57 protein-coding genes (2 of these 57 running past the window's edge) are annotated in these 55,171 nt (G+C 72.9%); 33 read left to right on the plus strand and 24 right to left on the minus strand.

Annotated features, from left to right (window positions below):
* The 3 genes in view from Plo01_RS28195 to Plo01_RS28205 are tightly spaced (at most 32 nt apart) and all read right to left on the minus strand, a layout consistent with a single transcriptional unit that may run on beyond the window.
* Positions 1-1,065 carry the 5' portion of an RNA polymerase sigma factor gene (locus Plo01_RS28195; protein ID WP_239317216.1) on the minus strand. The gene continues 156 nt to the left of window position 1, outside the view, so 1,065 of the gene's 1,221 nt are visible here — the first part of the coding sequence; it begins with the start codon at positions 1,063-1,065; its stop codon lies beyond the left edge, outside the window.
* Between the two features lie 7 nt (positions 1,066-1,072).
* Positions 1,073-1,411, minus strand: a complete 339-nt coding sequence (locus tag Plo01_RS28200) for a YciI family protein (protein WP_239317218.1) — start codon at positions 1,409-1,411, stop codon at positions 1,073-1,075.
* 32 nt (positions 1,412-1,443) lie between these two features.
* Positions 1,444-1,842 (minus strand): VOC family protein, encoded by a 399-nt coding sequence (locus tag Plo01_RS28205; RefSeq protein ID WP_203893737.1) that lies wholly within the window; start codon positions 1,840-1,842, stop codon positions 1,444-1,446.
* 456 nt (positions 1,843-2,298) lie between these two features.
* On the opposite strand from Plo01_RS28205, the gene Plo01_RS28210 reads away from it, so the two are divergent.
* Positions 2,299-2,919 carry a TetR/AcrR family transcriptional regulator gene (locus tag Plo01_RS28210; protein WP_239317220.1) on the plus strand — a complete coding sequence of 207 codons (621 nt, stop codon included), beginning with the start codon at positions 2,299-2,301 and terminating at the stop codon, positions 2,917-2,919.
* Entirely contained in the window at positions 2,916-3,290 is a 375-nt protein-coding gene (locus Plo01_RS28215; RefSeq protein ID WP_203893738.1) for a VOC family protein, read from the plus strand. Before Plo01_RS28210 ends, Plo01_RS28215 begins: the two co-directional genes overlap by 4 nt.
* A 491-nt stretch (positions 3,291-3,781) precedes the next feature.
* Here the strand turns inward: Plo01_RS28215 and Plo01_RS28220 are convergent, their stop codons facing one another.
* Together Plo01_RS28220 and Plo01_RS28225 are read right to left on the minus strand one after the other, a co-directional pair.
* Positions 3,782-4,507, minus strand: coding sequence for a hypothetical protein (locus tag Plo01_RS28220; protein WP_203893739.1), 726 nt, complete (start codon positions 4,505-4,507; stop codon positions 3,782-3,784).
* Positions 4,508-4,789: 282 nt separating this feature from the next.
* Positions 4,790-6,541 (minus strand): acyl-CoA dehydrogenase family protein, encoded by a 1,752-nt coding sequence (locus tag Plo01_RS28225; protein ID WP_203893740.1) that lies wholly within the window; start codon positions 6,539-6,541, stop codon positions 4,790-4,792.
* A 117-nt stretch (positions 6,542-6,658) separates the two neighbouring features.
* On the opposite strand from Plo01_RS28225, the gene Plo01_RS28230 reads away from it, so the two are divergent.
* The 8 genes from Plo01_RS28230 (at position 6,659) to Plo01_RS28265 (ending at position 20,832) form a co-directional block, all read left to right on the plus strand.
* Complete coding sequence (locus Plo01_RS28230; protein WP_203893741.1) at positions 6,659-7,489, plus strand: PaaX domain-containing protein, C- domain protein; 831 nt, start codon at positions 6,659-6,661, stop codon at positions 7,487-7,489.
* 171 nt (positions 7,490-7,660) lie between these two features.
* Positions 7,661-10,996 (plus strand): ATP-binding protein, encoded by a 3,336-nt coding sequence (locus tag Plo01_RS28235; protein ID WP_203893742.1) that lies wholly within the window; start codon positions 7,661-7,663, stop codon positions 10,994-10,996.
* Positions 10,997-11,179: 183 nt separating this feature from the next.
* Positions 11,180-11,422: a hypothetical protein gene (locus Plo01_RS28240; protein ID WP_203893743.1), complete on the plus strand. Its 243-nt coding sequence runs from the start codon at positions 11,180-11,182 to the stop codon at positions 11,420-11,422.
* A gap of 422 nt (positions 11,423-11,844) precedes the next feature.
* Positions 11,845-14,736 carry a class IV lanthionine synthetase LanL gene (gene lanL / locus Plo01_RS28245; RefSeq protein WP_203893744.1) on the plus strand — a complete coding sequence of 964 codons (2,892 nt, stop codon included), beginning with the start codon at positions 11,845-11,847 and terminating at the stop codon, positions 14,734-14,736.
* Positions 14,733-16,562 carry a prolyl oligopeptidase family serine peptidase gene (locus Plo01_RS28250; protein ID WP_203893745.1) on the plus strand — a complete coding sequence of 610 codons (1,830 nt, stop codon included), beginning with the start codon at positions 14,733-14,735 and terminating at the stop codon, positions 16,560-16,562. The genes lanL and Plo01_RS28250 overlap by 4 nt, the downstream gene beginning before the upstream one ends.
* 135 nt (positions 16,563-16,697) lie before the next feature.
* Positions 16,698-16,832 (plus strand): ALQxL family class IV lanthipeptide, encoded by a 135-nt coding sequence (locus Plo01_RS28255; protein ID WP_203893746.1) that lies wholly within the window; start codon positions 16,698-16,700, stop codon positions 16,830-16,832.
* A gap of 162 nt (positions 16,833-16,994) precedes the next feature.
* Positions 16,995-18,764: an ABC transporter ATP-binding protein gene (locus Plo01_RS28260; protein WP_203893747.1), complete on the plus strand. Its 1,770-nt coding sequence runs from the start codon at positions 16,995-16,997 to the stop codon at positions 18,762-18,764.
* Positions 18,765-18,816: 52 nt separating this feature from the next.
* Complete coding sequence (locus Plo01_RS28265; RefSeq protein WP_239317222.1) at positions 18,817-20,832, plus strand: ATP-binding cassette domain-containing protein; 2,016 nt, start codon at positions 18,817-18,819, stop codon at positions 20,830-20,832.
* On the opposite strand, the gene Plo01_RS28270 is transcribed toward Plo01_RS28265, so the two are convergent.
* Together Plo01_RS28270 and Plo01_RS28275 are read right to left on the minus strand one after the other, a co-directional pair.
* The gene (locus Plo01_RS28270) at positions 20,816-21,712 is read right to left on the minus strand and encodes a TIGR03564 family F420-dependent LLM class oxidoreductase (RefSeq protein WP_203893748.1); all 897 of its coding nucleotides are present in this window, start codon (positions 21,710-21,712) and stop codon (positions 20,816-20,818) included. The genes Plo01_RS28265 and Plo01_RS28270 overlap by 17 nt on opposite strands.
* 149 nt (positions 21,713-21,861) lie before the next feature.
* Positions 21,862-23,976 (minus strand): beta-glucosidase, encoded by a 2,115-nt coding sequence (locus Plo01_RS28275; protein WP_203893749.1) that lies wholly within the window; start codon positions 23,974-23,976, stop codon positions 21,862-21,864.
* Between the two features lie 253 nt (positions 23,977-24,229).
* On the opposite strand from Plo01_RS28275, the gene Plo01_RS28280 reads away from it, so the two are divergent.
* Positions 24,230-25,531, plus strand: coding sequence for an alpha-amylase family protein (locus Plo01_RS28280; RefSeq protein ID WP_203893750.1), 1,302 nt, complete (start codon positions 24,230-24,232; stop codon positions 25,529-25,531).
* A 22-nt stretch (positions 25,532-25,553) separates the two neighbouring features.
* On the opposite strand, the gene Plo01_RS28285 is transcribed toward Plo01_RS28280, so the two are convergent.
* Positions 25,554-26,057 carry an ester cyclase gene (locus tag Plo01_RS28285; RefSeq protein ID WP_203893751.1) on the minus strand — a complete coding sequence of 168 codons (504 nt, stop codon included), beginning with the start codon at positions 26,055-26,057 and terminating at the stop codon, positions 25,554-25,556.
* A 249-nt stretch (positions 26,058-26,306) separates the two neighbouring features.
* On the opposite strand from Plo01_RS28285, the gene Plo01_RS28290 reads away from it, so the two are divergent.
* On the plus strand, positions 26,307-26,528 hold the full coding sequence (locus Plo01_RS28290; protein WP_203893752.1) for a DUF5999 family protein: 222 nt from the start codon (positions 26,307-26,309) through the stop codon (positions 26,526-26,528).
* Between the two features lie 91 nt (positions 26,529-26,619).
* Here Plo01_RS28290 and Plo01_RS28295 read toward each other — a convergent pair whose 3' ends face one another.
* Positions 26,620-27,069: a MarR family winged helix-turn-helix transcriptional regulator gene (locus Plo01_RS28295; protein WP_203893753.1), complete on the minus strand. Its 450-nt coding sequence runs from the start codon at positions 27,067-27,069 to the stop codon at positions 26,620-26,622.
* A gap of 88 nt (positions 27,070-27,157) precedes the next feature.
* Between Plo01_RS28295 and Plo01_RS28300 the strand changes: the two genes are divergently transcribed.
* A complete protein-coding gene (locus Plo01_RS28300) occupies positions 27,158-27,811 on the plus strand; it encodes a maleylpyruvate isomerase family mycothiol-dependent enzyme (protein WP_203893754.1) in 654 nt (217 codons plus the stop codon).
* 99 nt (positions 27,812-27,910) lie between these two features.
* Here the strand turns inward: Plo01_RS28300 and Plo01_RS28305 are convergent, their stop codons facing one another.
* Positions 27,911-28,321, minus strand: a complete 411-nt coding sequence (locus Plo01_RS28305) for a cupin domain-containing protein (protein ID WP_203893755.1) — start codon at positions 28,319-28,321, stop codon at positions 27,911-27,913.
* Positions 28,322-28,404: 83 nt separating this feature from the next.
* Between Plo01_RS28305 and Plo01_RS28310 the strand changes: the two genes are divergently transcribed.
* The 3 genes from Plo01_RS28310 (at position 28,405) to Plo01_RS28320 (ending at position 30,965) form a co-directional block, all read left to right on the plus strand.
* A complete protein-coding gene (locus Plo01_RS28310; RefSeq protein WP_239317232.1) occupies positions 28,405-29,340 on the plus strand; it encodes a helix-turn-helix domain-containing protein in 936 nt (311 codons plus the stop codon).
* 221 nt (positions 29,341-29,561) lie between these two features.
* Complete coding sequence (locus tag Plo01_RS28315) at positions 29,562-30,044, plus strand: hypothetical protein (RefSeq protein ID WP_203893757.1); 483 nt, start codon at positions 29,562-29,564, stop codon at positions 30,042-30,044.
* Positions 30,045-30,299: 255 nt separating this feature from the next.
* Positions 30,300-30,965, plus strand: coding sequence for an alpha/beta fold hydrolase (locus Plo01_RS28320; RefSeq protein WP_203893758.1), 666 nt, complete (start codon positions 30,300-30,302; stop codon positions 30,963-30,965).
* Between the two features lie 77 nt (positions 30,966-31,042).
* On the opposite strand, the gene Plo01_RS28325 is transcribed toward Plo01_RS28320, so the two are convergent.
* A complete protein-coding gene (locus tag Plo01_RS28325) occupies positions 31,043-32,221 on the minus strand; it encodes a hypothetical protein (protein WP_203893759.1) in 1,179 nt (392 codons plus the stop codon).
* A gap of 294 nt (positions 32,222-32,515) precedes the next feature.
* Between Plo01_RS28325 and Plo01_RS28330 the strand changes: the two genes are divergently transcribed.
* Together Plo01_RS28330 and Plo01_RS41105 are read left to right on the plus strand one after the other, a co-directional pair.
* Entirely contained in the window at positions 32,516-33,232 is a 717-nt protein-coding gene (locus tag Plo01_RS28330) for a PilZ domain-containing protein (RefSeq protein ID WP_203893760.1), read from the plus strand.
* Between the two features lie 192 nt (positions 33,233-33,424).
* The gene (locus Plo01_RS41105; RefSeq protein ID WP_275415430.1) at positions 33,425-33,559 is read left to right on the plus strand and encodes a hypothetical protein; all 135 of its coding nucleotides are present in this window, start codon (positions 33,425-33,427) and stop codon (positions 33,557-33,559) included.
* Between the two features lie 162 nt (positions 33,560-33,721).
* On the opposite strand, the gene Plo01_RS28335 is transcribed toward Plo01_RS41105, so the two are convergent.
* The 3 genes from Plo01_RS28335 to trpB are packed head-to-tail and all read right to left on the minus strand — an operon-like array spanning position 33,722 to position 36,521.
* Positions 33,722-34,477: a GntR family transcriptional regulator gene (locus Plo01_RS28335; RefSeq protein ID WP_203893761.1), complete on the minus strand. Its 756-nt coding sequence runs from the start codon at positions 34,475-34,477 to the stop codon at positions 33,722-33,724.
* Positions 34,474-35,319: a tryptophan synthase subunit alpha gene (gene trpA / locus Plo01_RS28340; RefSeq protein WP_239317224.1), complete on the minus strand. Its 846-nt coding sequence runs from the start codon at positions 35,317-35,319 to the stop codon at positions 34,474-34,476. Before trpA ends, Plo01_RS28335 begins: the two co-directional genes overlap by 4 nt.
* Positions 35,316-36,521 (minus strand): tryptophan synthase subunit beta, encoded by a 1,206-nt coding sequence (trpB, locus tag Plo01_RS28345; protein WP_203893762.1) that lies wholly within the window; start codon positions 36,519-36,521, stop codon positions 35,316-35,318. Before trpB ends, trpA begins: the two co-directional genes overlap by 4 nt.
* 56 nt (positions 36,522-36,577) lie before the next feature.
* On the opposite strand from trpB, the gene Plo01_RS28350 reads away from it, so the two are divergent.
* Together Plo01_RS28350 and Plo01_RS28355 are read left to right on the plus strand one after the other, a co-directional pair.
* Positions 36,578-36,826: a hypothetical protein gene (locus Plo01_RS28350; RefSeq protein ID WP_203893763.1), complete on the plus strand. Its 249-nt coding sequence runs from the start codon at positions 36,578-36,580 to the stop codon at positions 36,824-36,826.
* A 67-nt stretch (positions 36,827-36,893) separates the two neighbouring features.
* Positions 36,894-37,148: a hypothetical protein gene (locus tag Plo01_RS28355; RefSeq protein ID WP_203889951.1), complete on the plus strand. Its 255-nt coding sequence runs from the start codon at positions 36,894-36,896 to the stop codon at positions 37,146-37,148.
* A 16-nt stretch (positions 37,149-37,164) separates the two neighbouring features.
* Here Plo01_RS28355 and Plo01_RS28360 read toward each other — a convergent pair whose 3' ends face one another.
* Complete coding sequence (locus Plo01_RS28360; protein WP_203893764.1) at positions 37,165-37,752, minus strand: hypothetical protein; 588 nt, start codon at positions 37,750-37,752, stop codon at positions 37,165-37,167.
* Between the two features lie 48 nt (positions 37,753-37,800).
* On the minus strand, positions 37,801-38,367 hold the full coding sequence (locus Plo01_RS28365) for a hypothetical protein (protein WP_203893765.1): 567 nt from the start codon (positions 38,365-38,367) through the stop codon (positions 37,801-37,803).
* A 28-nt stretch (positions 38,368-38,395) separates the two neighbouring features.
* Here Plo01_RS28365 and Plo01_RS28370 point away from each other — a divergent pair, with 28 nt between their 5' ends.
* Together Plo01_RS28370 and Plo01_RS28375 are read left to right on the plus strand one after the other, a co-directional pair.
* Entirely contained in the window at positions 38,396-39,817 is a 1,422-nt protein-coding gene (locus Plo01_RS28370; protein ID WP_203893766.1) for a hypothetical protein, read from the plus strand.
* Positions 39,818-40,019: 202 nt separating this feature from the next.
* Positions 40,020-40,175 (plus strand): hypothetical protein, encoded by a 156-nt coding sequence (locus Plo01_RS28375; protein WP_203893767.1) that lies wholly within the window; start codon positions 40,020-40,022, stop codon positions 40,173-40,175.
* A 478-nt stretch (positions 40,176-40,653) separates the two neighbouring features.
* Here the strand turns inward: Plo01_RS28375 and Plo01_RS28380 are convergent, their stop codons facing one another.
* The gene (locus tag Plo01_RS28380) at positions 40,654-41,559 is read right to left on the minus strand and encodes an SDR family NAD(P)-dependent oxidoreductase (protein WP_203893768.1); all 906 of its coding nucleotides are present in this window, start codon (positions 41,557-41,559) and stop codon (positions 40,654-40,656) included.
* 85 nt (positions 41,560-41,644) lie between these two features.
* On the opposite strand from Plo01_RS28380, the gene Plo01_RS28385 reads away from it, so the two are divergent.
* Positions 41,645-42,211, plus strand: a complete 567-nt coding sequence (locus Plo01_RS28385) for a TetR/AcrR family transcriptional regulator (RefSeq protein ID WP_203893769.1) — start codon at positions 41,645-41,647, stop codon at positions 42,209-42,211.
* 71 nt (positions 42,212-42,282) lie between these two features.
* Here Plo01_RS28385 and Plo01_RS28390 read toward each other — a convergent pair whose 3' ends face one another.
* Both Plo01_RS28390 and Plo01_RS28395 read right to left on the minus strand, forming a co-directional pair.
* The gene (locus tag Plo01_RS28390; RefSeq protein WP_203893770.1) at positions 42,283-42,990 is read right to left on the minus strand and encodes a GNAT family protein; all 708 of its coding nucleotides are present in this window, start codon (positions 42,988-42,990) and stop codon (positions 42,283-42,285) included.
* A gap of 76 nt (positions 42,991-43,066) precedes the next feature.
* Entirely contained in the window at positions 43,067-43,840 is a 774-nt protein-coding gene (locus Plo01_RS28395) for a TetR/AcrR family transcriptional regulator (protein WP_203893771.1), read from the minus strand.
* Positions 43,841-43,889: 49 nt separating this feature from the next.
* On the opposite strand from Plo01_RS28395, the gene Plo01_RS28400 reads away from it, so the two are divergent.
* Together Plo01_RS28400 and Plo01_RS28405 are read left to right on the plus strand one after the other, a co-directional pair.
* Positions 43,890-44,840 (plus strand): ATP-binding cassette domain-containing protein, encoded by a 951-nt coding sequence (locus Plo01_RS28400; RefSeq protein WP_203893772.1) that lies wholly within the window; start codon positions 43,890-43,892, stop codon positions 44,838-44,840.
* Positions 44,837-45,613 carry an ABC transporter permease gene (locus Plo01_RS28405; protein ID WP_203893773.1) on the plus strand — a complete coding sequence of 259 codons (777 nt, stop codon included), beginning with the start codon at positions 44,837-44,839 and terminating at the stop codon, positions 45,611-45,613. The genes Plo01_RS28400 and Plo01_RS28405 overlap by 4 nt, the downstream gene beginning before the upstream one ends.
* 194 nt (positions 45,614-45,807) lie before the next feature.
* On the opposite strand, the gene Plo01_RS28410 is transcribed toward Plo01_RS28405, so the two are convergent.
* Positions 45,808-46,008: a hypothetical protein gene (locus tag Plo01_RS28410; protein ID WP_203893774.1), complete on the minus strand. Its 201-nt coding sequence runs from the start codon at positions 46,006-46,008 to the stop codon at positions 45,808-45,810.
* A gap of 104 nt (positions 46,009-46,112) precedes the next feature.
* On the opposite strand from Plo01_RS28410, the gene Plo01_RS28415 reads away from it, so the two are divergent.
* Together Plo01_RS28415 and Plo01_RS28420 are read left to right on the plus strand one after the other, a co-directional pair.
* Positions 46,113-46,988, plus strand: a complete 876-nt coding sequence (locus Plo01_RS28415) for a metalloregulator ArsR/SmtB family transcription factor (protein ID WP_203893775.1) — start codon at positions 46,113-46,115, stop codon at positions 46,986-46,988.
* Positions 46,985-47,587: a dihydrofolate reductase family protein gene (locus Plo01_RS28420; protein ID WP_203893776.1), complete on the plus strand. Its 603-nt coding sequence runs from the start codon at positions 46,985-46,987 to the stop codon at positions 47,585-47,587. The genes Plo01_RS28415 and Plo01_RS28420 overlap by 4 nt, the downstream gene beginning before the upstream one ends.
* 296 nt (positions 47,588-47,883) lie before the next feature.
* On the opposite strand, the gene Plo01_RS28425 is transcribed toward Plo01_RS28420, so the two are convergent.
* Both Plo01_RS28425 and Plo01_RS28430 read right to left on the minus strand, forming a co-directional pair.
* Positions 47,884-48,375 (minus strand): arylamine N-acetyltransferase, encoded by a 492-nt coding sequence (locus Plo01_RS28425; protein WP_203893777.1) that lies wholly within the window; start codon positions 48,373-48,375, stop codon positions 47,884-47,886.
* Between the two features lie 556 nt (positions 48,376-48,931).
* Complete coding sequence (locus Plo01_RS28430; protein WP_203893778.1) at positions 48,932-49,414, minus strand: MarR family winged helix-turn-helix transcriptional regulator; 483 nt, start codon at positions 49,412-49,414, stop codon at positions 48,932-48,934.
* A 70-nt stretch (positions 49,415-49,484) separates the two neighbouring features.
* Between Plo01_RS28430 and Plo01_RS28435 the strand changes: the two genes are divergently transcribed.
* The 3 genes from Plo01_RS28435 to Plo01_RS28445 all read left to right on the plus strand — a co-directional run bounded on the left by Plo01_RS28435 (position 49,485) and on the right by Plo01_RS28445 (position 51,702).
* Entirely contained in the window at positions 49,485-50,387 is a 903-nt protein-coding gene (locus tag Plo01_RS28435; RefSeq protein ID WP_203893779.1) for an NmrA family NAD(P)-binding protein, read from the plus strand.
* A 57-nt stretch (positions 50,388-50,444) separates the two neighbouring features.
* The gene (locus Plo01_RS28440; RefSeq protein WP_203893780.1) at positions 50,445-51,095 is read left to right on the plus strand and encodes an NAD(P)-dependent oxidoreductase; all 651 of its coding nucleotides are present in this window, start codon (positions 50,445-50,447) and stop codon (positions 51,093-51,095) included.
* Between the two features lie 148 nt (positions 51,096-51,243).
* Complete coding sequence (locus tag Plo01_RS28445; protein WP_203893781.1) at positions 51,244-51,702, plus strand: hypothetical protein; 459 nt, start codon at positions 51,244-51,246, stop codon at positions 51,700-51,702.
* A 7-nt stretch (positions 51,703-51,709) separates the two neighbouring features.
* On the opposite strand, the gene Plo01_RS28450 is transcribed toward Plo01_RS28445, so the two are convergent.
* Positions 51,710-52,585: a helix-turn-helix transcriptional regulator gene (locus Plo01_RS28450; RefSeq protein ID WP_203893782.1), complete on the minus strand. Its 876-nt coding sequence runs from the start codon at positions 52,583-52,585 to the stop codon at positions 51,710-51,712.
* Between the two features lie 131 nt (positions 52,586-52,716).
* Between Plo01_RS28450 and Plo01_RS28455 the strand changes: the two genes are divergently transcribed.
* From Plo01_RS28455 to Plo01_RS41415, 3 genes are all read left to right on the plus strand, one after another.
* On the plus strand, positions 52,717-53,622 hold the full coding sequence (locus Plo01_RS28455) for an oxidoreductase (protein ID WP_203893783.1): 906 nt from the start codon (positions 52,717-52,719) through the stop codon (positions 53,620-53,622).
* Between the two features lie 296 nt (positions 53,623-53,918).
* Entirely contained in the window at positions 53,919-54,176 is a 258-nt protein-coding gene (locus Plo01_RS41410) for a transposase (protein ID WP_373871728.1), read from the plus strand.
* Positions 54,065-54,568 (plus strand): IS5 family transposase, encoded by a 504-nt coding sequence (locus Plo01_RS41415; protein WP_373871730.1) that lies wholly within the window; start codon positions 54,065-54,067, stop codon positions 54,566-54,568. The genes Plo01_RS41410 and Plo01_RS41415 overlap by 112 nt, the downstream gene beginning before the upstream one ends.
* A gap of 18 nt (positions 54,569-54,586) precedes the next feature.
* On the opposite strand, the gene Plo01_RS28465 is transcribed toward Plo01_RS41415, so the two are convergent.
* On the minus strand, positions 54,587-55,171 hold the 3' portion of the coding sequence (locus tag Plo01_RS28465) for a phosphotransferase family protein (protein ID WP_203893785.1). Its footprint extends 366 nt past the window's final position; 585 of the gene's 951 nt are visible here — the last part of the coding sequence; its start codon lies off the right edge, out of view; its stop codon occupies positions 54,587-54,589.

Raw genomic sequence — 55,171 nt, forward strand, 5'->3', positions numbered from 1 at the left:
CCCTCGGTCCAGCTCGGCCAGCTCAGCCAGGGCGGCCTCGGGCCCGTGGGCGTAGCGCAGCGCGATCGCCCGGTGCAGCCGGCCCACCGGGGACGGCGCCAGCGCCAGCAGCAGGTCATACAGCACCACGATCTGCCGCCAGTCGGTGTCCTCGAAGCGCTCGGCCTCGGCGTGACAGGCCACGATCGCGGCCTGCAGCTGGTACGGCCCCGGCCGCCGGTGCGTGCGGGCGGTGCGCACCAGCAGCGCGATGGCCTCCTCGATCACCTTGTGGTCCCACTGGGAGCGGTCTTGGTCGGCCAGCAGCACCAGGCGGCCGGCCGCGTCGAAGCGGGCCGCACCGCGGGCCCGGTGCAGCCGGATCAACGCCAGCAGCCCGGCGGCCTCCGGCTCCTTGGGCATCAGAGAGGCCAGCAGCGCGGCCAGCCATCCGGCATCGTCGACCAGGTCGCGGGCTTGGGCGCGCTCGGCGGTGCTGGACAGATACCCCTCGTTGAACAGCAGGTAGATGACCGCCAGCACCTGCTCCAGCCGCGACGGCAGTTCCTCGCCCGCCGGCATCCGGTACGGGATCCCGGCCTCGGCGATCTTCTTCTTGGCGCGGGTGATGCGCTGGGCCACGGTGGTCTCGGGCACCAGGAACGCCGCGGCGATCTGCGCGGCGCTCAGCCCGCACACCACCCGCAGGGTCAGTGCGATCTGCGCGGGCCGCGACAGTGCCGGGTGACAGCAGGTGAAGATCAGCCGCAGCCGGTCGTCCGGCTCGGCGGGCACCGGCCAGGCCAGCTGGGCCAGCTTGGCCCGGTAGGTCGATTCGCGGCGCAGCACGTCCAGACCGCGCCGCCGGGCCACGGTGAACAACCAGGCGTCCGGCCGCTCCGGCACCCCCTCGACCGGCCAGCGCTTGAGCGCGATCTCGACGGCGTCCTGCACCAGGTCCTCGGCCGCCGCGAAGTCCCCCAGCAGCGACACCAGGGATGCGGCCAACCGGCCCGCGTGCTCGCGCACCACGCGGGCCAGCGCCTCATGCGTCGCCGACTCGTCCACGCCTCTGCTCTCGTTCACCCGCCGATCACGAAGCGGGACGGATCTCCACGATCGGGCACGCCGGCCAGGATCGCGCCAGCGCCAGCGCCTCGTCCAGATCGGCCACCTCGACCTCGGCGAACCCGCTGACCACCTCTTTGCCCTCGACGAACGGCCCGTCGGTGACGAGCGGCTCACCGCCGTCCAGCCGGACCGTGGTGGCGGTGTGCACCGGGTGCAGGTGCGTGTGGTGGGTGATCTTGTCGGCGTGCTCGGCGAACCAGCGGCCCACCGCGGCATAGGCCGCCTCCCGTTCGACCTCGCCCATCGCCGCCAGCTCCCGGGCGAACTGCTCGGTCTCGACGAACATCAGCACGTACTTCATGTGCGTTCTCCTCGCGGGTCGGAGGGCCGGCGTCAGGTGGCGGGCAGGGCGGCGTACAGGTCGATGCCGGTGCCGTCGGGGTCGGTCACGGTGGCATAGCGCATGCCCCAGAAGGCGTCGAACGGCTCGGCGATGCCGCGGTGGCCGGCCCCGGTCAGCTCGGCGTATTTGGCGTCGACGGCGGCGGGGGTGTCGAACTCGAAGCACAGCAGGGCGCGCGGGCCGCCAGTCGGGGCGCTCCAGCCGGGCAGGAACGGAGTGCGGAAGGCCTCGGTGTCCAGCATCAGGTGCAGCCCGCCGGGCAGGTCGCACGAGGCGTGCTCGGCAGTGTGGGGATCGAGCTTGAACTCCAGCCCGAGCCGGGCGTAGAAGGCGATGGCGGCCTGCATGTCGGAGACCACGATGTCGATGGTGTTCATCGTCGGATTCATGACCTGCTCCGTTCGGGGATCGTTGGGCTGTCCCGGCTCGGTGAGGGCCGCCGCTCCAGCGCGGTGATCGAATGGAGACCTCCTCCTCCGTCATCCTGCCGGGCGGCCCGCTCACCGGCCTTACCTGCAAGACGATTCGCGGCCAGGCCGATACGACACTCCGGTGAAGATTGTTGCGCTTGGATCGCGCCGGGGGCACTCTCCTGCGGAAAGGCACCCGCCTGATGATGGAGGCGGCAGGTGACAGCAGTCGCCGGTCGGTTCGGGACAGCGCTCAGGTGCAGCCGCTGGGGTGCTCACACTCGACCAGCTCGTCCCAAGCTCCGGCGAGCCGCAAGGCAACCGCCTGTTCTGGTCGTCGATGCTCCTCGCACCGGTGTGCCGACCCGACCTCTCAGTGGAGTGAGTGCTCACTCGTTATTGACGGAGTGAGCACTCACTCCATACAGTGGAGACATGACATCACCCCCCTCTCGCCGGCGCGCGCCGGCCATGAGCACCGAGCAGCGCCGGGCGATGATCGTGGCCGCGGCGCTGCCGCTGGTCGCCGAACACGGCGCCGCCGTCACCACCGGCCAGATCGCCCGAGCCGCCGGCATCGGCGAAGGCACCATCTTCCGCGTCTTCACCGACAAGGACGAACTCCTGGACGCCTGCACCGCCGAGGCGATGAACCCCGACCATGTCCTGCGCGAGCTGGCCTCGATCCCTCTGGACGATCCGCTGGCCGCCCGGCTGATCCAGGCGGCCGAAGCCCTGCACGCCCACCTGGAGCGCATGGGCACCGTCATCGGCGCCCTGCACGCCTCCGGCCACCGCCGCGAGCGCACCTCCGCCGACCGGCCGGCTCCGGGCAGCCGCCAGGCCTCGATGAAGGCGACCCGCGACGCCGTCACCGAACTGATCGAACCCGACCGGGCGGTGCTGCGCCTGGAACCGGAGAAGATCGCCGCGGTCTTCCTGGGAATGCTCTCCATCCGCTCCGGCCTGGCCTCCCACGAGGCGGAGGCGTCCCCCGACGAACTCGTCGACATCCTCCTGCACGGCACCCTGGCCGCCTCCGGGAGCCCGGCATGACCATCACGCTGAACCACACCATCGTCCCCGCGCTGGACAACCGCCAGGCGGCCCGTTTCTTCGCCTCCCTCATGGGCCTGGAAGAACTGCCGCCCGCCGGCCGGAGTGGCCACTTCGCCCCGGTGCGGGTCAACGAGCAGCTGACCCTGGACTTCATGACCACGGACGATCCCGTCGGTGTGCACCTGGCCTTCGATGTGGACCCGGCCGCCTTCGATCAGATCCTGGCCCGGCTGCAGCAGGCCGGCGTGCCGTACGGCAGCCGCCCCACCGAGCCCGGAAACGGCCGCATCGACCACCCGCTGTGCCCGCGCGGGCTGTTCTTCCTCGACGCCGCCGGCAACCTGTATGAGCTGATGTCCCCGGCCTGACCGGCCGCCGCGAATCTGGCCGGTCGTCCTGCCAGCGGTACCGGCCCGTGATCACGACCTCGCCGCGGTCAAGCCCGCCCGCGACACGTCCTCGACCGATGCCCAGTGGATGGTGATCGCGCCATTGCCGCCCACGCGAGACCCGCGCCGGGGTGGCCGGCCGTTGAAGTTCCCGCGCCGGTTGATCATCGATACGGTGCCGTACGTGCCGTACGTGTTGGGTAGCGGCTGGTCCCGCACGATCTGGCTCCGTGGGATGCGGCCTACCGGTGGTTTCGCGCCCGGACGGCCGATGGCACCGGGGAGTGCGTCCATGACGCGCTGCGCAAGAAGGTCCGTGCTGCCGAGGGCCGTTACCCGCAGCCGTCGGCGGCGGTGCTGGATTCCCAGTCCGTGCGGACCCGCCAGGGCGGTGAGGCGATCGGGTACGACGCGGGCAAGCGGGTGCGGGGCCGTCACGGCCCGCAGGAAGAATCTGAAATCCCGACCTTCTACGGGCGCCAAAGCGGCGAGCGCCTGCGTCGGCCAGCGGATGAGTTCAGTGGTCGAGTCGACACCGAGACCATGAGGGCCGGTTCGTGGACGAATCGGCCCTCTGCCCTGCTGCATCGAAATCGACCAGGAAAACGGTGCGAGCGGTCACGTTCAGCGTACGCCTCCCTGCATTCTCGTGCCTGCTTGAAAGCTACGGCTGCTGCAGCGGGCCGACCGTGATCCTCCACAGTTTGGCCGTACCGGGCCGAACCCGTGGCGACGGATCGGCTCGATGCGAACGACCGCACCGGTGTTTCGACGCCCAGCGCGCGGGCCATATCCGCAAGCAGCTCACGATGGAACTGCTCGTCCCCCAGCCTCCGCGCCGCCGTCATTGTGGCGCGGGCGAGAGCTTCACCGTCGGGGGTGGCCTGCCGGCCCACGCCCCCCATGGAGAAGAACGCCCCGTGGCTCAGCCCAAGGAGCGAGCCCAGATCCTCAAGGTCGAGATGCGAGGCGAGCGAGGTCACCATCGCGGCGATGTGCGGCGTCAGCCGTTCCCAGGCCGGCCAGTCGCCTGGGCGGTCGTGGTCGAGTTCCGCACAGGAGTTCTGCGCAAGCCGTACAGCGGCCTCGCCGTCCAGCGCCCGCCGATATTCACCGAAGTCACGCCAGCGGGCGAACGGCGAGGCCAGGTAGGTCCCGGCCACACCGGCGGCCCGATCGAAGCCGGCCTGTGCCATCCGCCGGCGTCGACGCACCGTTGGCGGCCGGCACCGCGGGTGCATCGGCATTATCGAAGATCAGCAGACCGGGCTTCTGAGATCCCGCTTCCTCCAGGAACGTCAGAACCGCTCGGCGGCGATCGGAGAAGAGCGGATCATGGCCCGGTTCCTCGACGTCCTCACCCGGCTGCTCCAGGTCGTCGACGAAGGTGAGGTGATCTGCCCGCCGCGCGTGCTGAATCTCTGACGGAACAGCGGCGGAACGAAAGGCTCGGAGGAGCCGGGAAATCGTGATCGGGGTCAGAGGGTGAGGGCTCCCGTCAGGAGGTCGTCGAAGCGGTCGAGGTCCTCGGCCGGGCGGTCGATGCCGCGCAGCGGGCCGTGGTCGGCGAGGTGGGCGTCGGCGTAGAGACGGGCGACCAGGGCCTTGCGGTCGGTGCCGAGTTCACGCCGTTCCCAGCCGGCCTGCTCCAGCAGCAGCGCGGCGGCGTAGACGTCGCACATGAACTGGGCCAGCGGGAACAGCCGCGCCTCGGCCGCCACCGGGTCCAGGCCCGACAGGGCGGTGATCGCCTTGCGCAGGTCCTCGATCCGGGTCCGGACCAGGGAGACGGTGGTCTCGTCGTCGGCCGGGGCCTGGCCGACGGCGGCCGTCAGCCGGTCGAGGAAGGACTCGTGGGCGTTCTCCTTCAGCATCGCCCGCCGCATGTCCAGGCACAGGACGTTGTCGCCGCCCTCCCAGATCGGGTTGACCTGGGCGTCGCGCAGGATGCGGGCGACCGGCCACTGCTCGATGTAGCCGTTGCCGCCGTGGATCTCGATCGCGTCGCTGGCCGCGGTGACGCCGAGGCGGGCGGCGCGGAGCTTGACCAGGGCGGGCGCCAGGCGCAGGCCGGAGTTGAGCGTGCCGTCGAAGACCATCGCCTGGGCGGCCTCGACCTCGACGATCAGCTCGGCCAGTTTGCGGCGCATGAGCGGCTGGTCGATGAGGGCCGCGCCGAAGGCCTCGCGGCTGCGGGCGTAGCAGACCGACTCGACCAGCGCGCGGCGGGCGCAGCCCAGTCCCATCATGGCGATGGCCAGGCGGGCGCCGTTGGTGAGCGTCATCATCCTGCCCAGGCCCTTGCCGTCGCCGGTGCCGCGCGGGTCCGGCGCGAGCAGGAACGCCTCGGCGTCGGCGAACTCGACCTCCGCCGAGGCGACGGAGCGGGTGCCGAGCTTGTCCTTGAGCCTGCGGATCCGGATGCCGTTGTGGCCGCCGTCGCGCCGCTCGCGCAGGACCAGGAAGGGCGAGACCCCGCGCACGCCGTCCGGGGCGCCCTCGGGCTTGGCGAGCACGACGAACGCCGAGCCGTTGGCGTTGGAGGCGAACCACTTCAGGCCGTTCAGCCGCCAGGCGTCGCCGTCCGGGGTGGCGGTGGTCTCCAGCGCGCCGAGGTCGGAGCCGCCGGAGCGCTCGGTGAACATCTGCGCGGCCTCGCCGGAGAACATGCCGTCGGCGAAGATCTCCCGCACCCGTTCCCTGACGTCCTCGGGCGCGAACGCCTCGGCCATCAGCACGACCATGTCGCCGCCGGTGCCGAGCGCGCAGCCCATGCCGATGTCGGCCTGGTAGAGCAGGTAGTGCCAGGCCGCGATCATGGCGGCCGGATCGGCCCCGGCCGCCTTGGCCTCCGCGGTGAACTCGGGCCGGGTGAAGCTCCGGGCGACCAGCTCGCGCCGGGCCTCCTCGAAGGACGGCGGCATGACGATCCGGCTGACGTCGCGGCCCCACCGGTCGTAGCGCTCCAGGCGGGGCGGGTTGCGGTCGGTCTCCTCGGCGTGCTCCGAGATCGGCCCGGCCATCAGCGCGCCGGCCCGCTCCAGGTGCGGGACGGCCCACTCCAGGCCCTCGGCGCCGAGATGGCGGCGCATCAGGAAGCGCAGGGTGGGGTCGGAGTCGTACCAGTTCAGCCCGGCCGCACCCGGATAACGCTCGGTCGCGTAGCGCCGGGACTTGTCGGGGGCGCCGAAGGGCAGCCGGTCGACCGGTTCGACGAGGTAAGAGGCCATGTCTGGATATTACGTTTTTCCAACAGATGATGGGAAGATGTAATGAGCAGGATCGCGATCCGGACCCGGGCCACGCTCCGGACCGCCGCCGGACACGTCCTAAGCTCTGAACCGCCGATGAAGAACGAAGACTCGCTGGGGCTCCGCCCGCTGACCGCGCGCTCGGTCGTCCTCAGCACGCTGCTGGGCAGCCACCCGCCCCATCTGAAGGCCCGCCACCTGGTGCGCGCGGGCGAGCTGTTCGGCATCTCCGAGGGCACGGTCCGGGTGGCCCTCTCGCGCATGGTCGCGGCGGGCGACCTCGTCACGGACGACGGCGGCTACCGGCTGGGCGGGCGCCTGCGGGAACGCCAGGCGCGCCAGGACGCCAGCCGCTCGCCCCTCACCCGCGAGTGGGACGGCTCGTGGGAGGTCGCGATCGTCACCGCCGAGCGGCGGCCGGCCGCCGAGCGCGCCGCGTTCCGGGACGCCATGACGGCACTGCGCATGGCCGAGATCCGCGAAGGCGTGTGGATGCGCCCGGACAACCTGGTCCGGAGCGCCCCGGACGGAGACGCGCCCGGCCCGGCCGCCGCGGGCCCGGAGCCCGCCGGAGGAGCCGATGCGGGCCCGGAGTCCATCGGAGGAGCCGACGCGCCGCCCTCCCCCGTCACCGGGCAGTGCATGTTCCTGCGGGCCGTCCCGGAGGGCGCACCCGCCGCGCTGGCGGCGTCGTTGTGGGACCTTCCCGCGTGGGCGGACCGGGCGCGGGCGCTGGGCGAGGAGTTCGACGCGGCGGTCCGGGTGACCGACCGGTTCGTCCTGGCCGCCGCGATCCTGCGGCACCTGCTCACCGATCCCCTGCTCCCGCCCGGCCTCCTGCCCGGCGACTGGCCGGGGACCGGCCTGCGCCACCGCTACGACCTGTTCGAAGCCGAGTTCGGCGCCCTCCTGCGCGATCACCTGTAGCGGATCGCCGCCCGTCGGAAACGGTCCCGGCCGGTGCCGGCCGCCTCCCGGAGCAGGCGTTTGTCACAGGTTCCGGACATACTTGATCTCCACGCGGAAGCGATGTTTGATACGTGAGGTTCGTTCCTGTCGCAGTGGCCGCACCTACTGTGCCGACCATGGGTGGTAGGGATGAAGTTCCGGGTTCTCGGCCCGATCGAGGTCTACGACGACGGGGTTCCCGTCAGGCTCGGCGGCCCGCGCCAGCGCGCGGTGCTCGCCCGGCTGCTGGTCGCGGGCGGAGCCGTCGTCTCCACCGACACCCTGATCGAGGATCTGTACGGCGACGCGTCTCCACCGAGCGCGGTGTCCACGATCCAGGCCTACGTGTCCAACCTGCGCCGGGCCGTCGAACCGGGCCGCCCGCCGCGCGCCCTCCCCCGGCTGCTCGTCGGGCGGCCCCCCGGATACCTGCTCGCCGCGACCGACGTCGACGCGCTCCGGTTCACCGAACTCGTCACCCGCTCGGAGTCCCTGCCGCCCGAGGAGGCGCTCGCCTGCTCGGAGGCGGCGCTGCGGCTCTGGCACGGGCCGCCCTACGGCGAGTTCACCGGGGAGCTGTGGGCCTCCTCCGAGGTCGCGCGCCTCTGCGAGCTGCGCCTCGTCGCGGTCGAGCGGCGCGCCCGGGCGCAACTGGACCTCGGCCGCCCGCAGGCCGTCGTCACCGGCCTGGAGGCCGAGTCGGCCGCGAACCCGCTGCGTGAGCGGCTGTGGCACCTGCTGGCGCTGGCCCTCTACCGCACCGGGCGGCAGGCCGACGCGCTGGCCGTGCTGCGCCGCGCCGGAAGGCTGCTCGCCGACCAGCTGGGGCTGGGCCTCGGCCCCGGGCTGAGGGCTCTGGAGGAGGCCATCCTCCGGCAGGCCGACTCGCTCATGCTCCCCTCCACCTCCCCCGCGCCCGTTCCCCCGATGCCCGTCCCGGCGACCCCCGCGACCCCCGCGAGATCGCGTGCCCCGCACGGCCGGGAACGGCAGCTGGCCGAGCTGGAGACCCTGCCGGAGCGGGCGGAGGTCGCCGTCGCGGCGGTGAGCGGCGAGCCGGGCATCGGCAAGACGTGGCTGCTCGGGGCGTTCCGCGACCGCTGCGCCGCCGCCGGCCGTCTGGTGCTCTGGAGCCGCTGCCCCGAGACCGAGGGCTCCCCGCCCCTGTGGCCGTGGCTGCAGTTGCTGCGCGCGCTCACCCAGGTCTGTCCCCCGCCCGACCGCCGGGCCCTGACCGGTCTCCTGGACGACGAGACCCCCGCGGGATCCACCGAGGCCGCGCTCCTGCGCCGCCATCAGGCCATCGCGGACTGGCTGAGGACCGCCGCGCGCTCCCGGCCTCTGGTCGTCGTCCTGGACGACCTGCACTGGGCCGATCCCGCGTCGCTCCGGCTGCTCAGCGACCTGGTCACGCTGCTGGCGGATTCCACCGAGCCCGTCCCCGTCACGCTGGTCACCGCCTTCCGCGACGGGCCGGACCGCCTGCGCCTGGACGACGTGCTCGGCCGGCTGGCCCGCCACGACCTGCTCCACGTCCGGCTCACCGGCCTCGGCCCGGAGACCATAAAGATCATCGCGCACGGCATGGGCGTCGAACTGGACGGGCCGACCGCCCTGCGGCTGACCGAACGCACCGGCGGGAATCCCCTGTTCGCCCGGGAGACGACCCGCGTGCTCGCCCAGGGCGGCACGCTGGGCGCCGTACCGGTCGCGGTCGCCGACCTCATCCGGCGGCGGGTGACCGCGCTCGGCCCGCAGGCCGTCGAGGCCCTCAACGTCTCCGCGGTCATCGGCAGGGACTTCGATCCCGGTGTCGTGGCCCAGGCCTGCCGCGCGGAGCCGGCAGAGGTGTACGGCGTGCTGGACCAGGCCGTGAACGCCGGGCTGCTCGTCTCCTGCGCCCCGCGCATGGCCTTCGCCCACGACCTGGTCCGCGAGGCCCTCCTGCGCGACCTCCCCGCGCTGCGCAGGGCGGCGGCGCACCGGGAGGTGATGGCCGCTCTGGCCGACCGCCCCGGCGTGGACGTGGCGGTCGTCGCCCACCACGCCGTCGAGGCCGGTCCGGCGGCCTACGGCGAGGCGGCGCGCTGGGCCCGTGCCGCCGCCCGGCAGGCGTCCCTGCGGCTGGCCTACGAGGAGGCGGCCCTGTGGTGGGGCCGGGCGGTCGCGGCCCACGGCGCCTCCGCGGGCGACCCCCTCGACCACGTCGACCTCCTGCTTCACCAGGTTCGCGCGCTGCTGGCGGCCGGAGACGCGCTCGGGGCCCGCAAGGCGCGGGCACAGGCCATCCGCGTCGCCGACCGCGGCGACCGCACCGGCGGACGGGACGACTCCGTGCTGACGACCCGCGCGCTGACCGCGCTGGACGCCCCTTCGGTCTGGACCCTGCGCAACCCCTACGAAGAGGTGGAACTGCATCTGGTCCGCCGGTTCGAGGCCGCGCTGGACCGCCTGCCCCCGGACGACGGGGCCGAACGCGTGCGGCTGCTGGCCGGGCTGGCGCAGGAGCTGTACGACGGCAGCGACGACCCGCGCTGCGACCGCCTGTCGGCCGAGGCCGTCGAGGCGGCCCGCCGGCTCGGCGATCCGCACCTGCTGATGCAGACGCTCAACGCGCGGCAGCTCTCGCTGCCCCAGTCCGTCCGTTCCCCCGAGTTGCTGGGGATCGCCGCCGAACTGCTCGACCTGGCGGCGCGCACCTGCACGCCCGAGTTCGAACTGCTCGCGCAGATGCTGTTCACCCACCACCGGTTGCAGCTGTTCGACGTGGCCGGCGCCGACGAGGCCGCCACCCGCTGCGACGCGATCCTGGAACGGCTGCCGCTCCCCTGGCCGCGCTTCCAGCACACGATGTGGCGCGCCGGCAGGCTGGTCCTGGAGGGGCGCTTCGACGACGCCGACGTCCTGTACGGCGAGGCCGAGCGGCAGGCCGGGCGGCTCGGCATGTGGTACGCGGGCGCGGTGGTGGCCACCGGGCGCATCATGCTGCACTTCCAGCGCGGTTCCATGGCCGACGCCGGAGCCCTGATCGACTCGGTCGCCGGCATCCACGCCACCATGGACCGTGACTCGCGGATCCTGCACCTGTGCGCGCAGGGCCGTACCGCACAGGCCCGCGGGCTGGCCGAGCACGGCTGGGGCACTCCGCCGCGGGACTGGTCCTGGCTGACCATGACCTGCCTGCAGGCGGCGGCGCAGACGGCCCTCGGCGACGTCTCCGCCTGCCGGGCCAGCTACTCGGCGCTGCTGCCGCACGGCGGCGGCGTCTCCGTGGGCTCCGCGATCGCGTTCGCGGGCCCGGTGGACTGGTTCCTGGCCCTGCTCGCCTCCGCCCTGGGCGAGCGTGAGACCGCCGTCCGGCACCTGGTGACGCTGGCACGGCTGGCGGGCCGCAACGGGCTCGTGCGATGGCGGGACCGGGCGAGGTCGGAGCTCGGGCTCATCACCGAGGGGGGACGGAGCGCGGCGCCGCGGCGCGCGGGCTGACTCCGGGACTCCGGGGCCGGCCGGGGATCCCGTGTCCGCCGCGGGAGACCTCCCGGGAGACCCTCCAAGTGCTTTCCAAGCGGGCCGATGCACCCTTCAGCGGGAAAACACGCGCCCGGGTGCGGCGGCTCTCACCGGAATCACCGCTCACGGGCACGCCTCTTCACGAAAGGCGGAAAGAGAATGAGAACTCGTCGTCTGGCCGCGGCGGCGCTGGTGGCCGGAGGCCTGGCCTTCGGCGCCGTGGCCGCTCCCGCGACGGCCGCTTCCGCGCAGTCCGCCGGAAGCTGGTGGTTCGCAGGCCAGTACACGACCAGCGGCGGCTGCAGCAGCGCCGGCGTCAGAGCCCTCTTCAACACCAACGCCCTGGACTTCCAGTGCAGGCGCGCCGGTTCCTTCTTCGACCTCTACCTCTACCACGAATAGCAGGCCCCGCCACCGCGAATAGCAGGCCCCGCCACCGCGAGTGGCACGCCCTGACCCCGGCCCCGGATCCCGCGGCCGGGGTCAGTCGCGTGCGGGTCTTCGGTCCCGAGGACGGGACGGGGCCGGCGATACGACCCGGTCCTCGCGGTCCCGTGATCACCGGTTCCCGGTCCGGGCCGCGGCTCTCGGCGGCTCCGAGCGCTTCCAAGCGCTTCCAAGCGGCTCCAAGCGGCTCGCGGAGAAGCGCCTCCAAGTCGCTCGCAAACGCTGCCGGAGAGCATTCCCGCAGCGTGGATCCGTTCGGCGGGTTCCCGGTGGAGTGCGAGGACGGGCGGGGTCTTCCCGCTGCGGGGCGCCTGCCGGTCCATGTCCGCCCGGACCCCGCGCGGATCGTCGGGCGAGGGTGAGGGGGCTGGAGAGGCGTGGCTGCGCGGAGTACGGGTGAGGGCGGACGTCCGGACGGGGATCGCCATCTGCTGGAGGACATCGCCAGGGCGACCCTGGGGCGGGCGGCGGGCCGGGCCGCGGACGTGGCGGACGCCGGCGCGGGAGGCCCCGTCCCTCCTGCCGGACGGCTCCTGCCCGGCTGGGAGATCCACCCCGGCACGCCGTGGACCTATGCGGCTCCGGCGGGTTCGGTGCGGCGCGCCCAGGGCTGGAAGCTCCACGTGTCGGCGACGCCGTTGTCGGCCCCCGTGGTGCTGGCACGGGTGGCGGAGGTGCTGGGCCGCCGCCGCTGCCCGTTCAAGTTCGCCGCCACGCTCGGCGAGACGGGCGCCCTCCTGTCGCGTGAGCGGGATCGCGGATCCGTGGGCAAGTTCGTCACGGTCTACCCGCCCGACGACGAGACCGCCGTGGCGATCGCCGAGGAACTGCACCGGGCCACCTCCGGCCTGCCCGGCCCGCCGATCCTGTCCGACCGCGCCTACCTGCCCGGCAGCCTGGTGCATTACCGCTTCGGGGTGTTCTCCGCCCCCGGCGAGCTGGACAACGACGGAACCTACACCTCGCGGCTGACCGCGCCCGACGGCACCAGGGTGACCGACGAGCGCAAGGCGTGGTACTCCCCTCCGGAGTGGGCGCGGTGCCCGTTCGAGTCCGGCCGGGCGCCGGCCCGGACCACCGTGCCGGAGGCGGTGTTGCTGGGCGGCCGGTTCGTGGTGCGCCAGGCCGTCCGGCACGGCGCCAAGGGAGGGGTCTTCCTGGCCGAGGACCGGGAGACCGGCGGTCAGGTGGTGGTCAAGCACGCCCGCCCGCACCTGGGCGCCGGCCTGCACGGGCGGGACGGGCGCGACCGGCTCCGCCACGAGGCGCGCATGCTCGACCTGTTCGCCCCGCTGGGCGTCACGGCGCGCAAGGTGGAGCTGTTCGAGCAGGACGACAGCCTCTTCCTCGCCCAGGAGCGCCTCTCCGGGAGCGTGCTCACCGAATGGGCCGGTAGGCGACGGTTCTCCCCGCCGGACCCGGATCGCCGCGCCGCGGTGGTGGGACTGGCCCGGCGGCTGGCCGCCCTGGTCGCCGTGGTGCACGGCCGGGGATACGTGCTGCGGGACCTGACGCCGAACAACGTCATCGTCACCGGCGACGACTGCCTGCTGATCGACCTGGAGACGGCCGCGGCGCCCGGCACGCCGGTGGTGAGGACGTTCACCCCCGGTTACGCTCCGCCCGAACAGGTCCGGGGCGCCGAGTACGGCCCCGCCCCCGGCCCGGAGGCCGACCTGTTCGCGCTCGGGGCGACGGTGTTCTTCATGGCCACCGACTGCCAGCCGCTGCTGGCGGAGGACCGGCCCGCCGGGACGCGGTCGTGGGACGCGCGGCTGGGCACGCTGGTGAGCGTCGCCACCGCGGGCGATCCGGTGGCGACGGCGCTGGTCCCGCTCTTCCTCGGTCTGATGAGGCAGGAGCCGGAACGGCGCTGGGATCTGGAGCGGGCGCGGGCGTTCCTGGACGGCCTGGCCGCCGTACCGCTCCCGCCGGCGGCCCGCGCCGGGACTCCGGACGGCTACCGGCTGGGCACGGCCGAGCAGGATCGCCTGCTCGGCGACGGGCTCGCCCACATCCTGCGGACGATCTCCCCGGCCGCGGTCGCCGACCCGGAGGCGCGCGCCGCGCTGTGGCCCGTCAAGGGGGCGAACGGATACGGGGCGACCACCGATCCGTGCGCCGTGCAGTACGGAACGGCCGGAGTGCTCACCCTGCTCGCCTCGCTGGCGGGGCACGAGCCCGCCACGGCCTCCGCCCGGCCGGCGCGGACGGAACCTCCGGGGCCGCACGCCGGGCTGCCGGCGGGGCTCAGGGACGCGGCGGGCTGGACGGCGCGCCGCCTCGCCGGTGAGCACCGGCCCTCCCCGGGGCTGTACTTCGGCCGCGCCGGGATCGCCTGGGGTCTCCACGAGGCCGGCCGCGCGCTCGGCGACGACGCTCTGCGCGCCGCCGGCGCCGGTCTCGCGCTGGACCTGCCGACGAACTGGCCGAACCCGGACGTGTGCCACGGCCTGGCCGGAACGGGGCTGGCCCTGCTGCACTTCTGGTACGCCACCGGTGACGCCCGTTTCCGCGAGCGGGCCGGAGAGTGCGCCGACGCGCTGCTGAAGGCCGCCCGGCGCACCCCCGGGACGGTGCTGTGGCCCATTCCGGAGGACTTCGACTCCGGGCTGGCGGGCGTGGTGCACTACGGCTTCGCCCACGGCGTCGCCGGGGTCGGCGCCTTCCTGCTGGCCGCGGGCGCCGCTCTGGGGCGCGAGGACTGCCTGGAGACGGCCGTGGCGGCCGGGGAGACCCTGCTGGCCGCGGCCGACCGCCAGGGCGACGCCGTCTGGTGGCCGGGCGCCCCCGGCGGGGAGGACAGGCTCCCGCACTGGTGCAGCGGTTCCTCGGGGGTGGGCACGTTCCTGATCCGCCTGTACGCGACCACCGGTGACCGGCGTCTCCTGGACGCCGCCAGGGGCGCCGCGGTCGCCGTGCACGCGCACCGCCTGAGCTCGGGGACGGCGGCCTGCCACGGGCTCGCCGGAGACGGGCAGTTCCTCCTCGACATGGCCGGCGTCCTGGGCGAGCCGGTCTACCACGAGCTGGCCGAGGAACTGGCCGGGTGCCTGTGGGCGCGCGCCGTCGTCCGCGACGGGTTGCTGGTGGTCCCGGACGAGAGCACGACCGAGGTGACCGTCGGCTGGAACACCGGCCTGGCCGGTGTGCTGGACTTCCTGCACCGGCTGCGCCACGGCGGGCCGCGCCCCTGGATGGCCGACCCGCCCGGTGACGGCCCGCCGGACCCGGCGGCCGCCGGCGCGGCGCGGCGGGCGCGGACGTGACGGACCAGGTCGTCGCCGGGACCGGACGAGGGGTCCTCCAGGACGTCCGGCGGAGCGGCTTCTGCTTCTCCGGGGGCGGGCGGTACGCCGCCTGCCTGGCGCGCCGCGGCCACCGCCTGGCGCCGGAGCTGTGGGACCTCACGGGGGACGGCCCGCGCGCCCGGACCCTGCGCGGCTCCGGCGGAGAGAACCCGCAGACCGCGCTCGTCGCCACCGACGACGGCCGCGTGCTGCTGTGCCGTCCGGACGGCGGTGCGCACCGTCTCCTGCTCGCCGTCCCCTCCCGGGACGGCGACGCCCCGGCCGAGGAGCGCCTGCTGGCCACCGTCGGCGGTCCCGCCCTCAGGCTCATCGCCGGCCCGGCGCCCGGAACCGCCGCCCTGGCCTTCGAGGCCGGCGCGGACCGGACGACCACGGTCTGGCGGCTGTCCGGCCGGGACGAGCCGCCCGAGCGGATCGCCGAGCTCCCCGTCCTGGTCAACGGAGGGATCTGGCTCGACGGGACCGGCGACCGCCTCGCGCTGGCCTCCGGCCGGGCCGGGACGGGGGGCACCGTGGTGCTGAACCTCTCACGCGGCGTCCTGACCCCTCTGGACGGCCTGGCCGGTGACGAGCACCTGCTGCTGGCGGCCCCCCGCCCCGGGGTGCTGCTCACCGCCGCACGCCGCGACGGCGCCTACCGGCTGGGCGTCCGGCGCCGCGGCGACGAGGGGCCCACCGCCTTCCCCGACCGGCTGAACGCGATCGAGGGCGGCGTGACCCCGCTGGCCCTGGACCCCGCCGGACGGCGCCTGGCGCTGGCGGTCACCCGCGGCGCCCGCTCCCACCTGCTCCTGCACGACCTGGTGGAGGACGCCTGCCGGGAGGTCGGCCTCCCGGCGGGCGTGCTGTACCGCAGGGCCCACTGGGGTGACGCCGGGCTCCACCTGGTCCACAGCACGCCCGACCACCCGCCCGGCCCGATCACCGTGCTCCGGCCGTCCCGGTCGCGTGCCGCCCGGCGCCTCTCCCGTCCGCGGCCGGCGCGGCCCCCCGTGCGCGCCTACGACGGTCCGGCGGGAGACATCGAGGCCGTCGTGTACGGCGACCCCGACACCGCCCGCCGGGTGGTGCTCGCGCTGCACGGCGGCCCCGAGTCCTCCTGGCGGCTCGGCTTCGACCCGCTGTTCCGGCGCCTGGCCGCCGCGGGGATCGCCGTGGTCGCGCCCAACCAGCGGGGCAGCACCGGATACGGCGCGGCGCACCGCGACGCCGTCCGCGGCGCCTGGGGCGGACCCGACCTGGACGACGTCCTGCATCTGGGCCGCGCCCTGTCCGCCGCGCGCGGGCCGTCCCTCGAACGGCCGATGCTGTACGGCCCCAGCTACGGCGCCTACCTGGCGTTGCTGGCCGCCGCCGCCCGGCCCGGCCTGTGGGCGCGCGCCGCGGTCGTCGCCCCGTTCCTGTCCGGGCGGCGCCTGCACGACGACGGGCCGCCCGAGGTGCGCAACCTGATCGACCGGCTCGGCGGCCGGGAGGAGATCGACGACGACCTCGGCCCCCGCGACCTGTTGCGGCTGGCCGGCCGGATGCGGCTGCCCCTGCTCATCGTCCACGGTGACCGGGATCCGGTCATCCCGGTCTCCCACTCCCGGCGCCTGCGCGACCGGCTGCGCGAGAGCGGGCACCGCGACGGCGCCGGCCTGACCTACCTGGAGGTCGCCGGCGCTGGCCACGATCCGCTGTCCGAGGCCGGCGGGCACCTCGTCCTCGACCGCGTCGTCGGCTTCCTCAGCGAGGGAGCGGACCGCCGTCGGCCGCCGTGCGATCGGCACGGCCCTCCGTAGACCTCCGGCGAGCCCGGGCGGACACCCGCCGGGGCCTCGTCGGTGGCCGGTCACGTCCCTGCCCGGACGTGACCGGCGGTCACCCCGGACGGGGTGACGCCCCCGAAAGAAACCGGCAAGAAGAAAGGAACCGCGATGGAACTCGACATCAACGCCCTGGAGATGCTCCCCGCGATCGAGGAGACCCAGCTCCGCGACTGCAACTCCACCTGCGAGGTCAACATCCGTACCTGCTTCAACAGCTGCAACGGCTCCGGGTACACGTACTGATCCCCGCAGTTCCCGCCCGAGGACCGCGGGTGAGCGCCGGCGGGCGTTCACCGCGGCGTGACGGGCCGGGCTCCCGATAGACCTTCCGGCGGGGCGGGTTCCCGCCCCGCCGGAAGCGCGGGGCCGCCGTCCCGACGGATCCACCACACAGAGAGGGAGACGATGCCAGACCCCGTGCCGGACCCGTCGCGCGAGCGGGAGACGCGGAAACACGGTGACCGCCTGCTCGTCTCCCTCGCGCGCGGTCCCCGGGCGCCGCTGGCGGTGGTCGCCGCGGCCTCCCTCGCCTCCTCCGCCGCCGTGCTGGTCCTGCCCGCCGTCCTGGCCTCCGCGGTGGACGAGGCCCTGACCGGCCGCGAACCGCGGACCGCCACGGTGTGCCTGATCCTGGTGCTGGCCCTCACGGCGTGCGCCGAGATCGCCGGCATGCTGGCCGGGGCCGCCGCCACCGCCTCCGCCACGTCGTCCCTGCGGGTGCGACTCACCGCCCACCTGCTCTCGCTCGACATCGCCGAGACCCGCCGGTCGCCGACCGGTGAGCTGGTCAACCGGCTGGTGGGCAACACCGCGACCGCCGGACGGGTTCCGGTGACGCTGGTGGGCATCGCGACCGGACTGGTCACCTCCGTCGGCGGCGTCGTCGCCCTGTTCGTGATCGACTGGCGGGTGGGGCTCACCTTCGTGGCCGGCGCGCCCGCCGCGGTCGCCCTCATCCGCGTGTTCGTCGAGCGGGTCTCGGACCTGTACGACGACTACCAGGGGGCGCAGGGCCGGTTGGCCGCCCGCCTGACCGACGCCCTGGCCGGCATCCGCACGGTGCGGGCCTCGGGCAGCGCCGACCGGGAGATCACCCGGATCCTCGCCCCGCTGCCGGAGCTCTCCGGATCCGGGCACGCCCTGTGGCGGGCGCAGGCCCGCAGCGTGTGGAAGATCGCCCTGCTGCTGCCGCTCATCGAGGTGGCGGTGCTCGGGGCGGCCGGGCTGGGCGTCGCCGACGGCCGCCTGGAGCCGGGGCAGCTGCTGGCCGCGGCCGGATACACCGCGCTGGGCCTGTCCTTCGTCGACCAGACCGACGCGCTGATGGCCCTGGCGCACTCCCGCTCGGCGGCCCGGCGGATCTGCGAGGTGCTCGGCCTGCCCGTTCCCTCCGCCGGCACCCGCCCGCCGCCCGAGGGTCCCGGCGCGCTCTCGTTCCGCGGTGTCACGGTGGTGCGGGAGAACACCGCGCCGGTGGAGGACGTGGATCTGGAGGTCCCCGCCGGGTCGCTGACCGCCGTCGTGGGGCGCTCCGGCGCAGGCAAGAGCACACTGGCCCTGCTGGCCGGACGGCTGACGGATCCCGACCGGGGCGAGGTGCTGCTCGACGGACGCCCGCTGCGGGAGATCGACCCGGACGCGCTGCGCGCCGCCGTCGCCTACGCCTTCGAACGTCCGGTGCTGCTCGGCGGCGATCTGGCCGAGGCCGTCTCCTACGGCCTGCCCGCGGTCGACCGGGAGGCCGTCCGGGAGGCGGCACGCGCCGCGCACGTCGACGACGTGATCGGCCGCCTCCCGGAGGGGTACGGCACCCCGGCCGACGCCGCCCCGCTGTCCGGCGGTGAACTCCAGCGGCTGGGGCTGGCCCGCGCGCTGGTCCGGCGGGCGCGCCTGACCGTCCTCGACGACGCCACCTCCGGCCTCGACACCGCCACGGAGGCCCAGGTGACCCGCACTCTGCTGGAGGGGATGCGCGGGCGCACCCGGCTGGTCGTAGCCCACCGGGTCGCCACCGCCGCCCGCGCCGACCTGGTGGTCTGGATGGAGGACGGGCGGATACGGGCCCGCGGCACTCATCGCGGGCTCTGGCGGGACCCGGACTACCGGGCCCTGTTCGCCGCCGCAGGCGAAGCGTCCCCGCAGGATCAGGAGGACCCGTGCCCGGCCCGTCCGTGAGACTCCCCTTCGCCATCACAGGCGAAGCGTCCCCGCAGGATCAGGAGGACCCGTGCCCGGCCCGTTCATGAGGCTCCCCCTGCCCGGACGGAGCGCCGCACCCTCCGCCGCCGCCGGCCCGGCGGGTGACGGCCCGGCAGGTCACGGCCCGGCAGGTCACGGCCCGGCGAGCGGAAGCGGGTGGCGGCTGCTGCCGGCGCTGCTGCGGCCCCGCCGCCGTCCGCTGGCCGCCGCCGCGGCCTGGTCCCTCGTCGAGGCGATCCCGGCGTTGCTGTCCGGGCTGCTCGTCGCCGCGGCCCTCGACGGCGGTTTCCTCGCCGGGCGGCCGGGCGCCGGCCTGGCCTGGCTCGGCCTGCTCGGGTTCGCGATGCTCCTCAGAGCCGTGGCCATGCGGATGATGTTCCCCTGCCTGGCCGCGGTGGTCGAGCCGCTCCGCGACGACCTGGTCCGTGCGCTCGTCTCCGCCACCGTGACCCGGGCCGCCGGCGGGGAGGCGCCGGACCCCGCCGCCGCCACCCGCCTCACCGAGCAGGTGGAGACGGTGCGGAACCTGGTCTCCGCGCTGCTGCGAAGCGCCCGCACGCTGGGCATGTCGCTGGTGGCCGCGCTGGGCGGGCTGCTGATCCTGTCCCCTGTGGTCGCCGCCGCCGTCGCCGTGCCCGTCGCCGCGGCACTGGCCGTGTTCGCCAGGATGATGCCCTTACTCCTGGCCCGTCAGCGCGCGCTCATCCTCGCCGACGAGGACCTCGCCGCCCGGGCCACTCCGATCCTGTCGGGTCTGCGGGACATCGCCGCCTGCGGAGCGCGGGCGCATGCGCACGCCGCGGTGGAGTCCGCCGTCGCCGTCCAGGCGGCGGCCACCCGGGCGCTGGCCCGCGCGGGTGTGAGCCGGCGGCTCGTCGTCACGCTCGGCGCGCACCTGCCGCTGGCGGGCCTGCTGATCGCCGCCCGGCCGCTGATCGAGGCGGGCCGCCTCAGCCCCGGCGAGGTCGTCGGCGCGGCGGCCTACCTGGCGACCGGACTCGACCCGGCGATGCGCATGCTCGTCGGCGTCGTCGGCTCCTGGGGCGTGACCCTCACCGTCGTCCTGGGCAGGCTCGCCGAGACCGTCACCGTCCCCGCCCGGATCCCGCCCGGACCGCCCGCTCCGACCCCGGCCGCCCCCACCCCGCCCGCTCCGACCCCGGCCGCTCGGGACGGAGCCGGTCGCGCGGCCGTCCCGGGCGCCGTGACGCCGGGCCGCCCGCTGCCGGGTCGCCCGCTATCGGAGCGTCCGCTGCCGGGGCGCCCGCCGTCCGGCCACCGGCTGGAGGTGGAGGGGCTGAGCTTCGCCTACGCCTCCCGGGCCGCGCCCGTGGTGCACGGCCTCGACCTGACCGTCGCCGAAGGGGAGCACCTGGCCGTGGTCGGTCCCAGCGGCGTCGGCAAGTCCACGCTGTCCATGCTGCTGACCGGGCTTCAGCGGCCCACCGGCGGCCGGATACGGCTCGGCGGCCTTCCGCTCGAGGCGATACCCGAGCACCTCCTGCGGACCGTGATGGCGCTGGTGCCGCAGGAGGCCTACGTCTTCGCCGGGACGCTGGGCGAGAACCTCGCCTACCTCTGCCCGTCCGACCCGCGGACCGCGGACCGGCGGGTTCGGGAGGCGGTGGACGCCGTGGGCGCCCGCGCGCTCGTCGGACGACTGGGCGGGCTCGACGCCGTGATCGAGGAGCCGGCCGCGCTCTCGGCCGGGGAGAGGCAGCTCATCACCCTGGCCCGCGCCTACGCGTCCCCGGCGCGTGTCGTCGTCCTGGACGAGGCGACCTGCCACCTCGACCCCGCCGCCGAACTGCGCGCGGAGACGGCGTTCGCCGCCCGCGAGGGCACCCTCATCGTGATCGCCCACCGCATCAGCTCCGCCCGCAGGGCCCGCCGCGTCCTGGTGATGGACGGCGCGGCCGCGCTCACCGGATCGCACCGTGAACTGCTGGCCCGGTCACCCGTGTACGCCGGGTTGGTCGGCCACTGGCGGGGCGACGACGCCGCGGGCGGGCCGTCGCCCCGTCAGGTCACAGCAGGGACTTGAGGAAGTCCCTGGTGCGCTGGTCGCGGCCGAACTCGGAGGCGGCGAAGTCGGTGACCCCGGCCTTGGCGAGCGTCTCCAGCTGGGCGGCCACGGTGTCCTCGTCGCCGATGAGCGCCACCTGGGCCGGGCCCTCCGCGCCCTCCTTGTCGAGCATGGCCCGGTAGGAGGGCAGGTGGCCGTAGACGGCGAAGACCTCGGCCGCGCGGGCGCGGGCGGCCTCGACGTCGTCGGTGATGCAGATCGGGAGCCCGCAGACGATCCTCGGCGCGGGCCGTCCCGCCGCCCGGGCCGCCTCGGTGACGGCCGGGGCCACGTGCTCGGCGACGGTCTTGGGGCCGGTCATCCAGAGCACGGTGCCGTCGGCGACCTCGCCGGCGAGCTTGAGCATGCGCGGGGCCAGCGCGGCGATGAGCACCGGCATGTCACCCGTGCCGGGGGTGCTGAGGCCGATCTTCGCGGTGAGGGTCTCGCCCTCGAACTCCACCTGCTCCCCGCGCACCAGCGGCACCAGGACGGACAGGTATTCGCGCATGTGCCGGGCGGGCTTGTCGAAGCTGTAGCCGTACATGCCCTCGATGACGATCTGGTGCGAGAGCCCGATGCCGAGTGCCAGCCTCCCCTCCAGGGCGGTGTTGACCGTGAGCGCCTGCTGGGCCAGGACCGCGGGGTGGCGCGGGTAGGTCGGCACGACGGCGGTGCCGAGCTCGATTCCGGGCACCTGGCTGCCCGCCACGGCGAGCGCGGTCAGGGCGTCGAGGCCGAAGATGTTGGAGACCCACGCCGAGGGGAAGCCCTCATCGGCGGTGCGGGCGATCCGGTCCCGCAGTTTGCCGAGCGCTTCCGGGCCCTGGGGCTCGTCGAGGTACAGTCCGATCCGCATCGCTACCGAACTCCATTCTAGTCGTTCGGGCCAGTCTAGAACTTCCTTCCGCCCAGCCGAAGGGGCGTCCCGCGTTCATACCCGGGCGGCCGCTCCCGTTACGAGGACCGGGACTCGTCCCGAGGGCCCGGCCCCGCCCCGGACCGCGCTCAGCGGCGGATCGTCCCGCGCAGCGGCAGGTCCCGCGAGGAGGCCCCGACATGCACGGTGTGGCCGCCGCGCACCGTCACCCACTTCCCGCCGCGCCAGATCTGGAACGCCCGCTCCGGGAGGCGGAAGGCGACCGTGGCCGACTTCCCCGGCGCGAGCCGTACCTTGGCGAACCCGCGCAGCTGCCGCGGCGGCTCCCCCGCTCCCCCGGGGAAGCCCAGATACAGCTGCGGTACGGCGACGCCCGCCCGCGGACCGGTGTTGCGCACCGTGACCCGCACCGTGGTCCCGGAGACCGACAGCCCCCGATAGGAGAACGTGGTGTAGGACAGCCCGTGCCCGAAGGGGAACAGCGGCGCGACGCCGGTCGCGTCGAAGTGCCGGTAGCCGACGCGCAGCCGCTCGCTGTAGACCTGCCGCAGGCCCACCCCGGGGAACTGCCCGCGGGTGCTCGCCGGATAGTCGGACGCGCGCCTGGCGACGGTCATCGGCAGGCGCCCGCCGGGGTCGGCGTCGCCGAACAGCACGGCGGCCAGCGCGTTGCCCAGTTCCTGCCCGCCGAGGAAGGACGAGACCACGGCCTTCGCCTTCCCGGCCCAGGGCATGAGGACCTGCGCGGGACTGGTGAGCACGACCACCGTGTCCGGGTTGGCCGCGATGACGGTCTCGATCAGCTTGTCCGCGTTCCCGGGCAGCCGCAGGCTCTCGCGGTCCTCCCCCTCCTCGGTGACCAGCCCCGCCACGACCACGGCGACGTCGGCCTCGCGCGCGGCCTCGGCGGCGGCGCGCAGCCCGGACTCCCCCTCGCCGTCCCCCGGCGTGTAGGTCACCTCACCGCGGGCGCGCTCCTCGATGCCCTCGTACGGCGTGACCACGTACGGCGGCAGCACCCGCCCGGACCCCGCCGAGGTGATCCGGACGTCGTCGTGGGCGGCGGTCCCGATGACGGCGATGTCGCCGGTGTCCTTGGACAGGGGCAGGAGACCGCCCCGGTTCTTCAGCAGCGTGGTCCCGGATATCGCGATCTCGCGGGCCAGGGCGGTGTGCGCCGCGGTGCGGACGTTCCGGCCGGGTGCGCCGTACCCGCCCTCGAAGAGCCCGTCGGCGATCATCGGCGTGAGCACCCGGCGGACCATGTCGTCCAGGCGGGCCTCGGGGAAGCTCCCCGAGGCCAGCCCCGCCCGCAGGTTGACGGAGAACAGCGGGTCGTCCGGCATCGCCTGGTCGAGCCCGGCGCGCGCGGCCTTCTGCCCGCTCCGGGTGGCCAGCCAGTCGGACATGACCCAGCCGTCGAAGCCCATGGACTTCTTCAGGTCGGCGGTGAGCGTCTTGCGGTTCTCGCAGGCGTAGGCGCCGTTGACCCGGTTGTAGGCGCACATGACCGCCCCGGCCCCGGCCTCGACCGCGGCCTCGAACGGCGGGTAGTAGATCTCCCGCAGCGTGCGCTCGTCGATGACCGCGTTCACGAGCATGCGGTCGGTCTCCTGGTTGTTGCCGACGTAGTGCTTGACGGTGGGGATGACGTTCCGGCTGCGGATGCCCCTGACCTCCTGGGCGGCCAGCGCCGAGGTGAGGTGGGGGTCCTCTCCGAAGCTCTCCCAGACCCGGCCCGACTGGGGCACCCGCAGGATGTCCACGGCGGGCGCGAGGTGCACGTTGACACCCTTGCCCCGGGCCTCCGCGCCGAGGGCGGCCCCGAAGCGGCGGGCCAGGGCGGTGTCCCAGGTGGCGGCGAGGGTGATGGGCGCGGGGAAGGCGGTCACGCCCTTGACGTCGCTGACGCCGTGCGGGCCGTCGTGCATGCGCAGTTCGGGGATCCCGAGCCGGGGGACGCCCTTGACCCGGCCGCGCGGCATCAGCGCCAGGCCGTGACCGCGCACCATGTTCAGCTTCTCGTCCGTCGTCATCGCCTTGAGCAGCAGCTCCACCCGCTCGGAGACGGGCCTGCCGGTGTCGAGCCAGGGCCGCCGGTCCCGCTCGCCCGCGGTCACGACGCCGGCGGGCGGGACCGCCGGCGCCCGGGGCGGAGAGGCTGTCGCCGGGAGCGGGGAGGCGAGGAGCAGGGCGGCGAGGAGAACGGTGGTCCCGGTGGCGGAACGTCTCAGGCTCGGCACGGTCGTCCCCTGACGTGTCACGGCGGTGGAGAGCCGATCCTGGCCCCGCCCGCCGGTCGCGATCTATGGCCCTCCGCCACAACACGGCGGCGGCAATGTGGCATGCGATACGAGAATCACTGGAATTGCGGTTTCCGGTACGCCATTCATGGGAGAACCTGATGGGCCGGAAACACCCGGAGCCGACCGTCCCGCAGTCAACAGCCTCGAAGTCAACCGCCTCCCCTCGGGGACCGCCGGTGAAGGAGCGACCGTGGCGTCATGGGCCGACCACGCGATCTGGTGGCACGTGTACCCGCTCGGGTTCACCGGCGCCGAACCCGCCGCCCTCCCCGCCGCCGAGCCGGTACGGCACCGCCTGCGGCACCTGGAGAACTGGCTCGACTACGCCGTCGAGCTGGGCTGCTCGGGCCTGCAGCTGGGCCCGATCTTCGACTCGGAGACCCACGGCTACGACACGGTCGACCACTTCCGCGTCGATCCCCGGCTCGGCGACGACGCCGACTTCGACCGGCTGGTCGCCGCCGCCCGCGACCGGGGCCTGCGCGTGCTCCTGGACGGGGTGTTCAACCATGTCGCCCGGGGCTTCCCCGTGTTCGAACAGGCGGGCGCCGACCCCCGCGCCGCCGCCTGGTTCCGCCGCTCCCCCGGCGGCGCGGACTACGACACCTTCGAGGGCCACCACCACCTCGTCGCCCTCGACCACGGCGAGCCCGCCGTGCTCGACCACGTCGTGCGGGTCATGGACCACTGGCTCGGCCGGGGCGCCTCCGGCTGGCGGCTCGACGCCGCCTACGCGGTGCCCCCGGACTTCTGGCGGCGGGCCCTGGAGCGGGTCCGCCCGCGCCACCCGGACGCCTGGTTCGCCGGGGAGGTGCTCCACGGCGACTACGCCGCCTACGTCGGCGAGAGCGGGCTGGACTCGGTCACCCAGTACGAGCTGTGGAAGGCGATCTGGAGCTCGCTCAACGACGGCAACTTCTACGAGCTGGCCTGGGCCCTGGAGCGGCACAACGGGTTCCTGAAGACCTTCGCGCCGCTGACCTTCACCGGCAACCACGACGTGACCCGGCTGGCCAGCCGTCTGGCCGACGCCCGCCACCTGGGCCACGCCCTGGCCGTGCTGTTCACCGTCGGCGGCGTGCCCAGCGTCTACTCCGGCGACGAGCAGGGCTTCCACGGCGTCAAGGAGGAGCGGGCCGGCGGGGACGACGCGGTCCGCCCGGCGTTTCCCGCCACCCCGGACGGGCTCTCCCCCGCCGGCCGGCCGGTCCACCGGCTGCACCGGCGGCTGATCGGGCTGCGCCGCCGCCATCCGTGGCTGGTCCGGGCACGCACCGCCGTGCCATACCTGGACAACCGGGCCGTCGCGCTGGTCTCGGCCGATCCGGACCGTCCCGGCCGCGAGCTGCTCACCCTGCTCAACGTGGACGACGAGCCCCGCCGTTTCCCGGTCGGGACCGAGGGCCTGGCCGTACTGGAGTCGTCGTGGGAGGCCCCCGGGGATCCGTGTCTCGTGCCCGCCCACGGCTGGGCCGTCCTCGGCGGCCGCTGACCCCGGCGCCCCGGGGCCGCGATCACCGCGTCCGGGGAAGGGCCGCGCGGGGAAGGCCGGTGCGGGAACGGATCTCCACGGTCTTGTCCGGGTCGATCACGTGACCGCCCGCGGGCCCGCCGGCCGTGAGCTGGCGGAGCACGTCGAGTTCGTCGGCGGCCATCCAGACGGCGGTCACCAGGCCGTCCTCCACCGTGAGGATCTCGACCGTGCGGAGCCGTACGGCCCCGCCGGTGGCGGGCACCGTGCCCAGGGGCGTCTCCAGCGGGCCGACCTGGCGGGCGTGCATGCGCAGGCCGAGAACGATCCGGCCCGGCGTCTCGATCGTCTCCACCGGCTCGATCCGGAGATCGGCGTAGGTCCGGTGCAGGGCACGGGCCCGCCGGACGAGGTCGGCGGCGGTCAGGACCGCGTCGTTCACGGACAGCGGGTCGGCGTAGATCGCACGGAAGGCCGCCTCGGCGGCCGCGGGGTCGGCGGGCGGCTCCAGCCAGAGGCCGAGGATCCGGTCGATGAGAGTGGGCATGCCGGAAGTGCCGGGGGAGGCCGGGACGGCGACCAGGGAGCCGTACACACGGCGGGGCCGTAAAAAGCCCTGGACCGCCTGAGACCGCCTGAGACCGCCTGAGACCGCCTGAGACCGGCCGCCGGATCCCGTACTTCTCCACACAGCGGCGCCGGCGGTATTTGTACGGAGACCGGCTCGCGGCCGGGGGCGATGCTGAGGGTGTTCGACGGCCAGCACCCGTAACCGAGATGATCACCGAGGCCCCCCATGTGCCACCACGAACCCCACTGTCCCCCGGCCTACGCATCCGACCGCGAAGCCGCGCGCCCCGTGGCCTTCCGCCCCGAGCAGGGGTGGACCCTCCTGTGCAACGGCGTCGTGCTGTTCGACGACACCGGCGAGCTGCTGCCCGACGGCCGCGCCATCGCCCCGCACCGCCCCCCGCTCCCCCGCGCCGCCCGCCGGTCCCTCCTCGTCACGGCGGCCTGATCGTCCCGCCCCGGCCTGTGACCCCACCCCGGGCCGGGGCGGGATACCACCGGCGGAGACCGCACGGCGGCGGAGACCGGGGACTCGACGATCACCGGTAGGGATCGGCGATCTCCCGCAGCCGGGTGAGGATGCGGCGGAGATTGTCGGCGTCCCGCTTGCCGAGGTGCCGCGTCCACTCGGCCTGGACCTCGGCCTCGGCCTCCATGGCGACCTCGATCGCCGCCCTTCCGCGGGCGGCGATCCGCACCAGCCGGGCCCGTGCGTCCCTCGGGTCCGGCACCCGCTCCACGTAACCGGCCTTCTCGAGCTGGTCGATCAGGAAAGTGGCCGTCTGCTTGGTGACCCGGGCCTGCTCGGCCAGGTCGGTCACCCGCGTGCCCGCCGAGCCGATCCGCTGGAACACCCGGCTCTGCGCGAGGGTGATGTCGTCGAACCCGGCCGCGATCACGGCCTTCATGACCCGGGCTTCCATCTCCCGCGCGGGGATGAAGCACAGCATGCCGAGGTTCATCTCACTCCGGCGTGGCCCCTCGTTCATCCGCCCTCTCTTGACGCCGGACAGATTATCGAACTAAATTAGTTCCATTATCGTACCAGATTGCGGGCGGCGACAACAGGAGGCCGAGATGAACCGCGATGAGGTATGGCAAGCGATCGACCACGAGCGGTCCACTCTCGCAGACCTCTTCGACGACCTGTCCGAGAAGGAGTGGGCGACCGCGTCCCTGTGCGACGGCTGGAGCGTGCGCGACGTCGCGGCCCATCTGACGCTCGCCCACGGGGGAAGCATCCCGAAGATGGCGTACTGGCTGCTGCGGGCCCGCGGGAACATGAACCGCATGATCCACGAAACCGCCCTGGACCAGGCCAGGCTGCCCGTGGAACGTTACAGCGCCATGCTCCGCGCCATGGTGGGCTCGCGCAAGAAGGCCCCCGGCCTCACCCCCTTCGAGCCGCTCCTCGACGTCCTCGTGCACGGGCAGGACATCACGATCCCGCTCGGCCGGGACCGGCCCATGCCGCCGCGGGCGGCGGCCGCCGCGGCGACCCGGGCCTGGGAGCGGACGGGCTGGCCCTTCTGGGCCCAGCGGAAGATGAGCGGATTCGAACTCGTCGCCGCGGACTACCCCTGGTCGATGGGGCAGGGACGGCGGGTCGAGGGCTCCATCGGGACGATCCTGCTGGTGCTGACCGGCCGGACGGCCGCCCTGCCGCACCTGTCCGGTCCCGGCGCGGACGGCCTGCGGGCCCGCCTGTCATCGCCCGCCGCCCATCGGTGACGGCCTGCGGCGACGGCGTCCCCGCGCGGGACCGCTCCATTCCGGACGGCTCCACTCCGGACCCGCTGCAGGCCGGACCCGCTGCAGGCCGGACCCGCTCTATGCCGGACCGCCGAGGGCGTGACCCGTGGTGGCCTCGATGTGCGAGGGCACGGCCTCATGCCGATCGCCCACGCTCAGGGTGCCGGTCGGCTCGAACATCAGGATCGAGGCGCCGGCGGGCGAGGACGGCTTGTGCTCGGTCCCGCGCGGGACGACGAACACCGACCCCGCGGGCAGGGCGACGGTCCGCTCCGCCGCGGGGTCGCCGCCGTCGCGCAGGGCGATGAGCAGTTCGCCGTCCAGCACGAGGAAGAACTCGTCGGTGTCGTCATGGGCGTGCCAGATGTGCTCGCCCTCGACCCTGGCGACCCGGACGTCGTAGTCGTTCACCCGGGTGACGATCCGGGGGCTCCACAGCTCCGCGAAGGAGTCCAGCACGGCCCGCAGTTCGATCGGTTCGTTTCTCACCCGGGTCACTCTGCCGGTTCGCCCCGCGCAGGGGTGAGTGCTAGAAATCGCATATGCCGCAAGGATCCTCGCATCGGGTCGTGATGATCGTCGATGCCGGTTCGAACCCGTTCGAGCTGGGAGTGGCCACCGAGCTGTTCGGCCTGCGCCGTCCCGAGCTGGACAGGCCGTGGTACGACTTCAGCCTCTGCGCCGCGGGGGGCGAGGTGGTCATGCACGCCGGGCTGTTCACGATGTCGGGCGTCACCGGGCTGGAGGCGGTGGAGCACGCGGACACGGTGATCGTGCCCAACCGGCCCGACCCGGAGACGGAACCGGCCCCGGCGGTCCTGGAGGCCGTCCGGCGCGCCGCCGGGCGCGGCGCGCGGCTGGTGAGCTTCTGCACCGGAGCGTTCGCCCTGGCCGCCGCGGGCGTGCTCGACGGGCGCCGGGCCACCACGCACTGGCGCTGGGCGGAGCTGTTCCGCTCCCGCTTCCCCGCCGTACGGCTCGAGCCGGACGTGCTGTTCGTCGACGACGGCGACGTGCTGACCTCCGCCGGCAGCGCGGCCGCCCTCGACCTCGGCCTGCACCTCGTCCGCCGCGACCACGGCGCCGAGATCGCCAACGCGGTGAGCCGGCGCCTGGTGTTCGCCGTACACCGCGACGGCGGCCAGCGGCAGTTCGTCGAACGTCCCGTGCCCGGCGTGCCGGACACCTCGCTGGCTTCTCTGCTCAGCTGGGCGCAGGAACACCTGGACCGCCCGCTGGCCGTCGCCGACCTCGCCGCCCGCGCCGCCGTCAGCCCGGCGACCCTGCACCGGCGCTTCCAGGCCGAGCTCGGCACCACCCCGCTCGCCTGGCTCACCGCCGAACGCGTCTCCCTGGCCTGCCGGCTCATCGAGCGCGGGGAGACCAGACTGGACGCGGTGGCCAGGGCGAGCGGCCTCGGCAGCGCCGCCAACCTGCGCGCGCAGATGCGGCGGCAGACCGGCCTCAGCCCTTCCGCCTACCGGGAACGATTCGCTCGAGCCCGCTGATCGCTCAGGCGCGCGGGCGTCGGACCCGCTCACGCAGCGCGAGCAGGCGTGCCTCTCTCAGGCGCGCGGGCGCCGGACTTCTCAAGTATGAGATCGCCGGACGGCCCGGGGAACCCCGTGGAACGGGATGGAACGCCGTACGGATGAGCGGCCCGCCGCATGCCCTGCCCCTCGATCGCCCGGCCGCGAGCCCGGCGACCGCGAACCGGAGAAATCACGTCATGAACAGAATCCGTACCAAGCTGGCCGCCGCGCTGGTGGCCGCCGTCGGCGTCATCGGGCTGGCCACGACGCCCGCCCAGGCGGCGACCGAGATCGTCGCCGAGCTCGAGATCGGCTTCAACACCGGCGTCCCCGCCGCCCGCACCATCACGCTGAGCGTCCACGTGCCCATGAACGAGTACGACGCGAACGGCTACCTGATCCACGGAGGCAGGATCCAGGTGCGCTTCTACGGCAGCGACCCGGGCACCGACTCGGTCATCTACGGCCCCATCACCTGGTACAGGGGGGACCACGGCCTGACCGCGGGACCGGACGGCATCCGGCTGAACTACACCTGGGAGGTTCCGCCGGGGTCGTTCCTCAACGAGGACGACAGCTTCGGCAACAGGGGTGACGAGGTCTACATCACCGCGAAGTTCATCGACGGCGACGGCGGGACCATCAGCGACGACTCCAACACCGAAGAAGGCTTCTTCTGAGCCGCGCACGGATCGGCCTGAAGATCCGGGCAGCGGAAGAGCCCGCCGGTCACGTCGACCGGCGGGCTCCGACCTGCGCCCCGCATCCGGCGGCACTTCGCCGGGCGGGCCCCTTCGTGATGTCTCCCGCCTGCTGCTGCCGATCATCACGCGGACTGCCGCGCACCCGCCTGGAAGGGTCCGCCGGAGGTCGCGTCGCCGGAGCGGCCCCGGACCGGGACCGTTTTTGTCGGTCACGTCCTGTACCTATGGGGAATGTCAACCTTCGTGCTGATCCACGGTGGCGGCGACAGCGGCTGGGCCTGGCATCTCCTCGAAGCCGAACTGCGCTCGCGGGGACATGACACGGTCGCCCCCGACCTGCCGTCGGAGAACGCCTCCGCAGGGCTGGACGACTACGCCGAGGCCGTCACCACGGCCGTCGGCGACCGGCGGGACCTCGTGGTCGTGGGCCACTCCTACGGCGCCTTCACCGCGCCCCTGGTCGCCGACCGGCTCCCGGCGGACCTTCTGGTCCTGCTGGCGGGGATGATCCCGGCCCCCGGCGAGCGGCCGGACGACTGGTGGGAGGCCACCGGGTGCGTGCGGGCCAGACAGGACGCGGGCCTGGCCGGCATCGATGATCCGTTCGAGAGCTTCTACCATGATGTCCCGCGTGAGCTGGCCGAGGAGGCCATGCGCCGGGAGCGTGACGAATCCCCGCGCGTGGGCGACGAGCCCTGGCCGCTGAAAGCCTGGCCGGACGTGCCCACGAAGTTCATCCTGTGCAAGGACGACCGCTTCTTCCCGGCCGATTTCTTCCGCGGGCTCGCGCGAGAACGCCTGGGCGTCGTGCCCGACGAGATCTCCGGCGGCCACTGCGTCCCCCTCAGCAGGCCGGACGCCCTGGCGGACCTGCTGGTGGGTTACCTCAAGCACTGACAGCCGTCCGGGCGGCCTCCTCCCCTGCCCGGCGAGAAGCGCCCGCGCCGGGCGTCCGCCTGCCTCGCCGCGGCCCGTCAGTGCCGGCGGCGGTCTCCGTGGGTCAGCAGCAGTTCGACGAACCGGCGCTCTCTGGCGGCGCGGCGGCGGGGCTCGTCGATCCGCCACTGGACCTCCGGCGGCAGGGGCCGGGCCCGCCGGCGCCGCCGCTCGCTCAGCCACCTGTGCCACCGGTCGCCGCCCCCGGCGGTTCCGTCGGCGGGGACGGCGGGAGCGGGGCCGGCGAAGCGGCCCACCGCGTCATACTCCTCCAGCACCGCTTGCTGGTTCAGCCCCGCCCACTCGGCCGCCTCCAGCAACAGCAGCCGGGGCGCCAGCCGGATCGGCGCGGGATCGCGCCCCGACCGCGTCACCTGGCCAGGCAGCCCCTCATCGTGCCAGCGCACCCGCCAGCCCGGCCAGGCGCCCGCCACCGCCGCCTCCGCCGGGCAGGTCGGCGGCGGCCACGCCCACACCTCGCGGGCCGTCACGTCGATGAGGATCCCCGACCCGGCGAAGAACTCATCGGGCACCGGCACCGGGTCGCGATCGGCCAATGCCTCCACCAGCGCGGGTCCCACGCTCAGCACCTCGAAGACGTCCACGTCACACCCGAAGTCGCCCAGCCGTCCGTCGCCGAAACGCACACTCAGCACGGTTTCCCGATGAGCGGGGTAGCCGGGGTGGACGAGGCGGGGCTCGGCGCGGTACTCCTCCCACGTCTGAGCGATGTCGCCGATGACGGTGCCGGCCAGGCCGATGCGCTCCAGCACCTGCTCCAGCGCGGCCGGCTCCCGCTCGCAGCCGCCTCCCAGGAGGTCGGGCGGCAGGTCCAGCCGGGCGACGAAGTCGGCCAGCCCCCGCTCGGCCCAGCGCACCGTCCAGCCCGCCCAGTCCCACCACCCGGTCCCCTCCGCGCGTTCCCGCTCGGCGAGCGCGGCATCGCCCAGTACGGCCAGCACGGCACGACGCAGGCCGTGACTGTCGGCCAGCGGGCCCAGGCTGGTGCGGAACAGCAGGAAGCGAGCGTCGAGGTCGACGAGGACCCCGCCCCGGTCCCACCCGTGTTCCAGCCCGCTGCCGGGTCCGGCCCAGCTCCCGTACAGGTCCACCAGGAAGTCGGGCCCATCGAGCAGGCGGCTGAGGTCCGCGCCGGAGACGCGGTCGGAGCTCACCCGGCCGTTCCGGACGAACACCATGGTCACCTTCGGACTCATGGTGATCAGTATGCGGGCCCCGCCGGCAGCCGGGGCGTCCTGGATCAGCCCCGGTTCTCAGCCGATCGGTCACCGCAGGGCTTCCGGATGCGCGCCCACGCGGCGATCAGACGGAAACGCTCTGAGTGATGGATGAAGCACACAACGTGCTCACCTACTCTGCATGAGTGCACCGTCCGACAAGCCTCACGAGGCCGCGATGCCGAGCGAGCCGGTAAAAGGCCAAGCCGCTGCGCCGCCTGCCGCAGACACTCCGCTCTCGTCCTCATCCCCCATGATCACAAGGTGTCGCCCATGAGCCAGCTTCCGCTACCGAAAAGCGCCCTGTACATCTGCGTCGACGACGACACCGGGCACCGCTCCCGGCTGGAGGCGATCACCCCTGACGCGATCATCGTCACCGCGCCCGCCGGCGCCGAGAAGCTGGTGGCCGCCGAGGTGGGCAGCCACCTGACGGTGTTCTGGATCGACGAGGGCGGCCGCGTCGTGCTGCCGGTCCTGCTGGAGCACATCACCGCCGGCCCGGTGGAGCGCTGGCACCTGCGTCCGCTGGGCGAGCCGCGCCAGGCCGGCCGTCGCCAGCACGAGCGCGGCGGCGGCGGGGAGAAGATGCGCATCTCCACCCTGGCCGCCCAGCCCGCCGTCACCTTCGACAGCACCCTGCTGGACCTGAGCGAAAAGGCACTGCGCTGCTGGGCGCCGGCCTCCGACCTCGCCGTGGGCGAGGAGTTGCACGTCCAGGTGGTGCTCAGCACCGGAATCCTGAGTCATATCGGGAAAGTCACCATCGTGCGCGACGCCGCCGACGGCATCGGCCAGCACATCGTGGTGACCTTCCACCCGCTGGCCCCGCCCACGGTTCAGATCATCCGCCGTTACCTGTTCGTCTGGGGAAGCCGCCGGGCCCGGCGGTCCGAGGAGGAAGCGGCTGCGGGCGCCGCGTCGGCGGACGCCGGCCTCGTCGCGGCGGCCCATCGGCCCGGACGCGCCGCGACACCTGCGCGTTCGTGATCGGGCCAGGAACGAGCGGGTCCGTCCGCAGACGCGGGTGAGGGACGCAGCGAGCCTCCCGCGCGTCCCGGTGATCGGGGACACCCGGATCCGGACGGCAAGGTCGGACGCCGCAACCACTACACCCTCAACCCCGAGCGCGGCTTCCGCTACCCGACCGAGGCCGATCTGCCCGTCCGGCTGCTCATCGGCATGTTCACCCAGCACGACCTGCCCGAGACCGGTGCTCCCGGCGCCCACCACGCCGTCACCCCGGCGGCCCGGATCGCCGACGGCCGGGACACCGGCGACGACTCTCCCACGCAGCCGTACGCCTCGAGCCCGTGAGGCCGGGCCCGGAGCCGCAGCTCCACCGGCAGGACTCCCAGCGGGCGCTGCGCCCGGCGCCGCGGCAGTCGCGCACGCCCATCCGTGACTGCTTCCCGCTGACCGCCGTCGAGACGGCGCCGCTTCCCCGTCGCCGCGCCGGGACGGACCGCGCACGGCTGCTCAGCTGGTGGCGCCCCAGGTGAGGGAGAGGCCGGTGGCGGCGCGTTCGGTGCGGATCTCCATCATGCTGCCGAGGATGGTGGCGTGGTCGGACACCACGGGTGTGGCGTCGAGCGTGTAGGTGATCCGGGTGCTGACGAGCACCGGGCTGCCCTGCGGCTCGTGGAGGTGGCGGGCTGCGGCCGGGTCGAGCAACCCGGGCCGGACCACCTCGGACGCCCGGGCGACCGCCACCCCCGCGTCGGCGAGGGCCGTGTAGAGGGAGACGGCGGTGAAGTCGCGGTCGCGGATCCGGTCGGCCACCGGCCGGCGGACCCAGGACACCTGGTGTACGGCGGGGCGTCCCGCGAACTCGCGGACCCGCTCCAGCCGCAGGGCGGTGTCGCCGGGGCGCAGCCGCAGCTCCGCGGCGATCCCGGCGGGGGCCCGGCGCACCGCCCGCCCGGCCACGGCGGTGCGCACGTCGTGGCCCTGCTTGAGCAGATCGTCGACCAGGCTGCGGAGCGAGTCGAGCTGGTACGCCAGGTGGGGCGGGGCGACGAACGTGCCCCTGCCGGGCTGCTGCACGATCAGCCTCTCGTCGCTGAGCTCCCGCAGCGCCTGGCGCAGCGTCATGAGGGTCACCCCGTAGGAGGCGCTCAGCTCCCGTTGCGGCGGCAGGGCCTCACCGGGGGCGTAGTGTCCCGACCGGATCTTCGCGGCGAGGTCGGCGGCGATGGCGCGGTATCTCGCCTCGTGCCCGGCGTCGGGGGTCATCGTGGTCGGTCACACTCCTGGTCGAGGGCTTGCCGCAGGGTCGTGAGGAAGGCCCGCAGGTCGTCCGGCCCGGCCCCGTCGAGCACCCGCCGCATGACCGCGGCGCCGACCACCACGCCGTCGGCGTGCCGGCGGGCTTCGCGTGCCTGGTCCGGGGTGGAAATGCCAAATCCTAGCAAGACCGGCCGGTCGGTGACGCGCCTGATCCGCTCGGTGAGCTCCGCCGCCGACGCGGCGAGGGCGGTCCGCTCACCGGTGGTGCCCATCAACGACACCGCGTAGACGAATCCGCGGCTGCGGCGCGAGATCTCCGCCAGCCGCGGCTGCGGCGTCGCCGGCGACGCCAGCAGGGACAGCTCGATCCCGGCGGCGGCTGCCGCGCCCTCCAGTTCGTCCGCCTCGTGCACCGGCAGGTCGGGCACGATCAGGCCGCCGACGCCGGCCCGGCGCAGCGCGGCGCAGAACGCCTCGGGGCCCTCGTGCAGCACCAGGTTGTAGTAGGTGCTGGCGACCAGGGGCACGCCCAGGGCCGGCATGCCGGACAGGTCGGCGAGGATCCGGCGGGTGCTCGCCCCCCGGGCCAGTGCCGTGTCGCCGGCCTGCTGGATGGTGACGCCGTCCAGCGTGGGATCGGAGAAGGGCAGGCCGACCTCGATCGCATCCGCCCCGGCGGCGGCGAAGGCCCGCAGGTAGTCCGTCCAGCCGGGCGTGATCCCGCCGGTGACGTACGGCATGAGCAGGCCGCGGCCGGTGTCCCGGCGGGCGCGCAGCCGGCGTTCGACCGCGCCCGCGCCCGCGGCCGGGGCGGGGTGCAGGGCGGGGCCCAGAGCGGAATTCGTCACAGCAGCTCCTTCAGGGTCGAGACGTCCTTGTCGCCCCGGCCGGACAACGTCATCAGCACCGTCGATCCCGCGGGCAGGTCGCCGCCGCCCGCCGCGCGGATCACCCAGGCGAGGGCGTGCGCCGATTCGAGCGCCGGGACGATGCCCTCGGTGCGCGCCAGCCGTACCGCCGCGCCGACCGCCTCGTCGTCGGTCACCGTGACGTAGCGGGCCCGGCCCAGGTCGCGCAGGTGGGCGTGCTCCGGGCCGACCCCCGGGTAGTCGAGCCCGGCGGCGATGGAGTGCGCCTGGGTGATCTGCCCGTCGCCGTCCTGCAGGAACAGCGAGCGGCAGCCGTGCATGACGCCGAGCCGGCCGCGGGCCGCCCCGGCTCCGCCCTCCGCCTCGACACCGACCAGGCGCGCCGGGGTGTCGGCGAATCCGGCGAACGTGCCGGCCGCGTTGGAGCCGCCGCCGACGCACGCGACCACGTAGTCCGGGACGCCGGTCCGCAGCTCGGCGGCGCACTGCCCGCGGGCCTCCTCGCCGATGACCCGCTGGAACTCCCTGACCATCCACGGGTACGGATCCGGCCCGACGACCGAGCCGATGCAGTAGTGGGAGTCGCCGGTCGCGCCCACCCAGTGCCGCATGGCCTCGCTGGTCGCGTCCTTGAGGGTACGGCTGCCCGCGGTCACCGGGACCACCTCGGCGCCCAGCATGCGCATCCGGAAGACGTTCAGCGCCTGCCGCTCGATGTCGCGCTCGCCCATGAACACCGTGGCCTCCAGCCCGAGCAGCGCGGCGGCGGTCGCGGTGGCCACCCCGTGCTGACCCGCCCCCGTCTCGGCGATCAGCCTGCGCCGTCCCATCCGGACGGCCAGCAGGGCCTGGCCCAGCACATTGTTGATCTTGTGGGACCCGGTGTGGGTGAGATCCTCGCGCTTGAGGTACAGCCGCACGCCCAGCGCCTCCGACAGCCGGAGGGCCGGGGTGAGCGGGGTCGGCCGCCCGGCGTGCACGGCGAGCAGCCTCGCCAGGGAGCCGCGGAACCCCGGCTCCGCCCAGGCCTCCCGGAACGCCTCGTCCACCTCGCGGCACGCCTCCACCAGGGACTCCGGGGCGTACCGCCCGCCGTACTCGCCGAATCGGCCCCGCGCCCGGGGCTCGCCCATCGTCCCGCCCGGCGGGACCGGCTCGCGCCACGGTGACACGTTTCGCATGCCATACTCCGATCGTTCTATAACTCTTACGAGAGTTCTATAACAGTCAGTGTGGCATGGACGACGCGGACGCGCCACCGCCCGACCTGTTCGTGGTACAGGATCAAGCTGTCGGATCGGCCGCCTACGAACTCGGTGAAGTCGCGCTGACGGTCAGGGCGCAAGGGCCTCCTGATCGCTTTCTCGGAACGACGCGTCACGAGGGCGGTGAGGAACGCGGCGAAGGCCGGCGTGAGCGGGATCGCCATGAACGGCAGGACGGCCCGCCCCCGGACGCCTTCAAAAAATCATGGAAGTCGCTGTAACCATCCGGCCGGAACGCCCCTCTTATCTGACGAACCGACACGAACGAAAAGGACGAGGGAAACCCCGATGAGCGAGTTCTACGTCACCACCACCGACTACTACGACACCGATGGCGACGGCGGCACCGACGTCCAGCTCATCGACACCGACGGCGACTACGTGGCCGACGAGGAGCGCTACGACACCGACGGCGACGGCGTGACCGACGTGGTCTACCTCGACCACAACGGCGACGGCTACACCGACGAGGTGCGCGTCGACCTCAACGGCGACGGCGTCTCCGACTACACCGAGTACCAGGGCCCCTTCCCCACCGCCTGACCCCAGCCTGAACGCGTCAGTCACCACGGCCCGCGGGAGGGAGATCGGCTTCCACGGACTCCCCTGATGCGGCCAGGTACGGCAGCCGGGCCGAACGGTAGAGCACGACGGTCAAGGCCGCTATGGCCACGATCCAGGCGACGCTCATGACAGCGCCCAGGCCCGCGTAGCCGTACCCGGCCAGCACGCCGAGCGCTCCCAGACCGGCCACGGCCCAGCGCAGCACGTCGAGGAGGGCTGCCCGGGAGACGTCTCCGAAGGGACGCATCCGCCTGATGACGACGTCGACGATCAGCCAGACGGTGATCAGAGCACCGGCCGTGCCGGCGATGCCGAGTAGCTGTGCGGGGACGGAAGCCGCCGGGGCGCCGGTCGAATTCACCGGCGTGATCATGGCGACGAACGAGACGCAGACCATGGCGACGGCGAAGGACCCGGCCCGGCCGGAGGGGTCGTCGGGGTCGGAGGCGGATCGCCGCAACCACGACAGTCCCGACACGCACAGGCCCCACCCGACGGGGTCGAGCAGCAGGTCGAAGCCGTTGAACCGGAGGGCTCCGAAGGCGAAGACGAAACCGGTGGCGATCTTCGTGACGGGACGCATGCTCCGCAACCTCTCAGGGCTCGTCGTTGTTCGCGGACGATTCGGCGCTCAGGGCCAGTCCGGATTCACCGCGTCGTTGCAGACCTTGTCGGCGAGGCCCCGCTGCCAGGCGATCGGCATGCTTTCCTCAGGTCCCGTCAGCCGCCATGAATCCCACGTCACCTCCGCCGACCTCGTGCCCATCCAGGTTTCGTACGTGAACCTGACCGGCTGGGGCTCGTACGGCACCGCCGCGCAGTCGGTGATGACGACGCGCCCGGTCAGCTGCCCGTAACCGTTGCCCTCCACGGTGGCCTCGGAGGGTTTCCCGGGCAGCAGGCGGAGTCCCGGCATCTCCGCCGAGACATCGGTGACGGTGAAGGAGGTGAATGCCTCGTTTTCGAGCTCGATCTCCACGTCGGTGGAGAGAACCTCGTTCTCGTCGACCTCGGCGCGGAGGAAGAAACTATCGACTCGCCAACCGATATGCGGAGTCATCGCCCCCGACTCCATCAAAACCGCGGCAATGGCGACGAGAGACAGGCAACCGGACGCCATCACCAGCAACAGCCGCCGCGCACGCCGGGAATGCCACGTGGTGACACCGAACTGCTGCCATATGTCACCCGAGTTCATGGTCAAAAACCATATATGGTCACATATCGTGACGACACCCCAGCTGACCTTCTGGGCGGCCGCCGCGATCACCGTCCTGGCGGCGGCCGCACCGGTCACCCGAGAGCGGCTCACCAGATTCGCCGCACTCACCGGCTTCTCCGTCACAACGGCCAACGCCCGTCAGGTCATCGACCATTTCGCCGCCCTGCGCCGATGGCGGCTGATCACCCTCGCCGTCGCCGTCCCCGTCGCCTACCTCACCGACGACCTGTTCTATCTGGTTCTCGGCTGGTGCGCCGTCTCCGTTCTCCGCCACGTACGGCCACCGCTCCGGGCGCTCCATCGTCACGACGACGCGGAGATCTATCGGAAGGCGTGGCTGCTCGGCCTGGGCTGCGCCGTGGCGGCGGGCGGCTACCTGCTGGCGAACCAGGGTGCCACGCCCGCACGTCTGGCACATGCCGTCATCGTGGCCATCGTGGCGGTGGCCGTACCGCTCGCCGCCCGGAACCTGGAGGCCGGACCGGCGCCCGAGGCATCGGACGACACGGCCCGAGCCGAGTCGGCCGTTCGCCGATGGTCGGCTCGCACCCTCTACCTCGCGGGCACCGCGATCGTGCTGTCGGGCGCGCTGCTCGTTCCCGGGCAGCCGCTCCGGCCCGAACTGCCGGAATACTCGACGCCCGTCTCGTTCCCCGAGTCCAGGGCCGCGTTCACCACGGTGGACGAGTACAAGGCTCCCACGTGTGCGTGGATCTCCTCCATGGACAACCCCTGCCGGTACTGGTTGGTGAACGGGGAACCGTTCCCGCAGGCCGCGCCGTACGTCATCGGGAAAGGCGGCGCCCCCCTGCCGGCGCCGTTCATGCCGAGCCCCGACGACAAGGCCGTCGTCTACCTGGACAAATACGATCGCCGCATGACGTACCAGGACGCCGGGGGCGTCCACCGTCTCACCGGCCCCCTGGCCGACGCCGACGTGCCCGAGCCCGGTTTCGCCGGCCAGAACAGGTATGTCGCCCTGACCGGGAACGGCGTGCAGATCACCGACACCACGGACTGGACCGCGAGGTCGATCCCGGAGGCCCGGCAGATCCACGACATCAACGCGAGCGGGGTCGTGGTGACGACGGCGTCTCGGGTGCTCGTGCTCGACCACCGGGGAAGGACGCGGACGGACCTCCCCCTCAGGGAAACCGACGATGACGTCCCCGAGGACGAGTACCACCTCCGGCCGGACGGAGGGCGCCTCGTGGTCATCTCGGGGGACGAAGGGCGTGTCGAGACCTTCGACACGGGGACCGGCAAGCGGCTGTCCAGCGTCGTCCCCTCCTTCCCCGGCGACGAGTTCCTCAACGTCGGCCTCGGCTGGTCGAAGCGGGGATCCTTCATGGTCGAGGCCCTCTACAGCGAGCGCACGTACTTCCTCGACCTGGCGACCGGCGAACTCCGGAGACGTGAGAAGTAGGCGCGGACGGTGACGTCCCGAGGGGCGAAGCGCTCTTCGCCGTACATATCGTTAAGTGGCGTACGGAGGCCGTACGACCGGGAAGCCCGGCGATCGTCCAGAGGGAAGACCACGCGTCGATGCGGCTCGCCGGTGCGATCGCCGTCCTGATCTGTCGCCCGGCCGGGATGCTTCCCGACGGCCGCGATCGCGTGAGGACGTCGTGGGTATCGACTCACGGCAGAAAGTCCGGATCCGGCAGCCGCCCGGCTTCACCGAATTCGTGGAAGCCGCCCTGGACGACCCGGCCCTCGCCGACTGCCTCGACTGGATGCACCGGGCCACCCTGGACGGCTACGGCCCGTTCCTGGACTGCTGACCTTCCAGCAAGCTGACCCGTTCCGGCAGGCTGACCGTTCCATCGGTTCCCCACTGCGAGTCGCTCCCCCAGCCGTGCGATAGATCAGCCGTCGGCCGCGACCGGCGCCAGAAGGTCCGATACAGGGTGGACCGGTCGGCGACCCCGCGACGAGACGGTCTGCCCCGGCGGCGATGACCGCTCCGGCCCGCGTCAGCACCGTTACGGCTCATCACACGGGTCGCTTGGGCGTGGCCGGAGAACGTATAGATGAACTTCTCTCCTGACAGATCACCGCGGTGCGGCACACGATCGCCGGCAGGTCGCGCGGTGCCATCGCGGCGGTCGTGGTGAGCTCATCACTCGGAAACGCAGACGGCCTTACATTGTAGATTCACGGCAGGCGGGGGTGAGACGTGCCCTGGCGGCCTGCCGAGAGGCGCTGGGCGGCCTTGCGGCCTCGGCGGCGAGCTGGTCGCAGCCGGCTTGAAACACGGTCCTACGTCAGGTCGACGCCGGTGAGCCGGCGGGAGCGGTCCCAGAGTCGGGCCGCGAGGGCGGTGTCGGCGGCGGCGCCGGTGAAGGTCTCGAAGGTCGGGCGGGGGCGGCGGGGACGGCCCGGGCCGATGTGTCTGCCGGTGGGGGCGGCGGCCTCGGTGGCCGCGTAGAGGATCGGCGCGACGGCTGCATCGATCGGCAGCCGGAAGAAGACACCCAGCACCGATTGGACCATGCGGGGCAAAAGCGCCGCTTCCCGATCCAGGCCGGTCTTGGCCATGCCTGGGTGGGCCAGCAGGCTGCGGACCGGCGATCCGGAGGCGCGGAGACGGCGGTCAAGCTCCAGGCCGAACAGCACGTTGGCGAGCTTGGACGTGGCATAGGCGCCACCGGGTGAGTAGCGGCGTTCGGCGGCCAGGTCGTCGAGGTCGAGGCGGCCCATCCGATAGAGACCGGAGGCGACGGTCACCACGGCGCCGCCTTCGGCCATCCGGTCGAGGAGAAGGCCGGTCAGCGCGTAGTGGCCGAGGTGGTTGGTCGCCAGTTGGCTCTCCACTCCCTCGGGGCTCAGCCGGCGCGCCACCGTGCCGATGCCGCCGTTGTTCAGCAGCGAATCGACGATCACGCCGTCGGCGCGCAGGCCGTCGGCGAACCGCCGGACGGCGCGCAGGTCGAGCAGGTCGAGGTGGCGGACGTCGAGATCGGCCTTGGGGTTTCCGGCACGCAACTGGTCCCGGACCCGGTCGCCCTTGGCCGTGTCCCGTACGGCCATGATCACCCGGCCGCCGCGCACGGCGAGGTGACGGGTGATCGCCACACCGAGGCCGCTGCTGGCGCCGGTGACGACGAAGGTGCGGCCGGTCTGGTCGCGGAGATCGGTGACGCTCCAGTTCACGGCGCTGTCCATGGTCCCTCCCGGAATTAAGCGGATAACTCATCCGATTCAAGGCGACAGGAAGCGGATTGTCAATCCGGTTAGGTAGACTCGGGCCATGACCTCGCTGCGTGCCGATGCCGCCCGCAACCGCGCGCTCCTGCTGGCGACGGCACGTCAGGCGGTCGCCTCGGGCGACCTGTCACTGCAGCTCAACGAGATGGCCCGCCGCGCGGGCATGGGCGTGGGCACCGCATACCGGCACTTCCCCACCCGACGGGCGCTGCTGGAGGCCCTGGCCGAACCCGCCTTCGCCGCCGTCCTGGACGGCGCCCAGACCGCGTCCCTGCACGACGATCCGTGGACGGGGGTCGAGATCCTGCTGCGGGCCCTGCTCCTCCAGCAACTGGCCGACCCCGCCTTCGCCGAGGTGATCGCCTCACCCGCCACCGACGACGCGATCCCGCAGACCACCGCCCAGCGCGACGAGTTCACCGCTCTGGCCGGGACGGTCCTCGCCCGCGCCCGCGAGACCGGCGCCCTGCGTCCGGGACTCACCGACGAGGACCTCCATCATCTGGTCTGCGGCACGGCCTTCGCACTCGGCCTCGGCTCCAGCCCGGTCGCCCGCGTCGACGCCTACCTGCGCGTCCTGCTCGACGGCGTCGCCGGCAAAGCGGAGTGACCACCCGCCCGACCGGCGAGCTGCCGCGCCGGGGCGTCACACCCGCCGGACCGGGACGCGACTCCGCAACTTCACCGCCGTTGCAGAAACCGGCTCTGGCCCGCTTTTCGGGTCCCCTCTCTCCCCCGTTGCCTCAGCCTCGCCCGACGCCGGAATCTCCCATATGAGCTGGGCGCAGTCGGTCCGGCAGGGGGCGCGCCGCGCCTCCTGCGCGCCCCACTGCCGACCGCACGGCATCGGCCGAAAGCAACGGAGTGGTTCCCGCACCAGCGACAGACGATCGCGTCGCACGGTGCGACACGATCACGGTTCTCGCGCGCCCGTGCGAGCGGCTCGCGGAACTCGCAGAGCGCTTCCTCCGCCGAGCGCCCCGGCCCGGGACGGGTACGGGTTTCCTGCAGGAGCGCATGGCCGATGCCCCGGCGCTGGTGGCCGGGGTGGACCGCGATGGTGTCGGTGGTTTGCGCGTCGAGGATGACCTCGGCGGCGCCGTCGCGAAACGGCGGGACACTGCGGAACCTTTTCCCGAGCGGGATCCGCCGGGCACCGGTGCCGTCGATCAGCCCGTAGGAGTACGGGGAGCCCTCCGGTGACTCCACCCAAGCCGAGTCCAGATCCTGGGCGGTGTACGGCGCCCGGTCGTAGGAGCCGCCCAGCGAGTAGTCGAGGAGCCGGTGAGGGTCGCCCTCGCCGCCGTTCTTCTCGCGCAGTGCGGCGATCTCATCGGTCTCGAATGCGGTGACCAGGCGTGCAGCCGGGAGATCTCCCCGTCCAGCCACTCGGTGAAGGTGCCGATCTTCTCCTGCGGCATGCCGCGCTCGACCAGCCAGACGACCGGCTCGCCGCAGTGCCGGGTCACGACTTCTCCGATGCCCGCTGCTTCTCCGATGCCCGCTGCCCGATCAGCGCCTCGACGCCATCGAGCAGCAGATTGAGTCCGAAGACGAAGTCCTCGTCGTCCACCCACCCCTCGGCGCCGTGCATGACGCCCGAGCGCATCGCGGCCGACAGGGCCGGGTAGGCCACGGGGTCGAGCAGTCCGGCGAGCACCTCGCCGTAGTCGGCGGCTCCGGTGATGGCGGCGTTTTCCATCGTCGGATCCCCGCCGCCGATGCTGTGGATGAGCGCGGCATCGGTGAGCGCGTACCCGGTCAGGGTGCTCGCCACTTTGATCTTCTCTCCGTGGTCGAGCCCCGTGCCGTCGAGGGCGGCCAGTGCGCGGTCCAGCCACAGCAGCCGCCGCGGGCCCAGCGGCGGGGCGAGCCGGTCGACCGACAGCAGCCACGCGTGCTCCAGCACGATGTCGCGATGGGCCCGGGTCCAGAGGGTGAGGTAATCCCGCCAGGACATGCCCGCCGGCTCCGGCGGCGGTGGGGCGGCGCCGTCGGCCATGGCGGTGAGCAGGTCCTCCTTGCTGCCGATGTACCGGTAGAGCGCGGTCGCCGCCACCCCGACCCGCGAAGCCACGCTGGCCATCGAGACCCCGCTCAGCCCTTCGGCGTCGGCGATCTCGATGGCGGCGGCGGTGATCGTGGCCAGATCCAGCCGTGGTCGCGGTCCCCGGCGTGTGACCGGCTCGCGCCCCCACATGCGCTCCACCACGGACGGCAGCGGCCGCTCCTGGTCCATCGAATCCCTCCTTGACTCCCTCCTAGGATTCTGCATTAACTTTAAAACTATGAACGTCATACACAGTACAGGATTCACAGATGCTGTCGTCGCCCGGGGCCTGACGAAGTCTTTCGGCGCCACACAGGTGCTGGCCGGGATCGACCTGACCGTGCCCACCGGCTCGCTGCTGGCCCTGCTCGGCCCCAACGGCTCAGGCAAGACCACCACGGTGCGCATCCTGACCACACTGCTCGCACCCGATGGCGGCACCGCCGTGGTGGGCGGGTGCGACGTCACGCGCGATGGTGTCGCGGTGCGCCGGATGATCGGCCTGACCTCCCAGCAGGCCACCGTGGACGACCTGCTGACCGGGCGGGAGAACCTGGAGCTGTTCGCCGGCCTCTACCACCTGGGCCGGCGGCAGGCGCGACGGCGGGCACAGGATCTCCTGGAGCGCTTCGATCTGGCCGCGGCCGCCAACCGGCGGGTCGTGACCTACTCCGGGGGGATGCGGCGCCGCCTCGACCTCGCGGCGAGCATGGTCTCAGCGCCGCGGATCCTCTTCCTCGACGAACCCACCACCGGGCTCGACCCGCGCAGCCGGGCCGAGCTGTGGTCGGTGATCCGCGAACTGGTGGCCGCCGGAACCACCATTCTGCTCACCACGCAGTACCTGGAGGAGGCCGACCAGCTCGCCGACCGTGTCGTGGTGATCAACAGAGGCCGCGTCGTGGCCGACGACTCCCCTGCCGCACTGAAGCGCCAGGTCGGTTCCGAACGCCTGATCCTGCGCCTGTCCCGGGCCGAGGACATGCCGCGCGCCAGGTCGGCGCTCGGTGAGGGCGGAACGCATCCCGGCGCGGGCGAACGCGAGATCACACTGGCCGTCCAGGGCCCCGACCACCTGCGCCGTACGCTGGACCTGCTGCATCGCGCGGGCGTCGCCGTCGAGCACGTGGAGTTGTGCGCCCCCACCCTCGACGACGTCTTCTTCGAGCTCACGGCGGTGGCGGCATGAGCGCCGCCCTGACCGCGGCGGGCGACCTGCGCCGCCTCGTCGTCCGGAACCTGCGCCGCGAGCTGCGCATCCCCGACAGCCTCATCGTGAACACCGCGCTACCCGTGATCATCATGGTGCTGTTCGTGTACGTCTTCGGCGGGGCGATCACCACCGGCTCCAGCGGGCTGGCCTACATCGACTTCGTGGTGCCCGCCGTACTGCTCATGTCCGGCGGGTACGGCGCCGCGCTGACCGCCGTGAACATCGCCGACGACATGACCGCAGGCATGATCGACCGCTTGCGCACCCTGCCGATCGGCGGCTGGACGGTCCCCGCCGGGCATGTGATCGCCTCGGTGGTCCGCAACGTGACGGCGTGCGGATTCGCCCTGCTCGCGGCGGTCGTCCTGGGCTTTCGCCCGGACGCCGGACTCACCGACTGGGCTCTGGTGCTGGCCGTGGTGACCGGGTACGTCCTGGCGATGTCGTCGCTGGCGGCGCTCTGGGGACTGCTGGTCAGGTCGGCCCAGGCGGCCGGCGCGTTCAGCTTCGTCGTGCTCTTCCTGCCGTACCTGTCGGACGGGGTCGTGCCGGCCGAGACCATGCCGGACGTGCTGCGTGACTTCGCCGCCAACCAGCCGATCACGCCGATCGTGGCGACGCTCCGGTCGCTGCTGCTCAACCAGCCGATGGGCTCCTCCGGAGCGGTGACGGCGGCCTGGCTCGCGGGCACGGTGCTGGTCAGCGTGCCGATCGCGGCGCTGCTGTTCCGCCGCAGGACCTCCGGCTAGGAGCTGTTCGAAGTTCGGATCATGTGGCTGAGGCGAGGAGCTTCAACCATATGATCGGATCTCGAAGGTGGAGTGACCGGCGACACCGGCTACGACTTCCCTCCTGACCTGCCGGATGCCCAGCGCGCCTTCCATGCCTCCGACGCCCCGTGCGAGGAGATCGCCGCGGCGCTGCGCCGCGGCGGACGCCGGCGCTACCTGCCGACATGTGCCGAGCGCATCCAGACCGCCCTTTCCTCCTGGGGTGTGAGCACGACGCCGGCGCCCGGGTCGACATTGGCCAGGCGCTGGCGCAGCAGCATGGCGTCCGGCGCGCTCTTCAGGTCCAGCAGGCCGGCCAGCTGCGCGGTGCGCGTCACGATCTCGTCAGGGGGCAGATCGGTCCGGCCGTCCACCAGCCCTTCCCCTACGGCGCCGTCGGCGGTCGATCTTGATGATGTCCGACAGATCCGAATACATTCCTTGACACGAATATTCTTTCTAGAGAATACTTCTCTTCATGGACGCACTCCTCACCGCACTGGCCGACCCGGCCCGCTGGCGGCTCGTGACCTTGCTGGCCGAGCGGCCCCGGTCGGTCGGCGTCCTGGCCCAGCTCGCCGGAGCGCGTCAGCCGCAGACGACCAAGCACCTGCAGACCCTTGAGCGTGCCGGTGTCGTCGTCTCCCAGCGCACCGGCCAGCGTCGCGTGTACGCGCTCCAACCCGGTCCCCTGCGGGAGCTGGCGGCCACGCTCAACCGGATCGCCGACACCGCCGACCGCGGCGGCGGCCCCCGCGAGACCTATGACCGCTACGGGGCCGGCCTCCACGCCGAGCAGCGCGCCGCACAGGAGCCGGGGTGGGCCGACGGCCGCTCCTTCCATTTCCGCCGCTCACTGAGCGGGCGACCCGAGCCGCTCTGGCGTCACCTGACCCAAGCACCGCTACTGGCCCGCTGGTGGGCTCCCGACGGCCTGCGCGTCTCGGAGTCGGTGTTCGAGGCGCGGCCGGGCGGGCGGATCGTCCTGGAATACCGCGACGCCGAGGACCTCGACGGCTCCGACGTGGTCGTCGGGCGCGCCCACGGTGTCGTCGACGACCTGCGCCCCGGTGAACACCTGGCCTACCGGCTCTCCCCGCTGCTGCCCGACGGCGGCCTCGCCTTCACCGGCCACCTCGACTTCGACCTGCGGCCCACCGGCACCGGAACCGGGACCGACCTGGAGGTCCATTACCGCATCACCGGCAGCACCACCGACTCGGCGGACTTCATCGCCGGCATCGAGATCGGCTTCGGCCAGAGCCTCGACAGACTCGCGGCGGCCCTCGCCGCCGACACCCACGACACCGAGCACGACGCTGAGCACGACACCGACCCGAGGAGTGCGAAATGACCGAGCAGACCACCGGACGCAAGGTGATGGCCAATCTGGTCATCAGCCTCGACGGGCGCTACCACGGCGCAGGCGGGCCCGCCGATTTCGCCGCGTTCGCCACCTACGCGACCACCGACGTAGCGCGCGACCAGATGACCCGGATGCGGCAGAACGCCACGACGGCCCTGCTCGGCCGGGTTCTCGCCGAAGGATTCATGGCGTACTGGCCGTCGGTCGCCGCCGACGGCAACGCCGATCCGCGCGACCGCGACTACGCCACGTGGCTGGTCACCACCGAGAAGGTGGTCTTGTCGACCACCCTGACCGAGGCGCCCTGGGAGCGCACCCGCGTGGTGAACGGCCCCCTCGCCGACCTCATCGCCGAGCTCAAGGCCGGCGGCGAGGGCGACATCCTCGTCAACACCAGCCCCAGCATCACCAAGGCACTGCTGGCAGCCGACCTGCTCGACCGGATGTACCTCGTCGTCATCCCGGAGATCACCGGAGGCGGGCTGCGACTGTTCGACGACGGCCTGCCGCCGTCGAAGTGGAGGCTCACCCACCAGGAGACCGGCGAACTGGGCGCGATGGCCCTGGTCTACGACCGGATTCGCTGAACTCGTTCCTCATCCTCCGGATTGCGGGCAACTCGCCGCGCGGCCTCGGGCTCGCCGGGATGCAGACGCATGGACAGTCTCCTTCGCCAGGCCGAGGACCGGGGCTCGCGCCGCACGGACGGGCTGTCGGATGATTTTGCCGGTGGGAAGTAGCGGCACGCGAACGCCGTCAGAACAGGTGGAGGGCCGTGGGCAGACCCGGTTATGGCCCAGCGCTCCCGCAGCTGCGCCGAGCCGACATGCGGGGAGTCTACTGATGGGACCGCCCTCAACCTGACCGGCCGTTCGGTTGCCGCTCAAGCCTCGTTGCTGACGCGTGCGCGCCATAGGTCGTCTTGGGTACCCGTCTTGTGCCAGAGCTGAGCGATGCCGTTGTGGCCGAGGTCCTCGAGCGGGACGCGGAAGTCCATGGAGAGCGTTCTGGCGGACTCGTCTATGTCACCGATCGTCCACGGCGTCCTGCCGTCGGCGCCCAGCCGACGCACCGTACGCGACAGCAGCGGCAAGGTGTGCCCGGCGATCGGCCGGGCGGCCGTCAGGGTGGTGACGTAGGCCGAATCGGCGGAGGTGGACAGTTGCCGGGAGCGGGCCGCGAAGTCGGCGATCTCGCGCGGCCGCAGCCGGAGGTCATAGGAGGCGACCGTCCCGCCGGGGTGGTGGTGGAAGCGCCAGGTGTCCGTGTCGAGCCGCTCCAGCCGATACGTCAGGTCCCCCTGGCTGTGCGGTCCCTCGCGCAGCGGCAGCGGCTCGAGGCGCTGGTGCGCGGGGTTGCGTTGGACGGCTTCCACCGCGTGGTCGCCATTGCGCGCGATGCCGGGGACGAGGAGCCGGACGCCTGGGGGGCGCTGTCACGCTTCATCGGCCGAGCCGCCGCCGAACTGCGGCTGGCCACCTGGCTGTCGATCTGGTTCACCAGCACCTGGGAGCAGCTCCACGACGACCCCGGGGAACGGCGGCTGCGCCAGATTCTGCCGAAGGTCCTCGACCGGCTCGTCCGCCGCGCCCAGGCCGACGGTGACCTGCGCCCCGACGTCGACGTCGGCGACCTGACGCTGATGATGGCCCTGCTGCTGCGTCCGCGGCCATCGGGGCGCTCCAGACCTTGCGTTCCCAAGCCGGTGGCCGCTTCGTCGGTGCGGCGTCGCGTACCGACGAACCCCGGCGGAAACTCCCGTGCCAACCCGGGTCGCGGGGCTCAAGCCGTGATCGAGTGCGGTGTGCGCCACGGCGGCACTCGGCACATCAGCGGAGCGGGGGATCGGCCGGACGCGGCAGGAAGACGGTCAGCAGAAGGGGCGTCGCGCCTTGAGGCGCCACAGGTCAGAGCTGCGCCATGTCTCAAGTTCAACGAGACAGGACAGCAGCGGCGAAGCGGGCCATCAGGTCGGCGAAGGTCTGGCGCTCCTGGTCGCTCCAGCCATGCAGGAGCGACCGCAGGCGGGCGGTGCGGTAGGCGAGGGCACGCTCATGCAAGGCGCGGCCCGCGTCGGTGAGGGTCAGCACGGTATGGCGGCGGCTGGCAGACGAGCTCTGCCGTATCACCATCTGATGGACCACGGCGCGGTCGACCAGGCGGCTGGCGGTCGACGGGCTGACGGCCAGCGCTCGGGCCACCGCGCCGATGCTGACCCCGCCGGAGTCATCGTCCGGGGTGCCGGTGGCCACGGCGTCGACGATGAGCAGGGTCGACAGCTCCACGCACTGGGCGCTGTCGGGAACTGCGGCGGGGGCCTCGAAAAACCGCCGCAGCGCCAGCAGGGCACGGTCGAGCCGGTCGACGGGATCGGCTGGGTGGAACGGGTCGCCGGGCATGTCGTCCGCCATCACAGGTGTACTATACAAACATCAGCTGATGTGTATCATACAAATGTTGCACGTCGAAAGGTTGGAGGGAGAGATGGGCCAGATCCTCATAACGGGCGCGAGCGGCACCATCGGCCGCATCGTCGCCCGACAGCTGATCGAGACGGGAGCACCGGTGCGCCTGGCGCGCCGCCCGGCCGAGCGCACCGCCCCCTCCCCGCACCCCACCGACCCGCGCGGCATGCACGGATCGGATCCCGTGCAGCAGATGGCCTTCGATTTCGCCGACCCGGCGACCTGGCCGGCGGCGTTTGCCGATGTGGAGACGATGTTCCTGCTCCGCCCGCCGGCCGTCGCCAACGTGCGCCGCGACCTGATCCCGGCGGTGGCCGCCGCCCGCTCCGCCGGGGTGCGGCACGTGGTGTTCTTGTCGCTGCAGGGCGCCGAGCACAACCGTCTGACACCGCACGCAGCCGTGGAAAAATGGCTGCGCGCCTCGGGCATGGCCTGGACATTCATCCGCCCCTCGTTCTTCTGCCAGAACCTGTCGAGCACCCATGCATCCGACATTCGTGACCGCGATGCGATCATGGTTCCGGCCGGCGGCGGCGCCACCGCGTTCGTCGACGCCGAAGACGTGGGCGCGGTCGCCGCGGCCGCATTGGGCGATCCGGCCGAGCACGCCGGCCGGGCCTGGACGGTGACCGGCCCGCGGGCGCTGACCTATGAGCAGGTCGCCCAGATCCTCACCGGCGAGCTCGGCCGGCCGATCCGCTATGCCCGCCCCGGCCTGGCCGCCTACGCCCGCCACGCCCGTACGGCTCTGGGCATGCCCTGGCCCATGGTCGCGGTGACCGCGGCGATCTACACCAGCGCGCGGTTCGGTCTGGCCGCCGGCCTGACCGGTGACGTACGCGCCGTGCTGGGCCGCGACCCGATCGATCTCTCCGCCTTCGCCCACCGGGAACGCGCCGCCTGGGCTCGTCCCGCGGCCTGAACCCCTCACCTCCGACCCCGGATCCCCCCTTGCAGGGTCGCCCACGGGAGAGCACGGATGAACATCGCCCTGATCGGGGCCACCGGCCGCACCGGCGCCCACGTACTGGCCCGGCTGCTGCAGCGCGGCCACCACGTCACCGCGCTGGTGCGCACCCCCGCCAAGCTGCCGCCGGTCGCCGCGACGGCCGACGGCCTGAGCGTCCAGACCGGTGACGTCCTGCAGACGGGTGCGCTGGAGCGACTGACCGACGGCGCCGAAGCGGTCATCTCCGCGCTCGGGCCGGTCGGCCGCCAGGCCGACCTGCACACCCGCACCGCCCAGCTGCTGGTGCCGCTGATGCTCCAGCGGGGCCTGCGCCGGTTCGTGGGCATCAGCGGCGCCGGCGTGGACGCCCCCGGCGACGACAAGTCCCGCCAAGCCAAGATCATCAGTTTCCTCATCCAGAAGCTCGGCGGCGCAGCGGTCGCCGACAAGCCCGCCGAGCTGGCCGTCTGGCTCGCCAGTGGACTGGACTGGACGCTGGTGCGCCCGCCCCGCCTGCTCGACGGCGCACCCACCGGCCGAATCGACCACCACGCCCACCGCTCGGTCGCCGGCACCACGATCACCCACGCCGACCTGGCCGCGTTCATGATCGAGGTGGTCGAAGGCGGGTTGTATGCGGGTGCGGCGCCGTTCGTCGCCGGTGCCCGCCGATCGTCTTGACCGTTATCAGGAGCCGGAGCCGGAAGGCCGGCTCCAGTCACCTGGACCATGTCCGATCCGCCCGCCCTTTGAAGAGGTATCCGTTCGCGGGGACGCGCATCTGTAGGTAGGCGCCGCCCCAGGAGGGATCACCGGGCTGGAAAAGAGGATGTGGCATGCGGCGACGCTTGAGGGCGGTAATGCGGCCGAGCGCAAAGCCACGAGCCGCTGGCCCGGCGGGGCGAACAGCGGCACCGGCACCGGCACCCGCGCCCCCATGATCGTGATGAACGGCAACGGCGCTGAGCGCAGCGCGTGCCGGACCAGAACGGTCCTGGAGCGCAGGCCCCTTGACCCGCGCCCCGAGGACGAAGTCCCCCGCAGCACACCGATGACCGGCTCGCGGACGAACAGCACCAGCCACGACGACTGCGAAAGCGCCGACGCCGCCACCGGCAACACCAGGTGGCGCGCCAGATCCGGCAGCGTCACCATGGTCGAGGCGGCCTCACTCAGCCCGCCCGCGGGCAGCCAGCCCCAGCTTGACCGCGAACACCCAGATCACCACCGACCCGACCCAGAAGCCCGGCGCGTAAGCGCCGTCGTCGACAGGGCGAACGTCGCCTGATGCGGAACTAGAAGGAGTGCTCGTTGGTGAGCGCCGAGCGGGTCGCGTGCAACGACGCCAGGAGCTGCAGCCGGTCGGCGTCGGCGCTGCCCGGCTCGGCGGTGAAGACCAGCATGACCGGGCCGGGGCTTCCGGGCAGCGGATAGGTGTCCCAGTCCAGGACGATGTCGCCGACCGCGGGGACCCGGAAGGTCTTGGTGCCGCTGACCGACGCGCGGACGTCGTGCCGGGCCCACAGCCGCCGGAACTCGACGCTGCGGATGCTCAGCTCACCGACGATCGCGGTGGCGCGCGGATGGGTGGGGTCGGTGGCGACGGCGGCGCGCATCATGCCGATGTAGTCCAGGGCCTGCCGCTCCCAGTCCGGGCAACTCCGCTCGCCGGTCAGCGTGTCGTCGAACATCAGCAGGAGCATGTTGAGCCGGTCGGGCGGGCAAGCGTCCGGGTCGCCGAGCAGTGCCTCGGCCATCGGGTTCCAGGCGAGCAGGTCGAGATGCCGGCCGAGCACGACCACCGGGGTGTCCATCACCCGCAGCAGCCGCCGTGTGCTGTCCGGCACTCTTTCCGGACCCCGGTCCACCCGGGTGGGTATCGGCCGGCGGGCGGCGTGGGCCAGGGCGAACAGATGCCGGCGTTCCTCGGCGTCGAGACCGAGCGCCCCGGCGAGCGCGTCCAGGACATCATCGGACGGGCGCACCTCCCGACCCTGCTCCATCCGCTGGTAGTAGTCGGTGCTCAGCCCGGCCAGCAAGGCCAGCTCCTCACGCCGCAGCCCGGTGACCTTGCGCCGGCCGCCCGGCTCCAGTCCGACGTCGGATGGACGCAGCCTGCCGCGCCGGGCCCGCAGGAAATCTCCGAGCTCACGGGCGTACGGATTGCTCATGCCGCAAGTGTGCCGCCTGGCTGGACGCCCATGGTAGGTCCCGCAGACCTAGGCAGCCGGGAACGATCGAAGCGGCCCGCGTTGCGCCTAGCGTCGCCGGTCTACCGTACCGATACCCGCAGGAGCAGCAGATGACCGGATGGACCGCCCAGCGCATCCCCGACCAGCACGGCCGGATCGCCGTCGTGACCGGCGCGAACTCGGGCCTCGGCCTGATCACCGCGACCGAGCTGGCCCGCCGCGGCGCCCATGTCGTGCTCGCCGTCCGCAACACCGCCGCCGGCGAGGAGGCCGCCCGCCGGATCGGCGGCGACGTCGAGGTGCGCGAGCTGGACCTGGCCTGCCTCGACTCGGTACGCGCGTTCGCCGCGAAGCTGGCCGCCGACCACCCGGCGATCGACCTGCTGATCAACAACGCCGGCGTGGTGCTCCTCGGCCCGCGCCGCACCTCCGCCGACGGCTTCGAGCTGCAGCTCGCCACCAACATGCTGGGCCACTTCGCGCTGACCGGCCTGCTGCTCGGCACGCTGGCCGCGGCGAGGCGATCCCGGGTGGTCAGTCTCAGCTCGATCACCCACAAGAACGCGCACCTCGACTTCGACGACCTGATGTTCGAACGTGACTACCGGGCCGCTGCCGCCTACAGCCGGTCCAAGCTCGCCACCACGATCTTCGGCGTCGAGCTGGACCGCCGCCTGCGCACCGCCGGATCGCCGACCGTCAGCACACTGGCCCACCCCGGTCTGACCCGCACCAACCTGACTCCACGTGCCTGGGAGCACCGTGGCCGGTTCGGGCAGCTGATCGCGCGGCTCGGCCTGCTGGTCACCCAGTCGGTGGAGCAGGGCACTCTGCCGCAGTTGCACGCCGCGACCGAACCCGGTGTGCGGGGCGGCCAGTTCTTCGGGCCGTCCAGACTCTGGGAGACGCGGGGGCCGGTCGCCGAGGCCCGGCCCAGCCGGGAGGCGGCCGATCCGGCCGTCGGCAGGCGGCTCTGGGCGGCGGCCGAGGAACTGACCGGCGTCAGCTATTTGTGAACCCTGTGGTCACCGGCCGGCCGGTGGCGACCCGCAGCATCTCGACCAGCCACCTGATGCGATCTTGCCCGGCCGCCTCAAACCGCCGTGCCGACGATCGGCGTCTACGTGCCGTCGTCGATAGGGCGAACGTCGCCTGATGCGGCACTGGGGCCTGTATCAAAGCCTGCTGTGGCGGCCCTGCCGTTCTGAAGCTCGTGTGCGCGTAGGAGATCGACAACGAACGAGGTCTCCGGTAGGAGGGTCGATCGACCAAGATCGACCCTCCTACCGGAGACCTCGCGGCCACCTCAGCGGTGACGAGGCGGTTCGACCTGACCGATGCGCAGTGGGCGGTACTGCAACCGCTGCTGCCTGCGCCGACGCGCTCAGGGCGGCCGCCGCTGTTCAGCGAGCGGCAGTTGATCGGCGGGATCCGCTGGCGGGCCCGGGTCGGCGCACCCTGGCGCGACGTGCCCGACTGCTACGCGCCCTGGGGCGCTCGCGCGGCGGGTGGACCACCACGGTGCATCTGGCCTGCGAGCAGGGGCACAAGCCACTGGCGATCGTGCTGACCGCCGGACAACGCGGCGACAGCCCACGATTCACTACCGTCGTCGGCGGCATCCGGGTACCCCGCCTGGGCGGCGGACCTGCGCGCACCCGTCCGGACCGCATCGTGGCCGATAAGGCCTACACCTCGGCGGCCAACCGCGCCTACCTGCGGCGGCACGGTATCAAGGCGACCATCCCGAGCAAGGCCGACCAGGACGCCAACCGCCGGGCCAAGGGATCCCGGGGCGGGCGTCCCCCCGCCTTCGCCCCGGAGATCTACACCCAGCGCCACGCGGTGGAGTGCGGCATCAACCGGCTCAAGCGTCACCGCGCTGTTGCCACGCGATACGACAAGCTCGCCGTACGTTATGAAGCCATGCTTCTCGCCGCCGTGATCAACGAATGGCTCTGACCGACTTTGATACAGGCCCTAAACCGGACGCACTGCGGGGTTGACGCTGAGTGCGCTGAAGCGCGCGGCGATATCCTCGACCCACTGTGCCGGTGTCCGATGGTCTGCCAGTGGGATGCCGGCCTCGGTACGCCACAGCGCATCGCCCAGGGCATGGCGCAGATGCCAGGCCATAACCCGCTCGGCCGATAGCCGGCGGCCGGTGACCTGCCGGTAATGACGCATGACCGCCTTCAGAAGCTCGAGGCCGGGGCCCATCCCGGGACCCGGAAAGGCGCGCAGGTCGTACTCCGGCTCAGCGGCTCCGGCAGTCTCGAAATCCACCACCAGCCGCAGTTCGTCGCCATCCCACACCTGGTTGTCACCATGCAGATCGCCGTGCACCAGCACCGCAGGACCAGGGCGGGCCAGCACGGCTTCGGCCCAGCCGCACCAGCGCATCAAAGCGGGACGCTGATCCGGCCGAATCCACCTGCCGAGCCGCTCACGCGAAACCGTGGCCCTGGCGGGCGGCAAATGGGCGCCGGTGAGCTTGCCGACCGCATGCTCGGCGCGCTCGAGCGCCGCCGGGTCGTGCAGGGCCGCCAGGAAGCAGGCGATCTG

It is taken from the genome of Planobispora longispora, assembly GCF_016863135.1.
In the GTDB taxonomy this organism is placed as follows: Bacteria; Actinomycetota; Actinomycetes; order Streptosporangiales; family Streptosporangiaceae; genus Planobispora; species Planobispora longispora.

Coding starts and splice junctions, on each gene's coding strand:
- Plo01_RS28215 (WP_203893738.1), top strand. CDS start 2,916: ATGACCATCACGCTGAACCACACCATCGTCCCCGCGCTGGACAACCGC.
- Plo01_RS28445 (WP_203893781.1), top strand. CDS start 51,244: ATGTGGCATGCGGCGACGCTTGAGGGCGGTAATGCGGCCGAGCGCAAA.
- Plo01_RS28395 (WP_203893771.1), bottom strand. CDS start 43,840: ATGGACCAGGAGCGGCCGCTGCCGTCCGTGGTGGAGCGCATGTGGGGG.
- Plo01_RS28320 (WP_203893758.1), top strand. CDS start 30,300: ATGTCAACCTTCGTGCTGATCCACGGTGGCGGCGACAGCGGCTGGGCC.
- Plo01_RS28315 (WP_203893757.1), top strand. CDS start 29,562: ATGAACAGAATCCGTACCAAGCTGGCCGCCGCGCTGGTGGCCGCCGTC.
- Plo01_RS28270 (WP_203893748.1), bottom strand. CDS start 21,712: ATGCGGATCGGACTGTACCTCGACGAGCCCCAGGGCCCGGAAGCGCTC.
- Plo01_RS28255 (WP_203893746.1), top strand. CDS start 16,698: ATGGAACTCGACATCAACGCCCTGGAGATGCTCCCCGCGATCGAGGAG.
- Plo01_RS28435 (WP_203893779.1), top strand. CDS start 49,485: ATGGGCCAGATCCTCATAACGGGCGCGAGCGGCACCATCGGCCGCATC.
- Plo01_RS28400 (WP_203893772.1), top strand. CDS start 43,890: ATGAACGTCATACACAGTACAGGATTCACAGATGCTGTCGTCGCCCGG.
- Plo01_RS28290 (WP_203893752.1), top strand. CDS start 26,307: ATGTGCCACCACGAACCCCACTGTCCCCCGGCCTACGCATCCGACCGC.
- Plo01_RS28210 (WP_239317220.1), top strand. CDS start 2,299: ATGACATCACCCCCCTCTCGCCGGCGCGCGCCGGCCATGAGCACCGAG.
- Plo01_RS28415 (WP_203893775.1), top strand. CDS start 46,113: ATGGACGCACTCCTCACCGCACTGGCCGACCCGGCCCGCTGGCGGCTC.
- Plo01_RS28310 (WP_239317232.1), top strand. CDS start 28,405: ATGATCGTCGATGCCGGTTCGAACCCGTTCGAGCTGGGAGTGGCCACC.
- Plo01_RS41105 (WP_275415430.1), top strand. CDS start 33,425: ATGTTCACCCAGCACGACCTGCCCGAGACCGGTGCTCCCGGCGCCCAC.
- Plo01_RS28335 (WP_203893761.1), bottom strand. CDS start 34,477: ATGACCCCCGACGCCGGGCACGAGGCGAGATACCGCGCCATCGCCGCC.
- Plo01_RS28405 (WP_203893773.1), top strand. CDS start 44,837: ATGAGCGCCGCCCTGACCGCGGCGGGCGACCTGCGCCGCCTCGTCGTC.
- Plo01_RS28330 (WP_203893760.1), top strand. CDS start 32,516: ATGAGCCAGCTTCCGCTACCGAAAAGCGCCCTGTACATCTGCGTCGAC.
- Plo01_RS28385 (WP_203893769.1), top strand. CDS start 41,645: ATGACCTCGCTGCGTGCCGATGCCGCCCGCAACCGCGCGCTCCTGCTG.
- Plo01_RS28230 (WP_203893741.1), top strand. CDS start 6,659: ATGAAGAACGAAGACTCGCTGGGGCTCCGCCCGCTGACCGCGCGCTCG.
- Plo01_RS28285 (WP_203893751.1), bottom strand. CDS start 26,057: ATGCCCACTCTCATCGACCGGATCCTCGGCCTCTGGCTGGAGCCGCCC.
- Plo01_RS28220 (WP_203893739.1), bottom strand. CDS start 4,507: ATGGCACAGGCCGGCTTCGATCGGGCCGCCGGTGTGGCCGGGACCTAC.
- Plo01_RS28205 (WP_203893737.1), bottom strand. CDS start 1,842: ATGAATCCGACGATGAACACCATCGACATCGTGGTCTCCGACATGCAG.
- Plo01_RS28225 (WP_203893740.1), bottom strand. CDS start 6,541: ATGGCCTCTTACCTCGTCGAACCGGTCGACCGGCTGCCCTTCGGCGCC.
- Plo01_RS28325 (WP_203893759.1), bottom strand. CDS start 32,221: ATGAGTCCGAAGGTGACCATGGTGTTCGTCCGGAACGGCCGGGTGAGC.
- Plo01_RS28235 (WP_203893742.1), top strand. CDS start 7,661: ATGAAGTTCCGGGTTCTCGGCCCGATCGAGGTCTACGACGACGGGGTT.
- Plo01_RS28350 (WP_203893763.1), top strand. CDS start 36,578: ATGGACGACGCGGACGCGCCACCGCCCGACCTGTTCGTGGTACAGGAT.
- Plo01_RS28380 (WP_203893768.1), bottom strand. CDS start 41,559: ATGGACAGCGCCGTGAACTGGAGCGTCACCGATCTCCGCGACCAGACC.
- Plo01_RS28365 (WP_203893765.1), bottom strand. CDS start 38,367: ATGAACTCGGGTGACATATGGCAGCAGTTCGGTGTCACCACGTGGCAT.
- Plo01_RS28355 (WP_203889951.1), top strand. CDS start 36,894: ATGAGCGAGTTCTACGTCACCACCACCGACTACTACGACACCGATGGC.
- Plo01_RS28240 (WP_203893743.1), top strand. CDS start 11,180: ATGAGAACTCGTCGTCTGGCCGCGGCGGCGCTGGTGGCCGGAGGCCTG.
- Plo01_RS28300 (WP_203893754.1), top strand. CDS start 27,158: ATGAACCGCGATGAGGTATGGCAAGCGATCGACCACGAGCGGTCCACT.
- Plo01_RS28420 (WP_203893776.1), top strand. CDS start 46,985: ATGACCGAGCAGACCACCGGACGCAAGGTGATGGCCAATCTGGTCATC.
- Plo01_RS28200 (WP_239317218.1), bottom strand. CDS start 1,411: ATGAAGTACGTGCTGATGTTCGTCGAGACCGAGCAGTTCGCCCGGGAG.
- trpB (WP_203893762.1), bottom strand. CDS start 36,521: ATGCGAAACGTGTCACCGTGGCGCGAGCCGGTCCCGCCGGGCGGGACG.
- Plo01_RS28455 (WP_203893783.1), top strand. CDS start 52,717: ATGACCGGATGGACCGCCCAGCGCATCCCCGACCAGCACGGCCGGATC.
- Plo01_RS28295 (WP_203893753.1), bottom strand. CDS start 27,069: ATGAACGAGGGGCCACGCCGGAGTGAGATGAACCTCGGCATGCTGTGC.
- Plo01_RS28440 (WP_203893780.1), top strand. CDS start 50,445: ATGAACATCGCCCTGATCGGGGCCACCGGCCGCACCGGCGCCCACGTA.
- Plo01_RS28450 (WP_203893782.1), bottom strand. CDS start 52,585: ATGAGCAATCCGTACGCCCGTGAGCTCGGAGATTTCCTGCGGGCCCGG.
- Plo01_RS28260 (WP_203893747.1), top strand. CDS start 16,995: ATGCCAGACCCCGTGCCGGACCCGTCGCGCGAGCGGGAGACGCGGAAA.
- Plo01_RS28360 (WP_203893764.1), bottom strand. CDS start 37,752: ATGCGTCCCGTCACGAAGATCGCCACCGGTTTCGTCTTCGCCTTCGGA.